Genomic DNA, 57,671 nt, shown 5'->3' with positions numbered 1-57,671 from the left:
AGCGTGCTAATTATGAAACATACATTTCATAGGCAGTCTAGGAAATCTTAATAGGAAATGCCTGTTTAAAAGAAAGCGTCGGAATTACGGCGCTTTCTATCTTCATATTGGGGGGAAGAAAACGATGAGTGAAAAAGTATTACAATATGATAAACCTTCCTTACAAGGGACTTTAACGATTCCAGGTGATAAATCTGTTTCTCACCGTTCAGTTATGTTTGGAGCTATTGCAATGGGTAAAACGACAGTTGACGGCTTTTTATTAGGTGAGGATTGTTTGAGTACAATTGATTGTTTCCAAAAGCTTGGTGTAAAAATTGATGTGGATGGAACAAATGTATCCATCGACAGCCCAGGTATAGAGGGTTGGCAAGAGCCGACAGAGGTACTATACACAGGAAACTCTGGTACGACGACACGCTTAATGCTAGGGATTCTAGCTGGATCTACTGTACATTCAGTGATGACAGGGGATGCGTCAATTGGAAAGCGACCGATGCGCCGTGTTATTGATCCGTTACGTCAAATGGGTGCTCGCATTACCGGAAGGGCAGATGGGCAATATACGCCTTTAGCCATTCAAGGTACGACAGTACAAGCTATTGATTACCACATGCCTGTCGCAAGTGCACAGGTAAAGTCAGCTATTTTACTTGCGGGTTTACGTGCTGAAGGTACTACAATTGTGCGAGAAACTGAAGTATCTCGAGATCATACTGAGAGAATGCTACGTCAATTTGGTGCGCAGGTTGATGAGGTGGATGGTGTTATTTCATTAAAAGGAGGGCAAACTCTAACAGGGACGCATGTTTCTGTGCCAGGTGATATTTCATCTGCTGCCTTTTTCTTAGTAGCGGGAGCTATCTGTGAAGATAGTAAAATAACGTTAGAAAATGTCGGAATTAATCCTACACGAGATGGTATCATCGAAGTGCTTCATAATATGGGAGCATCTATAACACTTATGCCAAATGAAGATAGCCAATCAGAGCCGACAGCAACAATTACAATTGAAACGTCAACATTAAAAGGAACTACAATTGAGGGAGATATTATTCCTCGTCTTATCGATGAAATCCCGATACTTGCTTTATTAGCAACGCAGGCAAACGGTAAAACTATTATTAAGGATGCCGAAGAGTTAAAAGTGAAGGAAACAGACCGGATAACGGCTGTAGTGGATGAATTGAAAAAACTAGGTGCTAATATTGAAGCAACTGAGGATGGAATGATTATTGAAGGACCAACTCCATTACGTAGTGCTAGACTTCAAACCTATGGTGATCATCGTATAGGAATGATGGGCGCTGTTGCAGCACTAGTAACAGATGGGGCTGTTACTTTAGATGACGCAGAATGTATTGCGGTTTCTTATCCATCGTTTTTCGAGCATATAGAGGAAGTAATATAAATCTATGCTTGACTCTCCAAGCCTTTTGGGGAGTTTTTTCTTGTTTCGAAAGAAAATGTTTTGTAGCATAAAGGTATTAATGAAAGAATAGGTGAATGACTGTGAACAATGCGATGACTGAAATGATGCAAGCACTTGAACAAGGGGACTTAGCATTAATTGAACAGCTACTTGAAACATTTTTAACGAAGGAGCTACCTGAGGAAATTTATGCGCTATCTGAAGTTTTTATGCAGTATGGATATATGAAGGAAGCTGACCGTGTACTGGAGCATTTACAATTTTTATTCCCAGAAGAGGCACAGTTAAAAATTGATCGTGCAAACGTCTTAATGGAACTTGGCGATGAAGATGAAGCGTTAGATTTTTTATTAGAAGTAGAGGAGTCATCTCCAGAATATCCTCAAGCATTATTAGTATTAGCGGACTATTATCAAATGCAAGGGTTATTTGAAGTAGCAGAAATGCGCATCGATGAGGCACTATCTATTTTACCAGAAGAGCCATTATTACAATTTGCTAAAGCGGAGCTTTTATTTGAAACGGGTCGTTTTTTAGAGGCTGCGAGATTATATGAAGATTTGTATGAACAACAAGTTGAATTTGCTGGGGTAAGTCTTGTGGAAAGACTTGCTGAGGTGTATCGTGCAGGAGCTGCCTATGAAACGGCTTTAGATTACTATTTAAAAGCACTTGATGATGAAGTAAAGCCAGATGTTTTATTTGGTGCTGCGTATTCAGCTTTTCAATCACAAAAATATGAAATGGCCATTAAACAATTAGAGGAATTAAAAGAATTAGACCCTGATTATTTTTCTGCCTATTTATTACTTGCTGAAAGCTATGCTATGACGGAAGACAATAAAAAAGCATACGCTGCCATTCTGGAAGGATTAAAGCGTGACGAATATGATAAGTCCTTATTCTTATTCGCTGGTAAAATGGCTTTAAAAACTGGTTTGCCAGCTGAAGGCGAGCAGCATCTACGTGAAGCCATTGCCTTAGATCCTGAATACATGGAGGCAGTATTAGCATTAATCTCTGTGTTGTCACAACAAGAGCGTCATGAGGATGTAATAGAATTATTTGAAACGTTGCAAAAAAATGATTTTGAATGGAGTACTTTATACCCATTTGCTGCGGTTGCATATGAAAATTTAGAATTGTACGACCGTGCATACGAATTTTACCGTTTGGCATATAATGATTTTAAGGAAGACGCAATGTTTTTGGAAAAATATGTTTATTTCTTATTAGAGGAAGGAAAGCGTTCAGAAGCTAAAGAAGTACTCGGTCAATTAATAACTATTCAGCCGGGTGAACTTGAGTGGCAAGAGAAGTTAGAAACCTTAGAATTTGAGTAAAGGAGGGAGTGGGTATGACTGCTTCTGTATCAGTTGTCGATAAAAAAGCATTTGTTAGATGGTTTTTAAAAAATTATCAATTGAAACGTCGTGAATGTGTATGGATATTGAATTATTTATTAAGCAATGATGAGTTATTAACACGAATTCGATTTGTTGAAGAAGCCCACTATTGCCCTAGAGCAATGGTGATGTCAACAGTTGACTCAACAGGTGTGCCATTTCGTTTTTACAAAGGAAATGTAATGACAGCAGATGCCGAGAAATCTTTCCATGATTTACGCTTACATGAACATGAAGATATGTATATACAATTGAATTTTCCAAATGTACCACCAAGTGCACAATACTTAGCAGTTCTTGAAGAAAACCCTTATATGCCGGAAGCACTCATTGTCAGTGAAAAAGATCGTTTACTGGCAGAAGAGCTGCTTTCCAACAGCTTACTCGTATTCCAAGAAGAAAAATTACTCGCGCAAATTGATGAAGCCCTCGATCAGGGAGATGAAGAGCGCTTTTATGAATTGTCTAATTTGTTACAAGCTTTAAAGGAAACGGCTAATTTACATTAGTTTTAGGTAAAAATTGAATGTCCTTTATCTACCTCGATATGATAACATAACAAGTGAATGATTGTTTTCACTTTTTATTGGCTATCCTATTGAAGAGTGGAGAAGGGCATTTTTTTTATCTTCATTCAGTGGTACCAAACACCTACTGAACGAAGATAACAATTTCTCCAAGGAGAAATTGATTTATGTAACATGAGGAGGTTTGTGAGATGTATTTTAATGCAACTGATGTGACATCGTTTATGGCACAGAAGGAATTTATCGATACAGCAATTGTTCCACTCGTAACCGTCGATTTAACTTCTGAAAAAATGACACAGAGTGGTACAGAGGCAGATTTTTTGTTATCGCTCACATCTTTTATCGAACAACAGTTTAAAGGCCGTCTATTACTGATGCCACCATTTTCGTATAATGCAACATTAAAAAACGAAGATATGCCGAAGCAATTAGAGGCACAATTACATAATGCTGGTTTTAAGCATGTGTTCTTCATTACTTGTGACCATTTTTGGACAAATATTGGAGATGAAGTAAATGTTATTTGGCTACCAGCGATTCCGTTAGAAAGTATGGATAAAGGTGTGAAAAACTCCATTCTCGAAGATCAATTGCGACAAGTGATTCCGATGTTTTCGACCAAATGGACACAAATTTAACAATTTGTTTCAATAATTGTTCACATTCTCCAGCTTTCCACAGAATGCTATATTGACCAAGCTATGGAGTTGATATATCATAGATATGTCCTAGTATTACTATTTGTAAAAGTATGTCCGTTGGACTGACCTTTAAGTTAGAGGGGGGAAAAAAATGAGTAATAATCGAGTTTCACGTCGTCAATTCCTAAGCTATACACTAACAGGTGTAGGTGGCTTTATGGCGGCAGGTATGCTGATGCCAATGCTTCGTTTTGCAATAGACCCAGTACTACAAAAACATGGTGGTGGGAACTTTGTAAAAACAGAGCATAAAATCGCTGATATTACTGACAAACCTGTTAAAGTTGACTTAAAATTTGAACAAGTTGATGCATGGTACAAATCAGAAGTAACAAACGTAGCATGGGTTTTCAAACAAGGCGATCAAATAGTTGCATTATCTCCTGTTTGTAAGCATTTAGGATGTATGGTGGACTGGGGAACAGATTCAACACACCCAGATCAATTCTTCTGTGCTTGTCATGGCGGACGCTATGAGAAGAATGGTAATAACGTAGCAGGAACACCACCATTAGGTCCATTGGATGAATATGAAGTTAAAGAAGATGATGGTTACTTATCGCTTGGGCCAATTCATCCAAATACTCTAGTTAAGTAAGGGGGTACAAAACAGTGCTAAATAAAATTTATGATTGGGTCGATGAACGCTTAGATATTACACCGATTTGGCGTGATATTGCCGACCACGAAGTGCCAGAGCACGTGAACCCAGCACATCATTTTTCAGCATTCGTTTACTGTTTCGGTGGATTAACTTTCTTCATCACGGTAATTCAAATTCTATCAGGTATGTTCTTAACAATGTACTATGTACCAGACGTAGTGAATGCTTGGAAATCAGTTTATTATTTACAAAACGAAGTAGCATTTGGTGAAATCGTACGCGGTATGCACCACTGGGGAGCTTCATTGGTAATCGTTATGATGTTCTTACATACACTTCGTGTATTCTTTACAGGTTCTTATAAGAAACCTCGTGAATTAAACTGGATGGTTGGTGTAGGTATTTTTGGTGTTATGATGGGTCTTGGTTTTACAGGATACTTATTGCCTTGGGATATGAAAGCATTATTCGCTACAAAAGTAGGTATCCAAATTGCTGCATCTGTACCGTTTATCGGTGAATGGATTAAAATCTTATTAGCGGGTGACTCAACTATTCTTGGTGCTCAAACGTTAACACGATTCTTTGCGATTCATGTATTCTTCTTACCTGCAGTATTGTTTGCATTACTTGCAGCACACTTTATCATGATTCGTCGTCAAGGAATTTCAGGGCCGTTGTAATAGTTCTTGACGGTTCGATGATTTTTTAAAGGAGGGGACATAATGCATCGCGGAAAAGGAATGAAATTTGTTGGTGATTCTCGTATTAAAGCGAATCACAGAATGCCGAACGTTCCAAAGGATTATTCCGAATATCCAGGTAAGACGGAAGCTTTCTGGCCGAACTTCTTACTAAAAGAATGGATGGTTGGTGCTGTATTTTTAATTGGTTATTTAATATTAACAGTTGCACATCCATCACCACTTGAAGGACCAGCTGATCCGACAAGAGCGTACATTCCATTACCGGACTGGTACTTCTTATTCTTATATCAATTATTAAAATACACATATGCTTCAGGTCCATATAATGTTATTGGAACAGTTGTAGTTCCAGGTCTTGCATTTGGAGCGCTATTATTAATGCCATTTTTAGATAAAAGTCCAGAACGTCGTCCATCTAAACGTCCGTTACCAACAGCGTTTATGTTATTGACTCTGGCAGCTATGTTTTACTTAACATGGGAAGCAGTTGCTAACCATGACTGGGAAGCTCAAAAAGCAATGGGCGCAATTAAAGAAGAAGTTAAAGTTACTATTGATGAATCACTACCAGGTTATAAAATTTGGACTGGTGAAACAAGTGACGCAGCTCAATCTTGTATCGGCTGTCATGCGGCTGACTTAAAAGGTGGTCCAGCTGCTCCAAAATTACTTGGTAATGAACTAACAGCTGATGAAGTTGAAGATATTATCCATAATGGCCGAGGCAAAATGCCAAAAGGTGTATTCAAGGGTACAGATGAAGAAGCGAAGCAAATAGCTGAATTCATTGCAAGCTTAAAAGAAGATAAATAAGTATAGTTTAAAAGAGTCAGGAAACTGGCTCTTTTTTTCTTCTAGTATAATAATGTGACTGTTACAACTTCAAAAAAGTTCCCGCAAAATGTATTTTAGTTGTTCTATAATAGTTATGAGGATAAACATACTATTAGGTTGAGGCAAATGCCCACTACTCCTGCGCCTAATCGGAACGGAAACATTTAGGATTTGGGTAACAAAAATACTGCCAATATTCATTATCGATAGTATGTGGCAAAATAAAGACTAGTTTATACATAATAACAATTAAAAAAGGCATCTTAGTAAAGACAGAAGATAAAGGAGTTTTAATTATGCAAATTACACGTGCAAACATCTGGTATCTCCTTACGCATAAGTCATTTTTAATACTATTACTTATTATCAATCTATTAGGAACTATTTACGGTTATTATTGGTATGGATGGCAGCTTGCCATCACAAAGCCAATTTTTTATATTTTCGTACCGGATAGCCCGACAGCTAGCTTATTCTTTTGCTTTGTATTGCTAGCTTGGATTATGGATAAAAAATGGCCGTTAATGGAAGTGCTAGCCCTTATTACATCGGTGAAATATGGAATTTGGGCTGATGTTATGAATATTTGGACGTTGATTGAAACTGGATCTATTGGTTGGCAAGGCTGGATGCTTGTGGGCTCGCATTTTGCGATGGCTGTCCAAGTAATTTTGTATCTCGGTAAATATGTTTTTTCATACTGGCATATTGCCGTGGCAGCGGTATGGACATTGCATAATGATGTGATTGATTATGTATTTGGCCAAATGCCTATGTATCGAGATTTAGCAGATTATACAAACTATATTGGCTATTTTACTTTTTGGTTATCAGTTACATGCATTTTCCTAGCCATCTTCTCAATTAGGTGGCGCAAATATTTGCCGAATTAGGTAATTGATTATAGAATTATAGTATCGAAGTTGAAAGGGGTTAGAAAATTGTCAACAAGTATGTATATTGTTTATTTTGCAATAATAATGCTACTACCACTTTACGCACAGATGAAAGTAAAGGGTACGTACAATAAGTTTGCAAAAGAACGTACAATGAAGGGACAAACAGGTGCAGAGGTAGCGCGTGCGATTTTAGATGCGAACGGCTTATATGATGTACGAGTTGTTCCTACACAAGGTGTATTGTCTGATCACTATAATCCGGCAACAAAAACAGTTGCATTATCGGAAAGTAACTTCTACGAGGCGAGTATTGCTGGTGCAGCAGTTGCTGCCCACGAGGTTGGCCATGCCATCCAGCATAAAGAAGCTTATTCAATGCTGACATTACGCAGTAAGTTAGTTCCCGTTGCAAATATTTCATCAAATATGTCTTGGATTTTTGTAATGATTGGTATTTTTGCAAGTAGTGCGAATATGTTACTTTTAGGTATCGTATTATTGGCTGCAGGTGTGGTGTTCCAATTAGTAACGTTACCAGTAGAATTTGATGCATCAAAGCGTGCGTTAGTGCAAATGAATTCTCTAGGAATTATTACAAATGAAGAAGAGCGTCCAGCACGAAAAGTGTTAAGTGCTGCAGCATTAACATATGTTGCCGCAGCAGCAGTAGCTGTATTAGAATTATTACGTTTAGTATTAATCTTTACAAATATGCGCAATGACGACTAATAAAAAACTTGTTGTAGTGGTATTTCACTATAGCAAGTTTTTTAATCCGCTAATTTACTATGTAAAAAAAGCCTACCTTCAACGAAAAAGTAAAATTTATTCGAGGAGAGCAGGCAGATTATATTATTCATGTTAATGAAGCGGTTGTTTTTCGTTGTCTAGCGTGAAGCCTTCTCCTGCAACATCTCGTACTTCTATTATAGAAACGAAAGCATGTGGATCAACCTCATGAACAATAGATTTTAAGCGTACAACCTCATTGCTGCCGATGACACAATAAATAACTTCTTTTTGTTGCTTTGTAAAATGGCCATGACCTTCAAGTATAGTAATGCCGCGTTCCATTCGTAAGGCAATCATCTCAGCAATGGTGCTAGATTTTTCAGAAATAATAAGTGCTCCACGTGCAGCATATGCTCCTTCTTGAACAAAATCAATGACGCGCGCACCAACGAATACAGCAACGAGGGTATACATCATAGAGCGTGCATCTAAAAACGTTAGCCATGATAGGATAATGACAATTGCGTCAAAGATGAACATCGTTTTACCCATACTCCAACCAAAATATTTATGCCCAAGGCGAGCCAAAATATCTACACCGCCAGTTGTACCACCAAAGCGAAAGACGATACCGAGTCCTAGTCCAACAAAAACCCCTGCAAAAAGAGCAACAAGTAGCAGATCGTCCTCTAAATGAATAGTAAATTGATACTTTTGGAAAACTTTAAGGAAAACTGAAACAGATAAAGTTCCAACAAGCGTATAAATAAATGATTTTTTCCCAAGTAAACGATAACCAATAATAAACATAGGAATGTTTAAAAGTAAATTCATTAAGGCAGGGTCCCAGCCAAGTGTAAAATAAAGTATGAGTGTAATCCCACTTAGGCCACCTTCACCAAGTTGATTTTGCATGTTGAAGTGGACGAAGCCGAAGCTAAAAACTGCAGCTCCGAGCATTATTGCGATGATATTGCTGATTTTGATCTGTTTTAGCATATGGCCTCCTGAAGTTCCAAACAAATGAAGTAGTGCTATCTATTATCTGATATTTTATTGTTTTTGACAACAATGGTGTAAATTTTATACGATGGTAAGTAGGAGTGTGATTTAGATGACTGAACAAGTGACAATGCATGCTTTACAGCAGCGTGTGGATGATTATATAGGACAATTTAAGGAAGGCTATTTCCCACCATTTGAGTTACTGGCACGACTAACCGAGGAGCTTGGTGAATTGTCTCGCGAGGTGCAGGACGTTTACGGGCAAAAGAAGAAAAAGAGTACAGAGGAAGCAAACAGTATTGAAGAAGAATTAGGTGACTTTTTCTTTGTTTTAATTTGCTTTGCAAATGCGCAGGGCATTAAATTAGATGAAGCACTTTTACGAGTTATACATAAATTTGAAACAAGGGATAAAGATCGCTGGACTAGAAAGGATGGAGAATAATGTCAATTCGTGTAGTAATAGCAGGACCTAGGGGAAAAATGGGGGCTGAGGCTGTACATACGGTCATGAAGCATGACAAAATGGAATTAGTAGCTGTACTAGATTATAAGGAAGTAGGAAAAACATTAGCTGATCTGGAGATGTTTCCGGCAAGTTATACGGCACCAATCTTTACAGATATGTCTGAACTTGTTGAGGCGACTGCACCAGACGTATTAGTAGATTTAACAAGCCCACATGCAGTATATAAACATACTAAAGAGGCCTTGAATTTGAATGTACGACCTGTAATTGGTACAACAGGCTTTACAGATGAACAACTAGTGGAATTATCAGCAATTGCTAAAGAAAAAGAGCTAGGCTGTATTATTGCTCCAAACTTTGCGATAGGGGCAATCCTAATGATGAAATTTGCTAAGGAAGCGGCAAAATATTTACCTGATGTTGAAATTATTGAAATGCACCACAATCAAAAGCTGGATGCGCCATCTGGAACAGCTGTTAAAACGGCACAATTGATTCAAGAGGTGCGAGCACAAAAAATGCAAGGACATCCAGAGGAAAAAGAAACAATTGAGGGTGCAAGAGGGGCAGAATTTGATGGCATGCGTATTCACTCTGTTCGTTTACCTGGTTTAGTGGCACACCAGCAAGTGTTATTTGGCGGAGATGGGCAGCTATTAACCATTCGTCATGATTCGTTAAATCGTAATTCTTTTATGTCGGGTGTAGCATTCTGCGTAGAAGAAGTCATGAAAATGGATCAACTTGTATATGGTTTAGAAAACATCATCTAAAGATTGGGATGGAAGTAATATGAAAATCGCATTAATTGCACATGATCGTAAAAAAGATAATTTAGTACAGTTTGCTATTGCATACCGAAATATTTTAAATGAGCATAAGTTGTTTGCTACGGGTACAACGGGAGAGCGTGTTATTGAAGCTACAGGCTTAGAGGTAACACGTTTTCGTTCAGGACCACTCGGTGGCGATCAACAAATTGGCGCAATGATTGCCAATAATGATATGGACATGGTCATTTTTTTCCGTGATCCTTTAACAGCACAACCACATGAGCCAGATGTTTCTGCACTTATTCGTCTTTGTGATGTTTACCAAGTGCCACTGGCCACAAATATGGGAACAGCAGAAATATTACTAAAAGGCCTGCAAGAAGGCTTTGTGGATTGGAGACTGATTCAAGAAAGACGAAATTAAAAAAAAGACGTGATTTAGAAAGGATGATAATCGAATGAAAAAGCTAAAAATCGGCATTACCTGTTATCCAACAGTTGGAGGCTCTGGTGTTATTGCAACAGAATTAGGAAAAATGCTTGCAGAGAGAGGGCACGAGATTCATTTCATTACCTCAAGCGTACCATTTCGATTGAATAAAATTTATCCAACCGTCTTTTTCCATGAAGTAGAAGTTAGCAATTATTCAGTATTTCAATATTCGCCATATGATATAGCATTAGCGAGTAAAATGGCGGACGTGATTAAGGATGAAGAACTAGATGTGCTGCATGTGCATTATGCAATCCCACATGCTGTCTGTGCTGTTTTAGCACGTGAAATGAGTGGTCGTGACATTGGGATTGTCACAACATTACATGGCACAGATATTTCGGTACTTGGGCAGGATTCCACTCTTTCACAGGCAATTAAGTATGGCATTGACAAATCTGATATCGTTACGACAGTATCAGAGGCATTAAAGCAACAAACCTATGAGCTTATTGATACAGTAAAGCCGATTAACACGATTTACAACTTTGTTGATGAACGTGAATACTTCCCACGCAATTCAGGTAACTTAAAGGAGCAATTTGGGATTCAAGAAGATGAAAAAGTTATTATTCACGTATCTAACTTCCGTAAAATTAAAAATCTTCCGCATATTATAGACGCCTTTATGAAGATTCGTGCAAACATGAAGGCAAAACTATTACTTGTGGGAGATGGTCCAGAAAAGCATCGTGTAATGGATCAAGTAAAGGGAACTCCTTATATGGAGGATGTTCTATTTTTAGGAAAACAAGAAAATTTGGCTGAATTGTATGCGATAAGTGATCTTAAATTATTACTATCACAGCAGGAATCATTCGGGCTGGTTTTACTTGAAGCAATGGCTTGTGGTGTACCTTGTATTGGATCAGCTGTAGGCGGTATTCCAGAAGTCATTGAGCATGGTGTAGATGGCTATATAGTGGAATTAGGTGATACGGACGCAGTGGCAGAGTATGCCGTGAACCTATTGAATGATGAAGAGAAATTACAACATTTCCGAGAAGCAGCTATCCGTGCTGTTGATGAAAAATTCCATTCATCTAAAATTGTAGAACAATATGAAAAATTGTATGAAAAGGTTGCTGAAAGAAATCATGCAAAACAATAAAGAATGGCAAGCAGCCTATTCAGTTATTGAACAACTAGAAAACGCAGGCTTTGAAGCAGTGATCGTCGGTGGTGCGGTTCGAGATGCTATACTCGGTCGTCCTGCTCACGATGTAGATGTTGCAACAAATGCCATGCCAGACGAAGTAAAGTCTATCTTTAATCACACGGTTGATATAGGGATTCAGCATGGGACGGTACTTGTTATCGTGCCAGCTGGATCGGTGGAGGTAACGACATATCGCACAGATGGTGAATATAAGGATCACCGTAGACCAGAGGAAGTGCAATTTGTACGTTCACTAAAAGAAGATTTACAGCGGCGAGACTTTACGATGAATGCCATAGCGATGCGTCGTGATGGTTCTTTTGTTGATTTTTATGGAGGACGCCAAGATATTGAGGTTGGTGTAATTCGAGCTGTTGGTGACGCGCAGAAACGCTTTTCGGAAGATGCATTACGAATGCTGCGAGCCGTGCGTTTTTCAGCTCAGCTTGGTTTTCTAATTGAATCAGAAACCTTGAAAGCAATGCAGGACAAGGCTGATAATATTTCTTGGATTGCGAAGGAGCGCATAAAGGCAGAGCTCGATAAGCTATGGGTAGGGAAAGATGTTTTTAACGGTATAAGAAAGCTTGAGGAAAGTAGCTTAGTGAATTATTTGAATGGTACTTTTCAAACTGATGACTGGTCTGAATTTAACACGCAGGACAAGCTATTAGGCTGGGCATATTTTGCGGTTTTACAGGGTGATCATTGGCGAGAAGTGCTAGGTGACTATCGTTTATCAAATAAGGAGATGGCATTTGTAAAAGCTGTGTTAGAAGCTTTAAAAGCTTTAAAAAGTGGCTGGACGAAAATGGATTACTTTTTGTATACACAACAGGAACTAGAGACAGCTTGTTATTTTGCGAAGCTGAGACAGCTTGACGTTCAAATGCCACAGCAAAGTATTCATGAAATACAGACGAAGCTTCCCATTAAACACAAGCGAGAGCTCATTGTAAACGGTACAGATTTAATAAAATGGTCTGGAAAAAAAGGTGGACCATGGGTAAAAGAAGCTTTGCAGGAGATGCTTGAAGCAGTTGTGAATGGCGATCTTGAACATGACCGACAACAGATAAAGAATTGGATAGAACACTATTATTTTAAAAAAATGATAAACATCGATTTTTAAACGAGGAGCCGGTCTCAAAAAATGAATGAGACGGCTCCTTATTATTAATTTAAACTCTATTTTTCCCTAAAAGATATTTGATGATAGATTGTGGTCAATTGTCATAATTTACAGTATGATTAATACAATTGGATCAATATTATGTAAGCAAATAAAAATATAGCAGAGTTTTAATAAAGGATTGATTAGCATGGGTCTTTCTAAGAAGGATGAAATTTTAAAAAGAATATTAGCTGCTAATGGTGAAGCGGTTTCGGGTCAGGAGCTAGCAGATTCTCTTGGAGTATCACGTACAGCTGTATGGAAACATATGCAGTCGCTACAGGAGGAAGGCTATACATTTGAAACGGTAAAGAAAAAGGGCTATGTACTGACTGGTGTGCCAAATAGCTTAAGTCCAACACAAATTGAACTATTTTTAAATACGGAACGTTTTGGACGTGAAATTCATTATTTTGATGTTGTAGATTCAACACAAACAATCGCTCACAAGTTTGCACAGGAAGGCGCTCCGCATGGCACGATTATAATCGGGGAGGAGCAAACTGCTGGCCGTGGTCGTATGGCGCGTCCATGGGAATCTGCAAATGGTACAGGTATTTGGATGACCGTTATTGTGAGACCGGATGTTACTCCTCAGCAAGCTTCATCGTATACGCTTGTAGTAGCAGTTGCGGTTACGATGGCTATTAAAACATTATATAAACGTATTGAACCAGCCATTAAATGGCCAAATGATTTACTCGTTAACGGTAAAAAATGTACAGGTATATTAACAGAAATGCAAGCTGAGGCCGACCGTGTACAAGCACTGCTAGTAGGCATAGGTATTAATGCAAACCAAGAAGAATCAGATTTCTCCCCAGAAATTGCTGATATTGCGACATCATTACGTTTAGAAGCGGGAGAGGAAATTAATCGTGCAGCCCTTGTCGCATCTATTTTACAATATTTAGAACAATTCACGGAATTATACGTGAAAGAGGGCTTTGCTAGCATTAAAAAGCTATGGGAACAAATGTCATGTACCATTGGACAGCGTATTGAAGTAACAACTTTACGCGGGCGCTTTGAAGGCATTGCCAGTGGAATTACGGATGAGGGTGTACTACAGCTAACAGAGGATGATGGCACAGTCCGGACAATTTATGCTGGAGATATAAAAATTTTATAGACCATAGGGTACTCTGTTAATTGTATTTAGTATGCACTTGTTTATCTGTTTAAAAAATTAAATCAAGAACGTATATTTTCAATTTGAGAATATACGTTCTTTCATATTTTTAAGATAATAACAGTTTCGAATAGCTCCCTATTGTATTTTTCCTGTAACCTTATCAATATCATTCCATACATAAATAAGCTCTTCTACTATTTTTCCACCAATTTTTATTTCTATGTTATTGACATATTGTGCACCATAATATTCATAGAAATCACGTGTTTTATTTTCTGCTAATACTTCAACAAATACTTTTTCGTATCCTTTTTGTTTAAAATAGATGAATATTTCTTTGAGTAGTTGTTTACCGATTCCCATTCCTTGATATTCTTCTAAAAGATAGATAGACGTTAAATCAGTTGCATTGGGTACTGAATTAGTTTTTCGTGTGCCACCAGTTGCAAAACCGATTATTTCATCTTGTTCATTTTCCGCCACCAGTACATAATTCGTAGCATCTGAAATATTCTTCTTCCAAAGCTCTGTTCGCTGCTCGTAAGATAATTTATTCAAAAAATCATCTGGAAGAATGCCTTTATAAGTCGTTCGCCAACTGTCAACATGTACTTTTCCGATACCTTGAGCATCTTCAATGTTTGCTTTTCTAATTTTCATATTGATCACCTCATAAATCGCATTTTATCTCCAAGATGATGGCGTAACTGACCTGATTCACTTCAGATTCTGCCTTCACTTACAAAACTGATTGCTCTGATAAAAATTCCTATCCATCTGCTTGAATTAAATTTATATATCTAAAATATGGGTACACAATCATTGTACAATAAACGGAAAATTCTTACTAATGTTCAGAGGGAAGAACTGAATCCTATAAACTAAAAAGGCAGAATCACAAGTGTATAAATTCTACCTTCATAGTGTTGAAAATCTAATTAATCAAAGAAATCTTTATGATGTTGTGGCTATTTTAATGAGGGTGAGTTCTGTCTTAGGCTACTCACCATAATCGAAAAAATGTGGCATTTAACAGTGATGCGAATATTGCTGTTACGTTTTTGCACAAAAAAACATTGTTACTGTTGCTTTGCTTTCGCACAAAAAATAGCTTGTTGTAGTTTCATTTTATCATTATAAATTAGATTGAAATGCCAAAAGATATATGCTATGTGAAAAAGTTGATTGGAGTGGAGGCTGGGCGACTTCTCGGGGATCAGCAATAGAGGAACGAAGGCTAAAACCATCACGTCCTGTGATAACGCCTTCGTGACCAACATCATGTTGGCCCGAGACCCTGGAGCGGCTCATCGGACGCCCCCAGGAAGCTCTGCTCTGCGCGAAAGCGAAGCGTCAGCAACAAATGTTTTATCTGTGCGAAAGCGAAGCGACAGCAACAAATGTTTTATCTGTGCGAAAGCGAAGCGACAGCAACAAAGCGCCCAGCCAGAACGGAAATCAACCCCTCGTTTTGCCAAGAGCCCTTTATTTAAACCTTAACTGTAAGTCCCCATATGAAAGTGTTACTTTTAGCTGGTTATCACCCTTATATAATTGTGATACTTTGTCGTTTTGATCTTTCTTATCAATAGTAAGATCCCCGAAGTCAGTTTCTAATTCAAAGCCAAGTTCACTTTTTTTATTTTGTAAATGAAGTGTAGCATCTCCAAAGTCAGACGTAATAGTGGATTGACCATTTAATGTTCCATCAATGTTAATCTCACCATGTTCACTTTCGGCAACGAAGCCATTACTTGAAAATTGTTGTAGCTTCATATCACCAAATGATTGTGTAATCTCTGTTTTATCACCAGTAGTGTCTTTCAATAGTATGTCTCCAAAATCTTCAATTAGATTTAACTCCTGATATTTCAGACCACGAATGGTTGTATCTCCAAAATTACTATCAAGGACAACCGTCTTCAATTTTACATCTGAAGGAACATAGATTTTAATGGAAGGAGTTCTGAAGCTACCAAATCCGAATTGTAAACCATTCTTCTTCTTACTCTTTGTTTCAACAGTTAATGTCTGATCTTTAATACTGTACGTCACATCATCATCATTAATAACATTTGTTTCTAATGCATAACGATCACTTGTAACAATTTCAACATCTCCATAGTGATTGATAACATTGAGGTTAGTGAAATCATCTAGTTTATAGGAATTGTTTACTAGTTTATTGTTCTCTGGCAATTGGATGCCTTCATCATTTACCACAAAACTCCATTTCCCACCAGAGAAATAACCAACTAGAGCTAACAGTATACCAAAAGCAATCATAGTAATGGCGATATGGGTATGTCGAGACGTCATTAGTATCCCTCCTTTCGCTTCTTCGTTATTCTGTGGAATAGTTTACCTAATGCTTCAACACAAACAACAACGATTGTTTTGATCAAACGAGCAACGATTGGGAAGAGCAGGATGCCCAAACCTGTTACGATAAAGCCAACACCCATAAAGAGTAACGCTGTTGGCCAGTCCTGAGTTAAAACGAAGAAGCCTGAAATAAGTGCAACAATTCCACCGAAAAAGATACCAAGGACAGTTGCGATAATTGCAATGATAACGCTGAATATAACTGCTCCAAATGAAAAAATAAGTGCTATAGCAACTACAAGTAACGGTAATGAAAGTGGGGCAGATATTATTGCTAGAATGATAAGCCAAATCGCAGACATATTCTTCTTAGTCGAAGTTGAAGCTACTTCTAAATCCTTTAATGCATAGTCCGCCATAATTTGTGATGCAACATGAGAAGGGGAGCCTAGTTGTTGAATGACCCGCTGTTCATTTTCCTCTCCTGCTTCATCGAAAAATTCCTCATAATAGGCAAGCGCAGCATCAATCTCATGCGCTGGAAGACGTTGTAATTTCCCCCGTAGCTTTTTCAAAAAGCTTGCTCTATTCATCATATTTCCCTCCTATAAGTACATAATCAACCTTTTCTTTATACTTGTGCCATTCTTTTAATAGTTCCAGTAATCGTATTCGACCTTGCTCAGTAATTTGGTAATAGCGTCTATTTCTGCCTTGGTAGGGCTGATCGTAGGTTGTTAAGCAATTTGCTTTTTGTAAACGACGTAATACTGGGTATAGCGTAGATTCTGATATATCCATCACGGATTGTATTTGCTGTGTTAATGAGTAACCATAAGCATCCCCTTTATCGACGATGGCGAGTACACAAACGTCAAGTAAAGCTGAGCCAAGTTGAAATGTCATCTTTTCTCACCTCACAATGGTTTACCTATACAAGGTTTTATATTATATGTCGTATAGTATGGTGGAAGTATATTACATATCGCATTGGATTGTCAAATTTTATTAAAAAGTTCAAGCGGAAAATAAAAATGATAGTAGTGTCATTTTGAATTGACAATAAAAGGAGTATTGATTATGATAAAAATGACAAATGTGTCATTTTAAATGTTTGGAGGTAAAGATCGTGCCAAAGGTAAGCTATGAATATGTACAGGAAAAGAAAAATAGCATTTTAGAAGCAGCTATAGCAGTATGTAAAGTTAAGCCACTCTATGACATTTCGATGAGGGATATTATTAAAGCTTCAGGAGTAAGTCAAGGGGGGATTTATCGTTATTATTCAGACTTGGATGAAATACTTATTGAGGTTATTAATCAAGTAAATGCTAATGCAGACTATAAACATATTATCGATGAAATTACAGATACGAGTAATTCTCCCACAAAAACAATCATTAAATTATTTAATTTTCTTGGAGAGTACATGAAGGAAAACGTATCAACAGTTGGCAAAATCCAATTTGAGCTTACGATTTTATTTGCTAGCAATCCAGATAGAGAAAAGAAAATTTTATCGAACATTTATGAGAACGAAAGTGGGAAACATTTGATGCAACAAATTTTTCATTCAATCCATAAGGGTATTTCTTCAGGGTGCTTTAAGCCTGAGATATCGATAGAGGATTTATCTACCTTTATGATGACATCCATTGATGGCATTGTGAGAGACGTTGTCTTGCAAAAATGTTACGGGATGTTCTCAAATGATCAAGTGCAGTTTGATGAGATTCGATTGATGAATACACTTTGCAAATCCATATTATTACTATTAGGTACGAAAGAAGGAGAGGATACAAGTTGGGAGTAGAGATAAGAAGATTTCTATTTTATACCTTTGCTACGTCTTGGATAATATGGGGCAGTTTAGCTTTATTAACACAGCTAAATTTGCTGAAGTTTGGCAATGCAAAATCAATGCTATTATTTATTCTCGGCGGAATTACTCCTGCAATTTGTGAGATTTGGTTGAAAAAGAAATATTCGACTAAAGAAGAATTCAAATCATTTATCCATAATGTGAAAAATCCTAAGCATCCTGTTTCTTGGTACCTATTTGCAATCGGATTGGCATTTGCGGCTTGTTTTTTACCAACTCTATGGGGTGGAGCGACTATGGAGAATCCAATGTATCTGGCGTTACTTGAATTGCCGATCATGATTATTGGTGGAGGACTAGAAGAAATTGGCTGGCGTGGTTTTTTACAGCCTACATTACAAAAAAGATGGTCTCCTTTCACCAGTACAATTATTGTGGGCGTTATTTGGGCGGTTTGGCATCTGCCATTATGGTTTGTCATTGGATCAAATCAAATGAACATGAACTTCCTATGGTTTTCTCTAACAGCTTTAGCGCTATCCTTTTTATTGACAATCATTTACCTCTCCACTAAAAGTATTTTTCTCTGTATTATTTTTCACGCTTTAATTAATTCATTTTGGAATGTCTTTGTACCAGTGACAAAAGTAACGTCTGGTTTATTCACATTTTTATTTGCCCTGTTTCTATTTACAGTGTTTGAAGTTTATCGAAAATCAAACTTTCAGAAACAAACAGTTTGATATTGGAAATAATTATTGATCGTAATTATTAGAAAATAATATTTGAAGATTACTAGGGGAATCTGTTATAGTATGTGCGAAGGGCAGTATCCTTTGTGAACAGCACCTTCAAAAACGTAAAACTTATTTACAATAAATATCTGCCTTGATCTTTTCATGACAGGGACGGAAGAAAACAAGCGTTCAAAAATATAACTTGATTCAATGGAATGGGCAATTCTCTCAAAGAGATTTGTTTCCGTATCCCTTTATTAAGTTATGGCCTCTACTCAACAACAAGAGGTGATTTTTGATAACGAACGAAACACTACCCTTCTGTCCATTTTAGGAACAGAGGGGTTTTTCTGTTTTCTTTCCTTAAAAAAGGAGGACTACATGATGAAAACAACTTCAGATTTTTTAAAGATGAAGGCAGCAGGTGAGAAAATCGTTATGCTCACTGCATACGATTATCCTGCTGCAAAATTTGCAGAGGAAGCAGGCGTCGATATGATTCTAGTGGGAGATTCACTAGGTATGGTAGTACTTGGCTATGATTCTACAATGCCAGTAACAGTAGCCGATATGGTTCACCATGCAAAAGCGGTGCGCCGAGGGGCAAAGGATACGTTTGTTGTTGTGGATATGCCATTTGGTTCGTACCATGGTGATGTACACGAGACGTTGAAAACCGCAGTATCCATGATGCAGGAAACAGGGGCAGATGCACTTAAGTTAGAGGGAGCAGACGATGTTCTACCAGCAATTCGTAAATTAACGTCAGCAGGCATTCCGGTGGTAGCTCATTTAGGTTTACTACCTCAATCAGCAGGAGTGCTTGGTGGCTACAAGGTTCAGGGGAAAACAGCTGAACAGGCAACGAAACTCATGGAAGATGCAAAAAAATGTCAAGAGGCTGGAGCATGTGCTGTCGTTTTAGAATGTATTCCGCATCAGCTAACAGAGATGGTATCTGCTAATCTCATTATTCCAACGATCGGCATTGGAGCTGGTGTAGAGGCTGATGGACAAGTGTTGGTTTATCATGACATGTTAAGCTACGGTTCGCATCATGTACCAAAATTTGTGGAACAGTTTGCTAATATGGGTCAAGAAGCAAGCCGTGGAATTGCTGGTTACGTAGAAGCGGTAAAGGCAGGTACATTCCCTGCGCCGAAGCATTTCTTCACGATGAAAGAGGAAGCATTGGATCAGCTATATGGGGGCGTAAAGTAATGAAAGTTGTCACTACAATCCAAGCACTAACCGTAGAAATCCAAGCAGCTAAGCAGGCTCAAAAAACAATTGGACTCGTTCCAACAATGGGCTATTTACATGAGGGTCATTTAACACTAGCGAAAACAGCTCGTGCCGAAAATGATTTAGTCGTTATGAGTATCTTTGTCAACCCAACACAGTTTGGGCCAGACGAAGACTTTGAAAGCTATCCACGTGATTTGCCACGGGATACTGCTTTAGCAGAGTCTGTCGGTGTAGATATTATTTTCGCACCGAGCGTTGAAGAAATGTATCCGCATGATGGTGGTATTCGTATTCATGCGGGTGAACAGGCAACCATTCTTTGTGGGGCGAGCCGTCCAGGCCATTTTGATGGCGTTTTACAGGTCGTATCAAAATTATTTCACCTAGCACAGCCGACAAGAGCTTATTTTGGACAAAAAGATGCGCAGCAGGTTGCTATTATTGCTACGATGGTACGCGATTTTAATTTCCCTTTAGAAATGCGAGTAGTACCCATTGTACGGGAGGAGGACGGTTTAGCGAAATCCTCTCGTAATGTCTATTTAAGTAAAGAGGACCGTCTTGAGGCACCAGCAATTCATGAAGCGCTACAGCTTGCTCGTGATAGTTTTTTAGCGAATGGTGATGTTGCGAATGCGCTTGCTAAAGCAAAGGCACACATTGCAGCACGCACACATGGCCACATAGATTATATTGAACTATTAGCGTATCCAGATTTAATACCTGCAACTGCTGAGACGGAGCAAGTGCTTTTAGCTATAGCCGTTTATATTGGTAAAACGCGTTTAATTGATAATTGTATCTTTAATGTGAAAGAAGGATTGTAATATGTTACGAATGATGATGAACAGTAAAATCCACCGTGCTACAGTGACACAAGCAGATTTAAACTATGTTGGATCTATTACGATTGATGAGGATATTTTAGATGCAGTAGGAATGCTACCAAATGAAAAAGTGCATATCGTTAATAACAACAATGGCGCACGCTTTGAAACATATATTATTGCAGGGGAACGCGGATCAGGCGTTATTTGTGTGAACGGTGCAGCAGCACGCCTAGTACAACGTGGAGATATTGTGATAATTATTTCTTATGTGTACGTAGATAATGCAGAGGCAAAAGATCATAAGCCAACAGTAGCCATTATGGGTGAGGGCAATGCAATTAAAGAAATGATTGCTTATGAGCCAGAAGCAACGGTGATGTAATTTAAGAGTAGCTATACAGATGGATGTAGAGGTGTAATTAGGAATGTGTATTTCCATTAATTATCTAAAGAATTCATAATATATTTTTTGAAATATATAGTTTTTTAATAGTCACTTTGAAGAAGATGCTGTCTGTATTTTATAGACAGCATCTTTTTTATCACTATTTTATATATTCGAATAAATCACAAAATTTTTTACTTTAATAAACACTTACATATTTTGTACTGATACTTTCTATAAACGTTTAGAATTGTCCAATTTTTGATATGTAGAAGATTCATGTATATAGAAAAAAGTTCAACCCTTATAATTGATTCCTATTTTCATGGTATTGAGGATACTAGTTTTGACATAAAATGTATACAAATATAGATTGAAATGGAAATTTTTTATATTTATTGTTGACTATTGTAAGATTTTATATTTAAATGTAAATATAAGTTAAATAAAAAAAGGTAGGTGTTCATTAATTTGTTAAATATAGAAAAACTTTCCATTCTTTTGATAGTAAGTTGTTTAACAATATTATTAATAAAAATGTTTTTATTAATAAAAAATAATAATACAAACAAAATAGTTGATTATGTTAATGTAAAAAATGATGAATTAATGACACCAGTACAATTTGAAAAGCTTATAATGAGTAGTCAATTTGAAAAAGCATTAGATATGTATAAACCGAAGATTTTATTACTAATTAGTAAAAATTGCCCGTATTGCAAAGAGATTTTTGAGATATATTGGAATGAATTCCATAGTGAAGTTAATAACTATATAGATATTTTTGTATTAGTAGAAGATACTGATGAAAATTCAGAATCTTTTCTAAAACTATACGATTTTAATTTCAATATTCTTAAATATGATAGGCAATTTCTTGCTGGAAATTCAATTGATACTGCCCCTTCATTTATTTATTTAAATGAAATAAATGAAATAATATTAAAAACACCAGAGGTTTATAGCTTTTTTAATTTAGTTTATGATTCTAATTCTACAATCAAAAAAAAGGAGGAAGTATTATTATGAGTAATTTTCTAAATAATTTAATTCAACCAGCAGCAGCAGCTTGTTCACAACAAACATTTTACAAATGGTGTCAAGGTCACGTAAATTGTGCTACACAAGGAATGATAGGAACTTTGGGAAAATGGGTTGATAAGAACAACCCGCAATGGATTTGCGATGGTAATATACAGTTTTGCAATTGTGGTTGCACTAAATAAAACTATATAAAAATGGTTTAATATTAAATAAAAAATTAAATAAAAAAATAGTCTAATATTGTAGAATTAGAATTTATAATAAAGGTTGGACTTTAAAGGTTCAGCAAACCGTAGACAGTTGTCCTTTGTCTACGGTTTTTTTAGAGCATTTCAGCTAATTCTTCCGTGGGGATAGTATTATTTAAATATAGTTTCAATAAATAATTATTAGGGAGAACTTAAAAATGTTATTTTATATAATAAATTTTTATATTAAAAACTGTTTAAAATTGTCAATTTTTAATATAATTTTAAAAATAATAAATGGAATTTCTCCAGTAATTTCGATATATTTTTTCCAATTGTTAATTAATGAAATACTAAATTACATAAATGGGGAATCTGAACTAAAAAAATTAATAATTCTTTTTTTGCTTCAAATTTTACTATTAATTATTCCTTATTCTATAAATCACTTACTTTCAATAAATGAACAAATACTTACAAATAAAGTAACAAAAATCCTTACAAATGAAATTTTTTTTAAAACCTCTCAAACAGAATTTTTAAATTTTGAAAACCCGGAATTTTATGATTCTTACCAAAGAGTTATTTCAAATAAAGAAAATTTGAATAATGCTTTTAATGCTTTGACTTTTCTTGTTAGTGCTTTAATAAGTCTAATATCTTCACTGGCTTTACTAACAATTATTGATAATTTAGTTGTAATAATAGTAATTTTGGGGGTTATTCCTTATTTCCTTATTCAGCTTAAATTCTCTAAAAGAAATTTCCTGTTTTTTTCAAATTTAATACCTATACATAGGAAGGAACAGTATATCTCATTTGTACTTAGCCAACGAGATATGTTAAAGGAGACCATTATTTTTAATAGCTTTGATTTTTTTGTGAAAAGGTGGAATAACTATTTTCATGAATATACAGATTCCCAAATAAATTTTCTTAAAATTAAAACTAAATATCTTTTTTTATCAGAGATAATTCTAGTTCTAACATATGCTTTTTCTGGAATTATTGTAATTTTGAATTTACAAACAAGTACTACAGCTGGAGCTGGGGGGGTATTAGCAACTTTACAAGCAATTCAGTTATTACAAAGCAATTTAAGCCTTTCTACTAAATATTTTTCAGATTATAAAAATTCGTCTTACTTTATTAAAGATTTTCTGGAATTTGTAAAAACTCCAGGGAAATCAGAAAAGGAGTATTCAGTATCAATTAAAGAAGAGTTTAGAATAAAAAATATTAAAATTAAAGATCTTTCTTTTAAATATCCAAATATGAGTGAAAATATATTAAAAAATATAAATTTGGAAATAAATCATGGCGAGAAGGTTGCTATTGTCGGTCAGAACGGTAGTGGCAAAACAACCTTAATGAAAACCATTTTAGGTCTATATTCTAACAAAAGTGAAAATATAAAAATAAACAATATTAAATTTAATGATTTGGACATTAAGAAATATCAAGAAAAAATTTCTGTTTTATTTCAAGATTTTGTTCATTATGAACTCACAGTTAATGAAAATATTTCATTTGAAAATGATGAGAATTGCGATAAATCTCGCATCAAGAATGCTATCAATAAGGTTGGCTTAACAGAATTTGTTGAGAATTTACCTCATAAGTATGACTCGGTATTGGGACGACAGTTTGAGGGAGGAAATGAATTATCAGGAGGTCAATGGCAAAAAATTGCATTAGCAAGAGCATTATATCGTGATAGTGATTTAATTGTGTTGGATGAACCGTCTTCTGCGCTTGATCCGATTGCAGAAAAAGAAATTATGAATAACCTTTTAAATATTTACAAAGGTTCAATTTTATTTGTTACTCATCGATTAAAAATAGCCGCCTTAGCAGATAGAATTATCGTTTTAAAAAATGGTGTAATTATAGAAGAAGGTACTCATCAAGAGTTAATAAATAAAAAAGGATATTATAACGAAATGTATAATGCCCAAAATAACATTCATAATATTGAATTTTTAGTTCACTAAAAACTTTTTAAGAATAATTGGGAGGGAAGAATTTTGTATTCTATATATTGGATAAGTAATTTTCTTTTAATTTTTTTAATATTCATTTTTAGTACTTCTGCTTTGGATAAAGCAATTAATTTTAAGAAAAGTATTGTAACTTTTTCTAATTTTGGTATTAAGAAAAATTATGCTCAAATTGCTTTAGTATTTTTATTAGGCGTAGAATTTTATATTGCTATATCTTTGAAATTAATGGGCGTTACATTAATTAATTTACTTTTTATCACTATTTTTTTTAGCACTGTATCAGTAGTAATATTTATAAATATCAAGAACGGGAAAAAAAATATTTCATGCGGATGTGGTGGGATTTTAGAAAATGATAATCTATCATATTCGATCATCATTAGGAATATAATTTTTATTCTAATAAGTTTATGTTTATACGATAAAGAATTAGATATTTCTAATGCTCATTTAATTATTATTTTTATTGTCATAGCTTCAATAGGATTTATTAACTTATCAATAAAAAATCTTAGAAATTTCAAAAAGAATATGATTAACGTTATTGAAAAATTACAATAAAATCAAGATTTGAAATATAAACCTAATATTAAAAAGAGAGGAAGATGAAAATGTTTATTAATTTTATTATTGGAATAATTGCTGTAGTTTTGCTTGTAGAAACATATGTAATTTATAGTTTAATTAAACTTATAAAGAATTTCTTAACGGAAATTCATTCAATAAAAGGTATTCAATTTGGTACAATTGTACAGGGAGACTTAGCGCCATTATTTAGAGCAGTAGATCAAAATAAGTCTAGAATAGTTTTAAAAGATATTTTAAGAAATAATGAAGTGACTTTATTATTTTTAAGTAATACTTGTTCTCAATGTCAAGAAGTTTTGAAGAATAGTAATGAAATCTTTAATGATTCTACAAGATATACCATTATTATTATGCAAGACCAATTAAAAGAAGAAATGTTCTTAAATAATGAAAAAATCAGTTTGATAGTTGCACCAGATTTATTTAAAAATTATAAAGTAACAAAAACACCCTACCTTTATTTTGTAGATAAGAACGGTCTAGTGAATTTTTCTACAGAAATATCAAATCCTAAGCATCTTAAGAAGTTATTAGTATTAGAAGATGCTTCTTAAGTTCTAATATTTATTTAACAAAACGAAACAGGTGAGAATTAACAGCTTAATTCCTTTTCACCTGTTTTGTTTTTTACTTTTTAAAAATACTAGATACCGCTGCGTTTATTTAAGTGAAAAATTGAACGAAACCATTTCTAGACATCTTTTATAGTTTTACAATAGTTTGCAACTTGGCATTAAGTAGATTTGGAAATTTAAAGCATTAGAATGAGTTTTAGTATAAAAGAGCACTGCGGTAGATAACCGACACATGACCAAACATGTAAATATGTGATAAAATTCATCTATCTAATGTGAACTGTGAGTTGAGATGTATGATGGAAAGTCAAAAGTATGCAATTGTTGATTTAGAGACGACTGGTCATTCACCGGCAAATGGGGACCGAATGATTCAAATAGCAATTGTTATTATGGAAGATTGGAAAATTGAGCGCACCTTTACGAAGTTTATTTATCCAGGTAAAGCGATTCCACCTTTCATTCAGGATTTAACGCATATTACGGATGAGGATGTAAAGGATGCCTTGCCGTTTGAGGCACATGCCGATTACATATATGAACTGCTTGCCGATTGTGTATTTGTCGCGCATAATGCGGATTTTGACTTATCCTTTTTACAAGCAGAATTCAAGCGTGCAGGTTTACCAAAATGGCAAGGTAAAAAGATGGACACGGTTGAGCTTGCCAAAATATTGTTCCCTATGTCACTGAGCTTTAAGCTAGGTGATTTAGCGGCAGATTTAAATATAGAACTGGCAAATGCACACCGAGCAGATGACGATGCCCGTGCAACGGCTGAGCTCTTTAAACATTGCTGGAAGGAGCTACTCAGTCTCCCACAGCTAACTCTTGAACAAATGCATAAACGCTCATTCAGATTAAAATCAAATTTATCCCAGCTTTTCTTCGAGGCTCTTCAAATTAAACGACAGCATGTAACGGCTAATGAGAATGTTTCCTACTATCGAAATTTGGCCATTTCTGATGGACGAAAAAAGCGTACAAATAACTCGGAGATTGTATCGTACCCGCAAACAGCAGCTGACAAAACAGCATTAATGACAAAGGCGATGCCAAATTTTGAGCAACGACCGGCACAATTCGAAATGATGGACACTATTTGGCAGGCGCTCAATGACAAAAGGGAGTGCGTGATAGAGGCCTCAACAGGTATCGGAAAAACAGCGGGCTATCTACTCCCAGCGATTTTGTATGCTCGAGCAGTTGATAAAAAAATTGCGATTAGCACATATACGTCACACTTGCAGGAGCAGCTTGTTGAGGAAGAGCTCCCAAAGATTGAAAAAATCCTTGGCACTAAAGTAAATATTGCTGTTCTTAAGGGCATGCAGCATTATATTGACGTTGCACGCTTTGAGCAATGTATGGCTTATGCTGATGAAACTTATGATGATACATTTACGATTTTGCAGATTCTCGTTTGGTTGACCAAAACAGAAACAGGTGTGCTAAGTGAGCTTAATGTATCTGGTGGTGGACAACTATTTTTAGAGAAAATTCGCAAAATGCCCGATGAAAAACCTTCAAAGGGCTTTGATTTCTATGAGCAAGCGTTAAAAAATAGTGAATTTGCCGATTGCATTGTAACCAATCATTCTATGGTACTTAGTGATTTAGTCCGTCAAACACCAATCTTTACACAAATTGACGGATGGATCATTGACGAAGCACATCAATTTATACAATCTGCTATGCAGCAAGACGAAATTGTCTTCTCCTATACGCAGTGGAAGTACATTTTCGGTCAAATAGGAACGATGGAGGAAACTGCTTTGTTCCAGCAATTTAGTCAGGCAGCTAAGAAAAAACAACGTGTTTCTATGCAAAGCTTGCAACGACTAGATGCACAATTTATACGCCTGCAACGGACATTCGATGACACGATTCAGCGAGCTGTTCAAAAAATGCAGCAACAAGTAAAAGGAAAACAGGCTAGTAGTAAATGCACTTTGTTTTTAGAGGATGTATCGCTAGCAAAAGAACCGCTTTTACAAGTGAGTAAGCTCACACAGCAGTGGCTTGACCTTGCGACGGAAGTAGGGCAGGCCTTTGAAAATAATATTGAGCAATTAGATAAAAATGAGCTCTATATATTATCGGAATGGCATTATTGGATTCGTGAATTAAAAGTAAAAATCGCTGAATGGGAGGAAATTTTCCTATCGTCACAGGATGATAATTCAGTGTGGTTAGAATTTGATTTACGGAGCGTTCCAGGGAGTTTGCACGTCTTTAAAAAGCCTGTTAATATCACGCCAATCATTGAAAAAGTACTGGCACCACTTCGGAAGCAAGCAAGTATTGTGTGGACTTCAGGTACTTTAACTGTGCCAGGTAATGAACGTTTTGTGACACGTCAACTTGGTATTTCTGATAGCGTGCAAGTAAGAAAGCTCCAAGCGCCACCATCCTATTATGCAGGAGCGAGGGCATTTATTGTCACAGATATGCCCGATATTCAACATGTGTCACAGGATGAATATATTGAAGCGGTCGCTCACGCCATTACACGTACAGTGCGGATGACGGAAGGACGTTGTTTTGTCCTATTTACCGCACAGGACATGCTTCGAAAAACAGTGGAACTTATTCAAGATAGTGAACTCCTTGATGACTATATGCTCTTTGCACAAGGTGTAACGGGTGGTAGCCGTATGCGAATCCTGAAATCATTTCAAAAATTTAGCCATTCCGTTCTTTTTGGTACAAACAGCTTCTGGGAAGGTGTAGACGTTCCAGGTGACGCACTTGCATCTGTTATCGTTGTACGTCTGCCGTTCTCCTCACCAGAAGAGCCTATATTTAAGGCGCGAGCAAAGCATATTACTGCACAAGGTCGCAATTCCTTCAATGAGCTATCACTGCCAGAAGCCATCATGCGTTTTAAACAAGGCTTTGGTCGTTTAATCCGTTCATCACAGGATAAAGGAGCCTTTATCGTTTTAGACCGCCGCATTTCAACAAAGTCTTACGGTAAGGAATTTATAAAGGCGTTACCACCGATTGATGTTAAGAAATTGCAGCTACCTGAGTTGTTAAAGGAACTTAATAATTGGCAGAAATAGATGTAACCCCTTTTAGCAGTTTTGCTAGAAGGGTTTTTTTGGTAGGTGGAGGTAGGGAGAAAATCTAACCCAAAAGTAAAGTGCCTGTGCGAAGGGGAGGAAGCGGAGCGAATAAAGAGATCCTCGAGCTGCAACCAGAACATAAAAAAAGCCCTCGACAAATTGGAGGGCTAGTTGCCATTTAATGAACATTCAATCTTCTTTACGATTCGCCTTGATGAAAGTTTATCTTATAAAATTTCTTTGGTCTGCCGCGAAGCTTTTCATGTTTCTTATAAATTAATTCAGCGACGCCTTTACTTTCTAGCTCGTTCAGTATGCGATTAGAGCTTCTGATGGTGATATCTAAATGTAAGGCAATATCAGCAGAGGATAATTCATTTGTATTTGTTTTTTCAATGACAGATAAAACCTTTTGGATTAAAAGGAGGGAAATGTTTAATTTTTCACTTAAGCGTTGTAGCTCAGGAGTTTCCTCTGTCATTTGTAAAACAACTTTTTCTTCTGTATTTGGGCTTATTAGTTGACCACTTTCTGTAATAATAAATGATGGTTTTTCTTGTTGTTGTGCCTCGTGATTGGCAATATGTGCCTTTTTTCGAGCTTCATCAATGTTTTGACCAATTCCCCACCCGATATTAATGGCAAAAGGTAAGTTTTCCGATAAAGATGGCTAATAAACAATAAGGAGGCATCATGATGTTAAAAATTCAGAAATTTAATGAACTACATTCAACTAAAGAGCTATTATTTTATAGGAAATGCGTGGGATTTATTATCTGCGTTAACTTTAGAAAATGCGGGCTTCAAAGCGATTGGTACAACAAGCTGGGGAATTGCCAATTCACTTGGCTATGCAGATGGTGAGTTAATTGATTTGGATCGACACTTAGCCATTATTAAATCAATTGTAGACAATATAAAAATACCTGTTTCCGCAGATATTGAGGGCGGGATATGGACATGATCAGAAAACAATTTTAGATAATGTGTTAAGGACGGCAGATCTTAGAGTTGCAGGTATCAATATTGAAGATTCACTCAAAAAACAAAAGGGATTACGAAAGCTAAATGAGCATTGTAACCTTCTAGCAGAAATGAGAATGATGTTAGATAATCATGGTTATAAAAATTTCTATATTAATGCGAGAACAGATACGTATTTTCAGCTTCAGAATCCATTTATGGAAACTATGAATAGAGCAAAGGCCTTAGTGGAGTGCGGAGCTAGTGGCATATTTATTCCAGGATTAACAGCTGATGAGGAAATAAGGGAATTGACTTTCAATATAGATGCACCCATTAATCTACTCTCTTTACCTGAACTGACGGATTGTAATAAGCTTAAAGAATTAGGGGGTAAACGTTTTAGCTTCGGAAATGCACTATCAGACAAAATAATAGCTTATTTAAAAATGAATGCTAGCCAATTACTTGAGAAGCAAAATACGGCGTTTTTATATGAGAAATAGACTTCAAAGGGGATGGAATAGTGGATAACAAAATCAATCTTTGAGGAAATGTGGGATAAAATTATGGTCTGTCGGTGAGCGCCATGAGTTTACATTTTCTTATACTTTTGAGGGAACGAGTTTTCAAAAAGAAGTTTGGAATGCTTTAACAAGTGTAGCTTATGGCGAAACAGCAACATATAAAGATATTGCGGCTTCCATTGGCAATGAAAAAGCTGTGAGAGCTGTAGGAAGTGCAAATGGCAGAAATAATTTAAGCATCGTTATTCCTTGTCATCGCATTATTGGCTCTAATGGGACACTAACAGGCTATGCAGGTGGGATGTGGAGAAAGGAATGGCTACTACAACATGAAAAATTGAATAGTAAGGGAATTAAGTAAAGATGAAATAAATTTATGATGATCATCCCTATGTTATGGTGAAGAGCCATTAAAAAAGCGGTTTTTCACCTTTGATTTTCTAACGTTCCCTTTGTTTGTAACATAACTTAGCCTAGTTTGCCTTTTGTATAAATAAGCGGTTATTGCTAAAAATAAGACCGTCAAAATGGGCGATTTAATTACACAATAAGTATTTGTAATTTTACCACTTGTTATGACAGTTTTTTTGCAGTATCGACGCTTTTCATACATGTGAAGCATGAACTTCAAATGTATAACTGGCTTCGTATTTACAAGTGAAGGAGGTGTAAACATGAGCGTAGTTTATAGAATCGCTTTAGTGTTAGTCATCATGGGAGCAATCAACTGGGGACTTATAGGGTTTTTTAGATTTGACTTAGTTGCCTATTTGTTTGGTGGACAAACAGCAGTATTGTCAAGATGGATTTATGCATTCGTTGGATTAGCGGGACTAATATCCTTACCTGTGCTTATTATGCGATTTGATGAGGATGAAGACCTTAATCCTGATCTAAATCTTGATCAGGATCATCATACTCGCATAGACAGAAATCCAAACTATGGTATGGAGTTTGGTGATGAAGCAGATTTTACTGCATTAAAAACAACTAATGTGCTAAAAGAAGAAAAAAAGGATTCACATAGCAAAAATAAAAATAAAAATAAAAACAAAAAATAACCTCGACTTTATTCCTCAAAAAAACTGGTGACCGTTTGTGAACTGCCCCGTAAAAGTTAGACACCCATCTAACTTTTACGGGGTTTTTTTATGGCTAGGATAAAAAAATCCGCAAAGAAATCAAGGATTGGAGGATGTAGTGTTACATATCTATAAACCTAGTAACTAAGCGGATTGTAGTTTCGAATAATATTTATTTTCGTTGCAGTCAATTAAAACCGTTAATTAATCAATAGTTTCGGCTAGAGTAAAAGGAGCCTTCTTTTTGATCCTTTTTAAAAATTGAAATGATATAGCCTATTACAAAACCACTAATAAGTCCACCTACATGTCCAGAAATACTGATATCAGGTACGTTTAAGGTGAAAATAAAGCTAATGGCTAAAAAGATTAAAATAAATCTTTTATCATAGGAATAAATCTTATTTGGGTACCTGATGAGAAAGAACGTGAATATCCCTAATAGACCATAACCAGCCCCGGAGGAACCTGCTAATGGATAAACCCCAACATAAAAATAATAAATAAATATACCTGAAGCTATAGATAAAAGAATATAAATTCCAAAAAGGGGTGTGCTTCCGAAATATCTTTCAAGTGGTCTAGATAACAGTATTAAAATCGGTATATTTAACAATAAGTGAAAAAGGCTCATATGTCCGAATGAATAGGTTAAAAATCTCCATATTTCTCCGCTGTTAATTAATTCTTTATCAAGACCTCCAAGAATAATAATTGCGTCCTCATTATAACCATCGAAAAATAAAAAAGTTACAATAGAAACCAAACTACATAAAAGAACTATGAATACAGTGGTCGGATAATACTGAAAAAATTCTTTATAATTCTCTCTTATAGCAAACATTCAGCCACATCCTATAGATTAATAGTTTTAAAATTATATTAAACAAGATTCGAAATCGATTATATACAGTTGTGTTTATTGGTGCGTCAATACATCTTCAATCAAAAATGCGATGTAGAGATTTGTTTTTGTAAATGGGCTACTTAAGTCCATATCTAATAGCGTTTCTATTTTTTTTATTTTATAAAGTACTGTGTTACGATGAATAAATAGACGTTCACTAATCCTACGGGTACTACCATTTTCCTCGAGAAAAATGCGTAAAAATTGTACATAATCTGAGTTATGCAATTCATCATAGCGATAAAGCACACCTAAGATGTCTTGGCTATATGATTTGATTAATGTTTGATTTTGCACGGCCATGATAATTTTGTAGGCACCAATTTCTTTATATTTATATAGGAAACGATTGTTATGAAGCTTTGCTAATTGGATTACTGTTAATGACTCATCATAACTTTTGCGAACATTTTCCAACTCTTTATGAAAATTTCCTTTACCAATGATAATATCCAAGTAACCATTTTTTTGCGTAATTTTGTCGTAAATTTCTTCAACAACTTTTGAGAAGGGAGTATTTGGTGTATTGATTTGTGCTCTGTCGATTAAAAAGATGAGGTGATTTTTATGCTTTAGTTTTAAGAAGCGTTTATATCTATTTTGAAATGCAAATTGGATCATGACCTCGTAACGGTCAATATTAGCTTGTGCACCATTTGTTGTACATGAAATGATGGCTAGCTCCCTACCTTGTGGAAAACCTAGTAGTGCTAATTGATCTTTAATATAGTTGGTGTTTTGTTTGTAGTGAAAAAGTAAGTTATAAAGAACCTTTTCTTCGATAGAAAGTTCTTGATGGTGATTGGCGATAAATTGAAATGTTGTTTTTAATAAATCTGCTATTCGGTAATTCCATGGCATGTGAAAAATAGGGAAATCATGTTCGTTGGCAAAAGTGATGACTGATTCTGGTATATTTGGAATATATGGGCCGGTGTTGATGATGAAACCTGCTACTTTTTTAGAGAAAGCTAGTTTTACAAGTTGCTCTAAGGAATCTCCTTCTGAAGATAAATTAATACCTGTAGTCACGACTAATTCATTAGGTCTACAAAACATAATTAAATCGATACTTTCTACTACGTTAATCCCTGTAACTCTCCGAAAAGTTCCGCTATGTCCAGCTACTATTGATATCATTGGGAATTGGACTCCCTCTACAATTTTGCGAATTGTCCCCATTTTCCTCCCCCTTATTATGAACATAACTTACCATATATTATGTGCAGATGCACATATTTTTTTAGGTTGCTATCTATATCTCATAATTTTTATCTTTTATAGAATGTGTATAACTACTGTGAAAGAGAGGACTTGCATATGTATAAGTGTAATAGTAGACGATTGCAAGAGTTAATTGAACAATTTAGTCAATTTGGAGCTACTGAAAATGGTGGCGTAACTCGTTTGTCTCTTTCGAATGAGGATGTATTAGCAAGAAACTATTTTTGTGAGTGTTGTGAAGAATTAGGGATGGACATCAAAGTCGATGATATGGGTAATATTTATGGCATCCTACCTGGGAAAAAGGATGTCCCTCCAATTGTTATGGGGTCGCATTTAGATTCCGTTGAAAAGGGTGGGAAATTTGATGGTGTATTAGGCGTTTTAACGGCAATAGAGGCTATTAGAACGTTAAAGGAAAACGAGATTGAGCTAGATATTCCTATAATGATTGTGAATTTTACGAATGAAGAAGGTGCTCGTTTTGATCCTGCAATGATGAGCTCTGGTGTCATCTCAGCTAAATTTGAAAAAGAAAAAATGCTGCAATCTGTCGACAAAAATGGCACTAGTTTCAAAGAAGCACTGCAAGCAAGTGGTTATGAGGGAGATCAAGAAAATCGTTTAAAGGAAGCACTTGCTTATATCGAATTGCATATCGAGCAAGGACCTGTTCTAGAGGCGAAGCAACTGGAAATAGGAGTTGTTGAAGGTGTATTAGGGATGGTTTGCTATGAAATTACGGTTTCAGGGCAGTCCAACCATGCTGGAACGACACCAATGACAATGCGTCAAGATCCGATGATCGTCACTTCAAAAATCATTACGTATTTACATGAGGAGCTCGGAAAAATTGATGAACAGTTAGTGTTTACCTTTGGCCGAATGAATGTTTCTCCAAATATTCATACCGTTATACCGAACAATGTGACATTTACGATTGATTCACGTCATCAAAAACCAGAGACCATGCAAAAGGTTGAGGACATACTGAATAATCTTCCTACAGAGGATATGGGCTGTAGCATTAAGCCAGTTAAGCTATGGGGTAGAGATACAGTCTATTTTGATCCTCATATTTGTAATGAAGTGGAAAGGGCTTGTCAGAGCTTCGGCTATACTGCTCATCGAATGTTTAGCGGGGCGGGGCATGATGCGCAATATATAGCAAGCATTGTTCCATCAGCGATGATTTTCGTACCAAGTATTAACGGTAAGAGTCATTGCGAAGAAGAGGAAACAACATTAGAGGATTGTGCGAAAGGAGCAGATGTATTACTTGAAACAGTGTTGACGCTGCAAACAAAGTTCAGTATGGGAGAGACCTACACGTTACATTAAGGTGTGTGTTGTGAATTGTCTTTCCTAACATTGTCATGATTGTGCATTCTCCATTATTTTACGAAGGGTGAGGGGCAGAATGAAAAAAATTATTAAAGGCGGACGAGTAGCGACAGCTGTAGATGTTTTTGAGGCAGATATTTTAATTGAAAACGGAAAAATTGTTCAAATTGGCAAAAATCTATCCGACGTTGGGGCAGAAGTTATTGATGCTACTGGTAAATATGTGATGCCCGGAGGAATTGATCCGCATACTCATTTAGATATGCCATTTAACAATACTGTAACAGACGATGATTGGAAATCTGGTACCATTGCAGCAGCTTTCGGTGGGACAACTACTATTTTGGACTTCTGCTTAACGGCTGGCGAGGAAAAACTTTCAGCTGCAGTTGAAAAGTGGCATGACAAGGCGAAGGGGAAATCAGCCATCGATTATGGATTCCACTTAATGATTGCTGATTTCACTCCTGAAACAGAAGCCGAATTGCCGCAAATCTTAGAGCAGGAGGGCATTACTTCTGTAAAAGTATTTATGGCTTATGCGAAAGAATTTCAAGCAACAGATCGCACCCTTTTTAAGGCTTTTAAAATAGCGAAAGACCTCGGTGCTGTTGTTATGGTGCACTGTGAAAATGGTTCTGTTATTGATGAGCTTGTAGAAGAGGCGCGACGTGCAGGTCATAAGGAACCGATTTATCATGCGCTCACTCGTCCAGCTGAATTAGAAGGCGAGGCGACAAAACGTGCGATTGAGTTAGCCCATATTGCTGGCGCTACTCTTTATGTTGTTCATGTAACTTGTAAAGAGGCAGTAGATGAGATCATTGCTGCGCGTGAAAAAGGCTATGACGTCTACGGTGAAACATGTCCACCATATTTAACTTTGGATCAATCTGCTTTAGCACAACCAGGTTTTGAGGGTGCAAAATATGTTTGGTCCCCACCACTTCGCCCGAAATACCATCAGGATCATTTATGGAATGCTCTAAAAGCAAAACAACTACAAACAATTGGCTCGGATCAGTGCTCATTTAGTTTTAAGGGTAAAAAGCAGTTAGGATTAAATGATTTTTCTAAAATTCCTAACGGTGGGCCATTTATTGAAGATCGCTTCAGTATTTTATATTCAGAAGGTGTAGCAAAAGGGAAAATTTCTATCAATGAGTTTGTCGATATGATTTCTACAAGTGCAGCAAAAATATTTGGTTTATTCCCGCAAAAAGGAACGATTGCAATCGGTTCTGATGCCGATATCGTTATTTTTGATCCAGAGGCAAAACGAGAAATTTCGGCTAAAACACATCATATGAACGTGGATTATAACCCATATGAGGGATGGGAAGTAACAGGAGAACCAGTAAGTGTACTAGTACGAGGAGAATATGTCATTAAAAATAAAGAATTTGTTGGTGTACTAGGTAGCGGGCAATATATAAAACGTGCATTAAAAACAACGGCTGCAGAAGCACTAAACATTTAGTTTGATGACCGATTGCTTTGGATGGAGAGCAGAGCAATCGGTTTCGTAATATTTTCATTTAGCTACAGAAGACTATCTATCCCTATACGTGGTGAGATGAATGTTGAATGTAGCTGTTTTCAATGGTTCTAACGTCAATTACGCCAAGGTGTAATTGATAAGAAGGAAAAAATGAACACATGAGGGGGATGTGGAAATGGCTCCGAATCTAGAAAATACAATGTCCCAACAGTTAAAACGTAATTTTATGGAATTGACTAGCAGGATGACAAAGAATGAGGCAATGGAGGAATCCAATCGTTGTCTTTATTGCTATGATGCACCGTGCATTAAAGCCTGTCCAACGAGTATTCAAATACCAAATTTCATAAAAAAAATTGCTTCTGGTAATATGAAGGGCTCTGCTACGACTATATTAGAAGCAAATCCAATTGGTGCAAGCTGTGCAAGGGTTTGTCCAACGGAGGAACTATGTGAAGGGGCGTGTGTGTTAAATTCCTCAACAAAGCCAATTAAAATCGGAGAGTTACAGCGCTATGCAACAGATTGGGCGATAGAATCAAATGTTCAGCTGTTTAAGCAAGGGCAAAGCAATGGCCAAAAAGTAGCGATTATTGGAGCAGGTCCTGCAGGCTTAGCGGCAGCTCGTGAACTTAGTCGTTTTGGCTATGCTGTCACAATCTATGAAGCTGAGGCAAAAGCTGGTGGTCTAGGTAGTTATGGAATTGTATCGTTCCGTTTACCAAATGAAGTCGTTGATTGGGAAATTGAACAAATTGAAAAGCTTGGTGTGGAAATCAAAACGAACACAACTGTTGGCGTGGATATTTCTACAGATGAGATTTTAGAGCAATATGACAGTGTCATTTTAGCGGTTGGTATGGGGGCTGTACCGAATTTGGGCATTGAAGGAGAAGACTTAGTCGGTGTACATGATGCTATCGAGTTTGTGAGAAAGACAAAAATGGGACCGCTTACAACGAGCGTAGTTGGACAGCGTGTAGCTGTTATTGGTGCAGGAAATACCGCAATCGACGGTGCGACAAGTGCTGTACGTTTAGGCGCTGACAATGTTCAAATCCTTTATAGAAGAACACAAAAGGAAATGACTGCTTACAAATTTGAATATGAATTTGCCAAACAGGATAGTGTGGAATTTAAGTGGCTAACAGCACCGAAAAAAATTATTGGCAATGAGTCAGGTGAGGTCGTAGGCATTGAATGTGTGAAAATGAAGCTCGGGGAAGCGGGTGCTGATGGTCGACAAAGACCTGAGGAGATTGAAGGATCCAATTTCATTATTGAAGTGGATACCGTCATTAAAGCAATTGGGCAAACACGTTTTGTGTCATTGATTGAAGCTTTTGGCTTACAGCATACAAATGGCGTTGTCGATATTGATGAAACGACAATGCAAACTTCGAATGACAAAGTATTTGCATGTGGTGATGTCGTCTTCGGAAATGGACAGGGCGAGGCGATGGTTGTAACAGCTGTGCAACAAGGAAAAGATGCAGCATACAAGATCCATGAACGTTTAACTTCTTTCAGCGGAAGTCTCCCTCCTCTATAGGTGGTGAGATGAATGCAGATTTAAGCTACTTTTCAACGAGTATCCAAACGCCCACTGAAATAGAGGAACTCAGTCTAAGAACGCCACGTCCTGTGGCAACGACTGAGTGACCAACGTCGTGTTGGCCCAAAGCCTCCGGCGAATGTCACGGAATCGGAAAGGAGTTCTTTGTGCTAGCACAAAGCCGATTCCAGACACAATTATGCCGAGGCATAATTGATAAAACCAAGTGAGATTGCATAAGGGAGGAACTACTATGGCAGACTTACGCATTGACTTAGCGGGCATCAAATCGCCGAATCCATTTTGGCTTGCGTCAGCACCACCAACGAATTCAGGCTATCAAGTACAACGCGCATTTGAAGCGGGGTGGGGTGGTGCTGTATGGAAAACATTAGGTGATCCAATTTTAAATGTTTCTTCACGCTTTGCAGCTGTTAGCTTTAATGGACAAAGAGTAGCAGGCTTCAATAATATTGAACTGATTACGGATCGTCCGTTAGAGGTAAATTTACAAGAAATATATGAAACGAAAAAAAGGTTTCCAAATCACGCAATTATCGCTTCCTTAATGGTGGAGCCAAAGCAAGAAAAGTGGCATGAGATTGTTAAACGAGTAGAAGATGTGGGTGTTGATGGTCTTGAGCTTAACTTTGGTTGTCCACATGGGATGGCAGAACGAGGAATGGGGTCTGCCTCTGGTCAAGTACCTGAATTGGTGGAAAAGCAAACGTACTGGGTGAAAGAGGCAGCGAAAACACCAGTAATTGTGAAGTTAACGCCAAACATTACAGACATTACTGTAACGGCAGAAGCGGCTACAAGAGGTGGAGCAGATGCTATTAGTATGATTAATACGATTAACAGCTTAGCGGGTGTCGACTTAGATACATGGAATACAGTGCCTCATGTAGCAGGAAAGGGTGCACATGGTGGTTATTGTGGTCCTGCCGTTAAACCAATTGCACTCAATATGGTGGGAGAGTGTGCCCGTAATCCATTAATCAATGTTCCAATTTCGGGTATCGGTGGTATTTCCAACTGGCAAGATGCTGCCGAGTTTATATTAATGGGAGCTACGGGCGTGCAAGTTTGTACAGCAGCGATGCATCATGGCTTTAGTATTGTTGAGGATATGATCGATGGACTCAATAACTATTTAGACGATAAAGGCATTGCCTCTGTCATGGATTTGGTAGGTCGCTCAGTTTCTAGATATTCCAATTGGGGTGACTTGGACTTAAATTATAAAATCGTTGCTGAAATTAATAACGATGTTTGTATTAACTGTAACAAGTGCCATATTGCATGTGAAGATACATCGCATCAATGTATCGATTTATATTCAGAAGATGGTCGCCCAATGCTGAAAGTTCGGGAAGAGGACTGTGTAGGCTGTAATTTATGCTCAATCGTTTGTCCTGTAGATGGTGCTATTACAATGGTTGAACGCAAATCTACAGTTCCATCAATGACTTGGAATGAACGTCAATCTTTGATTAGTAGTCTATCAAAGTAAATAAAACTTTCAAATAAACTGAAATTCCACCTTCCTTTAGCATTGTCGTTGAAGGAAGGAATAACCCCATGTAAGTTGTCACGAAAATTGGAAAAAAAGGAGAGATTATATGGAACGTGAAGGGAATTATTTAAAATCCCCAGATTTACTTCCAGTGACACATCAACAAAGAAATATTGGAACATTTGGTTTTGCAGTAATTTGGATAGGGATGGCAATTGTATTAGCGGCTTTTGCAATCGGTGGCTCGGCAATCATGAGCTTACCATTGCCAATGGTAATTTTAGCAACGTTAATTGGCTCTTGTCTAATCGGTGTATTTATGACGTTAATTGGTGATATAGGCATTGAACATGGCTTATCATTCCCAGTATATATGCGTGCTCCGTTCGGTACATTTGGCACACATATTCCGTCACTTGTCCGAGGTGTAACGGCTGCATGTTGGTTCGGTCTGAACACTTATTTTGGAGCATTAGCTATAAACGGCATTTTAAATTTACTTTTTAGTTTTGATAATTGGTTTATCTGTTTCATTGTCTTTGCAGCACTTCAGTTATTTAATACATCACTAGGTATTAAATCTATTGAACGCTTTGCAGATTTAGCAGCACCAGTTATTATTTTAATTTCCTGCTGGATGTATTATACACTGGCAGATCATGCAGTAGCTCAAGGGAAAAATATTTGGACGTGGGTGGAAGCACCAACAACAGGATTCGCATCCTTCACTGCATTTATGGTAGTGATTATGGCGAATATGGGATTTTGGGCAACGCTAGCAGCCGATATGCCTTCACTTTCACGCTTCTTTAAAGCACCAAAAAATGAACGCAACTGGTTCAAACGCAATAAAACACAGCTGGTCGGCTCATTAATCGTCATGCCGATTACAAATACTTTCATAGTGACAATTGGTGCTGTGTGCTATATGGCTGTTGCCTCAGCTGATCCGATCAATGCATTACAGCAAAGTGCAAGTGGCTTTATTTTAGGAATTTTACTGTTAATGATTGTATTAGCACAATGGTCAACTAACACCTCTGCAAATGTTATCCCAGCGGCAACAATTTTCTCAAATATCGGTGGTCCAAAAGTGCCGTTTTGGGTTGGGGTTGTTATTGCAGGAATAATTGGTATTCTAGCACAGCCTTGGAGTTTATTTGATGTGTTAGTAAATGCACTTTTAATTATCGGAGGAATTTTAACAGCAATCGTTGGAATTTTATTTGCTGATTACTATTTAATCCGTAAACGTCGCGTGCATGTAAAAGCACTTTATGACTTAGAGGGGCAATTTAAATATTGGAATGGCTTTAATTTAGCTGGTTTAATCGCTTGGATTATCGGTGGTGCAGTGGCAAATATATTCTCCACTTATTCCTCATTAATAGGGTTCTTTGTAGGGGCACTTGTATATTATGTATTAGCGAAGTATTGGTGGTTCAAAAAATACCCTCAAGCTGAGCTAGAAGATCCAAGTGATGCAAAATATTTAGGGATTACAGCTGGTTACAATTTGGATGAACTATTTGGACAGCAACAAGCGCCTGCTCCAACTGTTGTTCCAGATGAGAATGATGTCGTTGAACAACCAGATCCGCTGTTAGATATAAAAGGTGCTGAATAATATGAAACACCTACAGAATATCAAGAGGTTGATTAACGGAAAGGTGGAGTGATTGCATGTCAGAACATCAACAAAGCACAGAGGAAATTAAAAAAGTGGATCATTATTTAGATAGCGGCTTTAAAATCAAATATGTTTATGAAAATTTAAGTGGAATGTTTGTAGAATTTGCTCGTCAAGAAGAGGTTATTTTGCTGCAAATTCTAACAGCAGATGCACGCAAATACTTCTCTGCAAAGCTCCAAGAACAGACGCTATTGCAGTAACAAAGTAAACTCTATTCCATTCGATGGAATAGAGTTTTTTTATGGATAGAACAGCCAAAGTCGTGGATAGCCTCGTCAAAGTGACGGATAGAATCATCAAAGCGACGGAAAGAATCATCAAAGTGACGGATAGAACCGTCAAAGCGACGGATAGAGTCATCAAAGCGACGGAAAGAACCTTCGAAGTGACGGATAGAAATCAAAGCGACGGATAGAACAGCCAAAGTGACGGATAGAACCCCCGAAGTGACGAAAAAGAACACCAAAATGCTCAGAACCCTTGTCGTTGTGCAATAATTCGTGTTTTTCCTAAAAATACAATTGTGTTTTCCAACAGAATTTATTATTATTATAAGATAATTCATCGTAGAAAGAACTTTAGAAAGAGGCGTAATTTAGTGGCAAATAAAGAATTAAAAAGAGGATTAGAGGCACGTCATATCCAAATGATTGCTCTTGGTGGTACTATTGGCGTGGGTCTGTTTATGGGTTCTGCTAGTGCCATTCAGTGGACAGGTCCTTCCGTGCTCCTTGCATATGCAATAGCAGGTATATTTATCTTTTTCATTATGCGAGCAATGGGAGAAATGCTTTATGTGGAGCCAAGTACAGGTTCCTTTGCAACGTTTGGCTATAAATATATACACCCATTAGCTGGTTATTTAACGGCGTGGAGTAACTGGTTTCAATGGATTATTGTTGGAATGTCAGAGGTTATTGCAGTAGGAACATATATGCAGTATTGGTATCCAGATTTACCTGCATGGATTCCAGGTTTAATTGCAATGGTGATTTTAGGTGTTGCCAACTTTGTTTCTGTTAAATCTTTTGGAGAATTTGAATTTTGGTTTGCCATGATTAAAATTGTGACGATTGTTTTAATGATTGTTGCAGGCTTTGGACTTATTTTCTTTGGGATTGGTAATGGAGGCGTGGCAATCGGATTATCGAACCTTTGGAATCATGGAGGCTTCTTTACAGGCGGCTGGACGGGCTTCTTCTTTGCGTTATCATTAGTAGTTGCAGCCTATCAAGGTGTTGAGCTTATTGGGATTACAGCAGGGGAAGCGAAAAATCCTCAAAAAACGATTACGAATGCGATTCAAAGTATTATTTGGCGTATTTTAATATTTTATATCGGTGCAATCTTTGTTATTGTAACAGTTTATCCGTGGAATGAATTAGGTACGATTGGTAGTCCATTTGTTGCAACTTTTGCAAAGGTTGGAATTACCGCTGCGGCAGGAATTATTAATTTTGTTGTTATTACAGCGGCAATGTCAGGCTGTAATAGTGGAATTTATAGTGCAGGACGTATGCTATATACGCTTGCTATGAATGGACAAGCACCTAAATTTTTTGCGAAGCTTTCTAGTAATGGTGTTCCGATATTCGGCACAGCAGGCGTACTAGTTGGTTTAGTCATCGGAGTTATTCTAAGCTATATAGCGCCAAAGAATTTATTTGTATATGTATACAGTGCAAGTGTATTACCGGGGATGATTCCTTGGTTTGTTATTTTAATAAGTCAAATACGATTTAGAAAAATAAAAGGTGAACAACTGTCAAAGCACCCGTTCAAAATGCCCTTTGCACCATTTACAAACTATATAACGATTGCTTTTTTAGTCATGGTGCTAATCGGTATGTGGTTTAATGATGATACAAGAGTTTCTCTTATTGTGGGAATTATTTTCTTAGCTCTTGTTATCATTAGCTATTATGTTTTTAGAATTGGAAAAGAACGTCCAACTAATAAATAATGAAATGTTAAAAGGGTGTATTTCTACTATGAGATACATCCTTTTTAGTTTTGTAACAACGATTTTACCCATTTTGCCTGTTTATTGTTAGCATCTTTAAAATGGGACAAAAGAGTAAATAATGTGTATCAATAAACAAAGGTTGATTTTCACTCCGAGTTGGCGCTTTCCGCGGGCTTGGCTTCAATCTCCTCGTCACTTCGTTCCTGCGGGGCTTTCAGCGCAAGCTAATCCCGCAGGAGTCACCACTCTCCGTGAAAAATCAACAGCTCCTCAACAACAGTATGAGTAGGCAAGCTGAACCAAAAGAGTATAGCTTTGATTAAACTATCAAAAAGATCCTGCTTATTAGGAATGTTTGATTATTTTCATCTAAGTAAGCTCTCTATAGATGAAAAAAGATGTGTTTCGACGCTCCTCATAAAATTTATCGGGGTCTCAAGATTAAATTTCAATACATCTTTACGCATTTAGGAATAGCGTTTTAGTAAAAAAGGACACTCCATTAATAATTGGATTGTCCCTTTTTACTACTTTTCTTTTCGCATAATAAAGCTTAAATGTCTGCCTGCCTGTTTATCTTGACGGTAGGAAAAACCTTCTAGGCTGAGATATGTGCATGTTGAATCAATCGAAATCTGCTTAGTTGGAATACCTGCAAGCTCACATTGTTTTTTGACAGTTTGTTGATTATCGATATGATATTTATTTGTTTGTGCATTGTAATACATAAAATCCTCAGCATAGCCTAGGTTGTGGAATTTTTCATAGACATCTGCATCCACCTCAAATTTCTGCTGACTAAGTGCCATACCGATTTGAACGTGAAAATCTTGTGGATTGCATTGTTCATGCTCCATCAAATGTTGGAAAAGTTTTGATGTGACTTCCTTGACAGTACCTTGCCAGCCTGAATGCACCACGCCAATAAGGCCATTGATTTCATTATAAAAAATGACAGGTACGCAATCTGCTGTAAAACTACATAAAAGTAAATTCGGCTCTACTGTATAAAGTGCATCGGTATTACTAATAGCAGTGTCCATTTGCTCTGCGCCGCGTCCTTTATCAGAAATCGTGACTTTATGGAAATTAGCACTATGTGTTTGTTGAGTGCAAATAAAATGATGTAAGTCACAATTTAAAGTAGCTGCTAATTTTTTTCGATTTTCTAGCACATCTGCCTCATTCACACATGTATGCAGTGCCATATTGTTGTGTTCTAGCTCGATGTCATCCTTTAAGGTTGTGCCTGCGATAAATTGTTCGTTATCAAAATAAATTTTATTTTTCATATTATCACCTCGTCTTACTATATATGATTGGTTAATGAATGTATAGGCGCTTACTCTTAAGATTTTTAAGAGCCTTGAGTATTTTCTACAATTTTTTTGACATAAACAATAGATTTCTTCACATATAGTATCGAAGATTCAATATTAGGGGGAAGGAGTTTGAAATATGACGAAAGAGATATTCTTACTAATTTGCCAATTAGGCTCGGGACTTTTTTGGATTATTACATACATACTCGTCATCAAACAAGGATTTCAAGATAAGAAATATGGCATGCCAATGGCCGCAATTTGTGCCAATATTTCATGGGAATTTATCTTTTCATTTATGTATCCGCAAAATGACTTGCAAAAGATTATTAATTTACTATGGTTTCTTTTAGACATCTTCATTATGATGCAATTTTTACGTTATGGTTTTAAGGAGTATAAAAAAATGATTCCGAGAAAGATATTTTATTGTTCTTTTTTCATAACACTCGTCATAAGCTTTTTCACGATTTTAGCGATGATGCATGAATTCGAAGATATGATAGGCATGTATGCCGCATTTTTACAAAATCTGATGATGTCAGGGCTTTTTATCGGCTTATTCATACAAAGAGGGAACCTAAGTGGACAATCAATGGGCATAGCCGTCTGTAAAATGATCGGTACTGTGTTTGCAGCAATTGGCTTCTATATGTCATTTAGAACACCATTGATTACTATTATTTCGCTTGCAACCCTGATTTATGATTGGATTTATATCGTATTAATCTATAGGTTTTATGTGAGGTATGCCAAATAAAAATTCCCTTCATCTTTAAAGAATAGCACTCTACAAAGTCACAACTTTGTAGAGTGTTTTTAACTTAAGAAGTTAAAGCCTCCGGCGGATGTCACGGATTCGGAAAGGAGTGGTTAAAGGATGTTAGCCTAAAATCATCGCATCCATGCGATAACGGCTAACTGACCTGGCATCATGCAGGCCTAAGCACAAAGCCGATTCCGGACGCCATTATGCCGAGGCATAATTGATTTTAAAAACAAATAAAAATAATGAAATGAAACACACTATTAGCAATACACGAATAAGATGTCTCTGTAGTATGACGATAGGGTAGGTGTTTTATGTTGAAAAGGAAGTGGATGACCACACTATGTATAATATGTACAATTGGGCTAGTTGGAGTTGGCTGTCAGGGGAAAACAACGGATGAGAAAAAACAAGAACAACAAGAGTCAGAGCAAAAAGCTGAGGATTTAAAAAAGCCTGTTACCTTTGAACAACAACAAACAAAGCCCGTCGTTGTTGAAATTGTGGAACCTTCTACAAAAGCCATCATTCAAACAATATCACCGAAAGAAATGGACTATGAACGTGATAGACAATCGTATACAAAACAAATTGAGCAATTAGTAAAAGAGTTAGCGAGAGGAAATGAAAAAACGGCCGGCTATGATAAACGTATGATGCTCGATAAGCTGGACGATCAAGGAAAAGTAATTAAGGGGAGTCCTTTAATTGTTTTAAAAGAAAGTGAATTAGTAGAGAAAATAGTAGAAGTATCAGCGACCGGCGGTAAAGTAGAGATGCCTCTTTATATTACAGAAAGCGGTTATTATTTTGAAGATATTCCTTCTTTAGAAAACGTAGTTGTTGCATCCTATACAACTTACTTCAATACCCGTGATGTAGGAAGAAATAAAAATATTGAACTTTCTGCGAAGGCAATCAACAATGTTATCGTTGGGAGTGAAGATTATTTTTCCTTCAATACAGTCGTTGGACCTAGGGACGAAGTAAATGGTTATCAGCCTGCACCAGAAATCATCAATAAAAAGGTTGTGATGGGTATTGGGGGAGGTATTTGTCAAACGTCCTCTACCTTATTTAACGCAGTTGATCAAATACCAGTAAAATTTGTAGAACGTCATCACCATTCTTTAGATGTTGGGTATGTTCCAAAAGGAAGAGACGCTACAGTTTCATATGGCGGCTTAGATTTTAGATTTCAAAATACTACTAACGTACCATTTTTAATCAAAGCTAACTATAGTAAAAATGCTCTTACAGTTGAGATAAGAACAGCAGAAAAATATGTAAAAATATTGAAAAAGCCATAGTAGTTTTTTCGAAGACACTTATGCCAATGGTGTCTTTTTTTAGGTGTCATGCTATAGTTAAATCGAGGTATTTCAGTATAATTTTGTTATGAGAAAGGGGAAAAATAATGCATCCGAAACTACAGGCAGCAATAGATTCTATTGATTTTTACCAGGTAACATATCCAGAAGATGCTTGTATTATAGTTGCTAATACTGAGAAAGTCATTGCCTATAAGCCAGGTAAACAAGTGGACTTAAAGATTAAAGTTGGTGATCCTGTAGTGAAATATCGTGGGACAACAACTGAAAATGCTCTTAGCTTAGGAAAGTTTATTAGGGAAGAGCGAGGTTCTGAAGATTTTGGAATGGCGTATATTGCCTCAGCACAGCCTATTTTTGATGGCGGGAAAGTAGTTGGTGTGTTAAGTGCCATTATTTCGAATGAAAAAATGGATAGTATGCGTTTATTAGCGACAGAGCTTTCTAGTTCTGTTGAAGAAATGACCGCAACGAATGAAGAGTTAGCAGTAGCAAGTGTAGATGTATCAAATCGCTTGGAGGAGCTATCCAACTTTTCGGAATCAATGACTGGAGATATTCAACAAATCAATACGATTGTTAATTTAGTAAAAGATTTAGCCATGAAATCTAAAATTCTTGGATTAAATGCTTCCATTGAGGCTGCTCGCTCAGGTGAGCATGGACGGGGCTTTGCTGTTGTAGCATCTGAAATACAGAAAATGTCTCAAAGTAGTAATGAAAGTGCCAATAGCATTACAAATCAATTAGAAAGCATTAAACAATCTATTGATCAAGTCAATGAATCAGCAAATCAAATCACAGCGTTTACTCAGCAATTTTCTGTGAGTATGCAGGAATTAACAACACAGCAGAAAAATTAATGTATATTAGCGAGGTAAAAGCCTAACATATAAAAAGGATAATAGTAATTTAATTTAATCGCTATTATCCTCTATATTTATATGATATTTAAAATTTCTTGTGGTGTAGTAACTTTGTACTCGGGTTCCTCTTGTTGTACAACTTCAATAGCGTCATATCCCCAACCAACCCAAATAATAGGCACGCCCACTTTTTTACAGGCTACGATATCCCTTTGTTCATCACCAATGTATAAAACTTCTGTTGGTGTAATGCTTGAGTCTTTCAAAAATTTCTTTATCACTTTATCCTTTCCGAAAATACGGTTTGAGCAAAGAACATTTGAGACACATTGAATGCCGTTCATTTTTAGAAATTCTAAAATGTTCTCCTGTGAATTGGAGGAAACAATAAGGATTTTATAGCCCCTTTTATCAATTTCCATAAGGACTTCTTTAATACCATCATAAAGATGAACATCATTTAATGACTGACGATACAAGCGATAAAACTGTGGTAAAATCATAGGCAATTTATACATAGGAAAGTCGAATAATTTACTGCGTTCCGCTATAGATAATTTTTTCAATGCCTCGATTTCCTTTAACTCAATTCCTTTAAATTTATATTTTAGCGCAAGTGTATTCCAAGCTGATGCAAACACTGCAGTAGAATCTGCCAATGTTCCATCAAAATCAAAGATAATATATTTCATGACAAATTTTCTCCTTTATAATCTAGTTGTAAAGACGTTTTTTTCTTGAAAATGTTACTGGCTATCCATAAAAAATGACATGATTATACAGGATATGAAACAGCGTATTGTATAGAACCTTTGATGAATAATTTTTTTACTAAAGGGTAAATATTTTTTAGGTTCTTTGGTAAATATTGTACCGAAAAATGCGTTGAATTCAATAACGAAAACTTTTTTTAGTTGAATGGACAAAAAAAGTACCTGTCACCCGTTGGTATTGAGCTGGGGGACAGGTACGATTATTATGAAGCATTTTCTGTTTTTTCTCGTTTTTTTGTTAAATAATATGCATTTATTGAGGAAGTAATAGGTATGATAAGTGCGATTCCAATGCCTGCGCAAAATATCATAATTATTTCAGTAGCAAATATTTTAGAATTTATAATTTCGCCAATTGAATAAGATAAATCTTTAAACCATATGAGCAAGCTTAAATATCCACCAAAGAAAGCGAAAAATAATGTATTTGTATCTGTACCTAAAATGTCCTTTCCTATGCTTACACCTGATGTAAATAATTTTCTTCTGCTAATTGATGGGTTATGGTGAAGAATCTCATGCATGGAAGTAGCAATGGAAATGGCAACATCCAAAATTGCACCAATCGTACTCATAATAATAACGGACGCTCCAATTTGCACAAAATTGACGCCAATATAAAGTGAAAATATGCTAATTTCTTCTGTGGATTCTTCCCCAAATCCTCGAATCATTGATTTGTCCGTTACAAAAACAATAAATAGTAATAAAATTACAATTGTAATCATCGTAGAAATGAAAGCAGTCATTGTTTTACTGCTCAATCCATTAATAAAAAATAAACTAATCCAACTTATGACGGTACAGGCAATGAGCGTTAATATAATCGGACTATTCTTTTGATTGGTCATTAAAAAGATCGTGATAAAGAGTACTCCAAAGTTTAAAAATAAAGATAGAAAAGATCGTACTCCTTTTTTTCCACCAATAGCGATCATCAATATGAATAAAATGGCAGTCAACCATACTAATACATTCATTATTTTGCCCTCTTTCGATTAATGAAAAAAATAGAAGTGTATAGACTAATTGGAATCGTTAAGACAACACCGATTCCACCTGCTAGGGCTCGAGCTAATTCTAACGAAAGATTTAAGGAAAGTGTTTGCCCTAATGGATAAGAATTTTTTAAATATAAAATTAACATAGGAATTGAGCCACAAATATAAACAAAAAACAAAATACTTGTAATCGTTCCCATAATGTCTTTCCCAATATCCATCCCTGAGGTTCTCAGTGCTTTGTCAGAAATATTTTGATTTTGCTCAAATAAAGCGAACATAGAAGAAGCCATTGTGATGGAGACATCCATAACAGCCCCTAGTGCTCCAATAAATAACCCAGCCATAAAAATCACTCGATAAGGTCGTGTTAAAAATTGCATTTCTTCATATCGAATTCCATTCTCGTTTGTGATCCACAGAACTAAAGCGCTAATCAATAAAGAAATAAATGTTCCGATAAGTGTTGCAACAATCCCGGCATAAGTTTTTTCATTCAAGCCGTTAATGAGCAATAAAGAAATGATCGTAAATAAAAGAACACATATCCCACTTATAAATATCAAATTTATATTTGAATTCACATATAAATCCAAGGCGAAGGATAATACAAGAGAATTTACAATTAAACTGATGATTGAAAATAATCCTTGTCTTTTACCAACAATCAGCAAAGCAAAAATAAAAATCCACGCTACTATCAAGACGAACTGATCACGTTTTACGTCTAAAATTGTCCCAGTTAAATCTCCGTTTTTGTCCGTATTCGCTTTAATGGAAACAAATAATTTATTCCCTACATGATATTCTTGATCGAAGGCTCCAGATGTTGAATACTCATTTGTAAAATGAATAAGCTTACCTTTTTCTTCACCATTTTTTAATATAGCTGTAATAAGCTGAGTATATAAATGATCATCATTTTCATACATATCCGTTACAGGGTTTGATTCTTTTAATTCCGTTTTTATAACTTCAGCAATTGGACGATCATAAAATGCTTCATTGTGATAAACGAAAATAACAGAAGCGATAAAGCAAATTGCCATAAAGGTATAAAAAATAACTTTGTTATAAGACTTTTTCTTCAAGATGTTTTGCAATAAAAAAACCTCCAATGTGAGAAGGGAATCTAATCATAGTCGTTGCGTTCATTGCTAGAGTTAACACGAACAATGACTCACAATATCACTATGATTTTTTAATGTCAAGCAGATTAAAAAAGTGCCATTATAAAGTAACGTGCTAATTGAATAGAGGTTCCTTAATTATATAATCGAGGCTAACATGACTTTTAGCGTACTAAGTTAGTTATTGCAAAATTAAATTACTGTTATTCATTGTGAAATCTTATTAATTAAAAATCGTTTTAGAGAAATATTATGTTCTCAGCCGTGTTGATTAGGATCTATAATGACCAAAGGTGGTCGCTGTTTTAATCTTCATTTATGTAGCGAAAGTGCAAACGTAACGACAGCACTAACTTCGAATGGGAAATGAATTAGAGAAAAAATTTTTTATAAAGAATTATCTGGATAATAAAATAAAATAGTGTTATCGTAAGAAATAGCTAAATAAAATATCCTTCGGGGTCGGGTGAAATTCCCAATCGGCGGTGATGAAGAAATTCAAAGTCCGTGAGCGTAAGCTGATTTGGTGCAAATCCAAAACCGACAGTTATAGTCTGGATGGGAGAAGGGTAAAAGTGTGAGCTTTTTAAATTCGTTTGAGTTTATAAGGTTTATTTGACTATGCTTTTATGTTAACTACTTCCCATCGTTTAGTTGGGAAGTAGTTTTTTATTTTCATTCAGTAAGTGTCCAAACACCTACTGAATGAAAATAAAGCCTCCGGACGCAATTACGCCAAGGCGAAATGGATTTATTTAGCTGAAAAATTGAATAGCAGTAGTTCTTCGGGGTCGGGTGAAATTCCCAATCGGCGGTGATGAAGTAATTCAAAGTCCGTGAGCGCAAGCTGATTTGGTGCAAATCCAAAACCGACAGTGACAGTCTGGATGGGAGAAGAACGATGAGATGACAGCCTATGGAAAAAATTTATATCCATGAGGTTTATTTGCTGACGCGTCTTATGTATATGAACTCCCAAACCCCTTTAATCTAAGGGGTTTTTTGTTTGAACGGAAATTATTAAATGAATGAAAGTAGGTGAAAAAATGTTTACAGGAATTGTTGAGGATGTTGGCACCGTAAAAAACATGCAAAGCAATCGACAAAGTATGAAAATCACCGTTATTTCAAAGAAAATGGTAGAGGATGTAAAGCTCGGGGACAGTATAGCGGTCAATGGTGTTTGTTTAACAGTGATACATTTTAATGAACAAGAGCTAACGATGGATGTAATGCCTGAAACAGTGAGCGCAACAAATTTACAGCAGCTCGCAGTTGGAGATCCGGTAAATTTAGAGCGCGCTATGTCAGCTAATGGGCGTTTCGGTGGTCATTTTGTATCCGGACATGTAGACGGAGTAGGGAAAATATTGCGCAAGCGGCCATTAGCAAATGCTGTCTATATTGATATTGAACTATCAACGGAGTTAACGAGCTACTGTATTCCAAAGGGCTCCATCACAATTGACGGAACTAGCTTAACACTTTTTCATGTCGGAAAAAACAGTGTCACAGTATCCCTGATACCCCACACTTACAAGGAAACCATTTTAGGTAAGAAGAAAATTGGTGATCTCGTCAATGTAGAAACTGATTTAGTTGGAAAATACATTTTGCATCAACTTAAGCGTGGACAGGAACCGTCGACCATTTCAAGAGACTTCTTAGCACAAAACGGATTTTAGCTTCTTTCAGCGAAGTCCAAACATCTGCTGAAATAGAGGAACTCAGTCTAAGAACGCCACGTCCTGTGGCACTACCGAAATAACCGACATCGTGTCGGCCCTCACGCAGGCCTAAGCACAAAGCCGATTCCGGACGCAATTATGCCGAGGCATAATTGATCTAATAACACTTTAAGAACAGGAGGTGGCGATATTGCTACATTCAATTGAAGAAGCAATAGAGGATTTAAAACAAGGTAGGATGATTATTGTAGTAGATGACGAGGACCGAGAAAATGAAGGGGACTTACTAGCACTTGCGGAATTTATGACACCTGAAACGATTAACTTTATGGCGACCTATGGGAGAGGTCTTATTTGTACACCGATTTCACAGCAGCTTGCACAAAAATTAGCATTAAAGCCTATGGTTAATATTAATACAGATAATCATCAAACGGCATTTACCGTTAGTATAGATCATGTAGACACAACAACTGGAATTAGCGCCTTTGAACGGGCAATGACTATACAAAAAATGCTAGAGCCACAAGCAAAAGCTGCGGATTTTCGTAGACCGGGCCATGTATTCCCGTTAATTGCAAAGGAAAATGGTGTATTAGAGCGTAGAGGACATACAGAAGCTACAATTGATTTGGCCAAGCTGTGTCATAGTATTCCTGCGGGCATTATTTGTGAAATTATGGGGGACAATGGCGAAATGCTACGCTTTAATGACCTTGTTAAATATGCAACACAACATCATTTAAAAATGATTTCAATTGAAGCATTGGCAACATATCTTCAGCAACAAATAATGAAAGAAAATAAAATGACTATATAAAAGGAGAAAAGAACAATGGGTAAAACATTTGAAGCACAATTAATTGGTACGGATTTAAAAATAGCAGTAGTAGTGGGTCGTTTCAACGAATTTATTACAAGCAAATTATTAAACGGTGCATTAGATGGTTTAAAGCGTCATGGTGTGGATGAGGATTCGATTGATGTAGCATGGGTTCCTGGTGCATTTGAAGTGCCATTCATCGCAAAACAGTTAGCTGAAACAAAGAAATATGATGCCATTATTGGATTAGGTACAGTAATCCGTGGCTCAACAACACATTATGATTATGTATGTAATGAATCAGCAAAAGGAATTGCCAATGTGTCATTAACTACAAATGTACCTGTTATTTTTGGCATTGTTACTACTGAAAATATTGAACAAGCGATTGAACGTGCAGGAACTAAATCAGGAAATAAAGGTTATGACGCGGCAATGTCTGCTATTGAAATGGCAAATTTAAAGAAGATGATTGGATAAATCGTTCTTAATAATAGTATGAAAATTTCATAGGTGATTTATTCTGAGAAAGCATTTTAACTCCTTTCCGATTCCGGACGCAATTATGCCGAGGCATAATTGATACATCAAGTATTCTTGAATATTTTTTAAAAGTATGGGGAAAATATCCGTAAGTGTATCTATGTTGTTACTCATAAATGTACTAATTTGGAGCTGGCTCAGTAGGAGATGAGGAATATATCATCAATGGAACAAGAGTTAAATTTGAAATCTTTGAAGTCACTATTTCAACGCTCTGCTGATGTGATATTCCAAGAGTATTTCTTTCAGCAACATAAAGTACATTTGATAAAATGTGATGCGATGATTAGTGAGAGGTTACTGCAGACCGTTATTGTGCAACGAGTTCAATCATTATTTACTGCAACCTCGGAGGAAATGTTAGAAGAACATATACAAAACAATTTACGCGTTCCCCATCTTCAGAAAATATCAAGTAAAGATGATGCCATCACAAGAGTTTATAAAGGACATGTTTTACTCTATTTTGAAGATATGAATTTGCTGTATTCAAGTTATATCGCTAAAAAACCAAATCGGGAGCCTAAAGAAACAACTCTTGAATTAGTTGTAAGAGGTCCGAGAGATGATTTTATTGAGGATGTCTTTATCAATATTGCTTTAATGCGAAAACGATTACCTACTAATTCATTAAGTGTTGAGACCTATGAACTTGGTAAACGATCCAAAACAACCGTAGCTGTACTTTATTTTGAAGATGTCGTAAATCAAAAGATGCTTGAGGAAATTAAATTACAGCTGCAACGAATCGATACGGATATTATATTTAGTGGGGATTTATTGATGGAAAGAATTGGGCAGAGTGCAAAAATTCTACCTAGGCATGATTATACTGGACGCCCTGATTATGCTGTACAAGCTTTAGGTAGAGGACGAATTATCATCATAGTTGATGGTGTATCGTATGCCATCATTACTCCTGCTAATTCAATGTTACTTTTTAAATCGGGTGAGGATAATGAGTATCCGATTATTGTAAGTTCTATGGAGCGTATATTGCGAATAGTAGCTATCTTAATTAGTGTACTTTTACCAGGTTTTTGGCTTGCACTAACGACCCACCATCAAGAACAATTGCCATTCATCCTATTGGCAACTGTTGTTGAATCAAGAATGGGGCTCCCATTTCCAACTATTCTTGAAATATTAATGATGCTTTTTATGTTTGAATTATTTCGAGAAGCAAATATACATCTACCCAATGTCATTAGTGGGTCAATAAGTGTTGTCGGGGGATTAATTATTGGAGATGCAGCGATTAAATCAGGTGTTACAAGCCCTGCCATGATTGTAGTTATAGCTACTTCAAGTATTGCGGCTTTTACACTCGTCAATCAATCTTTTGTAACCGCAATGAGTATTCTCAGGTTAATCATCATTTTAGCATCTGCCTTTTTGGGGTTATTTGGATTCTTTGTTTCGGTGTTTTTCATCCTTCTTTATACTGCAAATTTACGTGTATTAGGTGTTCCTTACTTAAGTATGGGAGCAGATTTAGATTGGCAGGACATTAAAAGATCTTTAGTTCGCCTATCTCCTTCAGGTTATCGTAAGAGACCGAAATTTTTAAATGCACAGGATGATACAAAGACATCAAGTAGGAAAAAATAAATACTTAGCATGTAGAGATCAGGCTTTTAAAGGCCTGATCTTTTTTGCCTTTTTTTCACTTGACCTTATATTTACTTGAAGCTTTACGATGAAAATAGAAAACCAATTACAGTAGGTAAGGAGAGAAAAGTAATGAGATCTTATGAAGAATTAATCGTAGAAGTTATAAATGTAAGAGGCAGTTACTATCAAATTGGGCTTCAGCAAAGTAAAGAACTACTGTCAACTTCTCATCCAATACAGAATGAATCTCTGAATTTTATAAATGTCCAAATGGCAAAACAACTACTACAATTTCATTCCCCTAGTCTTTTGCAAGAAATGGAAGGATTGGCCGTTGGATTAGCTCAAACGCTGGATTCTGTCATTGATATATATAGTGGCTATAATATTACCTTTCCTGAAATGGGCTGTACATCTTTTGTGCTAGATGGAAATTATATTAGAAACTATGATTTTAGTCCAACATTGTATGATGCAAGACTTGTATTTTCTAATCCAATGAATGGATATGCAAGTGTTGGATTTAGCCAACAAATTATCGGTAGACTTGATGGGATGAATGAGTGCGGGTTAGTTGTCGGTCTGCATTTTGTCAACAATGAGTACCATGGTGAGGGCTTTATTGCTCCAACGATTGTCCGAATATTATTAGAACAATGTAAAAATATTGAAGAAGCACTTAAATTAATTACAGAACTCCCACATGGCTATTGTTACAATTACTCAATGACAGATCAAAGTGGTCAATCTTTAGTAGTAGAAGCTTCCCCACAAAAGCAGGAATTAAGATATGAAAATCCATTAATTTGTACGAATCATTTTCAAGCAACGAGTATGAAAGAGAAAAATAAGAAAAACATTCAAGGGTCCGTCAATCGAAAACATTTTATAAATAATTTAATAGAAAAGAATTTGACTACAATCGCTGCATACCGACATTTTAATAATGGAAATTCTCCGTTATTTTTCAAACACTATGAAGAGTACTTTGGCACATTGCATACCATAGTTTATTCGCCAAAGCTTCTAGAAGTTATCGTTGGAATAGGAGAGGATGCAGAACCGATAACAATTTCTTTTAAAGATTATTTGAACGAAGCTCTTACGCTTCCTAAAAGGTTAAAAGGTTGGATTGATTTAAACTACAAAGATGGAATGGAATAAGCAATATAGAATAAGGAGGGGGCATGATAAAAATTCTTCTCCTTTTTAGTTTACTTTCTAGAGAAGGATTATTAAACTAATGGTTGCGACTAGAACGATGTTTCGCTCGAAAAATAAAAATTGTTTTAGCATTTTATCAGTTCCAGACAGACTTCTCCAACGTCAATAATGGGAGGGAGATAGCCCAAAAAGTAAGTGGCGATAGAATGTGGGTTGGTAATAGTCAAAACTCTCTTGGGATGATAAGATAAGAACGAATATTGTTATTTAGAGAGGCGAAGAATCCTGAATCGTATGCATTTACCCAAGCTGATTCCGGAAGTAATTATGCTGAGGCATAATTGAACAACCATAAAAAAGAAGTTTACAATAATGGATTGAATCATTTCCCCAGTAGAGAGTGTGACATGATGTTAACTTCGGCTAACGATTTTTGTATTTAATGCGAAAGCCAAGCCCAACTAAATTAAGGCATTATTCATGTCTATAGATAAGGAAGTACCAGTTTGTATGAAAACACGAAAAATAAAACTAATTTTAATACTATCAACTCTCTTATTAGTACTGTTTACAAGTTTAAACATCTTTACATCTTATATAAAAATGAAAAAGACAGTAGAAGAGTCAATAGCGAACCAAAGTCTGAAAGCGGCTATTTCTATCGCATCTACTATTGATGTAGAGGCGTACAAACAATTTTTAGATAACCCCGAGGAAAATGAGTATTATTGGCAAATAAGAAGCTACTTAAACGATGCAAGAGTAAAAATAGGTGCCTTATTTGTTTATACATTAGAGATTGATAATCCAAAGGTATCCAAAGCAATGATTATGGGTTTACCAAGTGAAGTTAAAGGCTTTTATATCGGAATGGACTGTACAGTACCCGAGACACAAGTGCAAAAAGCTTATAATGGAGAAACATTTACAACAGATGTAATACAAGATTCTATACATGGCTCCTACTTAACTGTTGGTGCACCGATTAAGGATGAAACAGGGGCGGTTATTGCATACATAGGAATTGATATTAGTGCAGCCACATTAAATGACATTAAGGGAAAAGTGATCGAAGACAATCTTTTAGTCTTTATTTTTAATGGTGTACTTATTTTAATCGTGATTGGCTCTGTTTTCTTCTTACAGAGATGGTATCAAAAAGAAGTAGCGAAGGAAGTTGGAGCGACAGAAGATACATATCAAGCAGAAATTAAAACTTTAATCACTTCCGTGTCCTCTTTAAGACATGATTTCACAAATCACATACAAGTACTGCATGGATTTCTGCAATTAGACAAACCTGATCAGGCTAAACAATATTTATATTCACTATCCAAAGAGGTTCAGGCAATTAAGTCACTCAAATTAAATATTGATCATCCTGGCTTGGCGATATTATTACAAACGAAAAAACTGACTGCACAAAATCATAATATTGATATGGATTTTTCAGTCTCACCAGATGCATTTAATAAAATTAAAACAACGGATTTAATC

The 57,671-nt window shown here is 36.3% G+C and carries 56 protein-coding genes, 3 pseudogenes and 2 riboswitches (2 of these 61 running past the window's edge); of the genes and pseudogenes, 46 read left to right on the top strand and 13 right to left on the bottom strand.

Annotation, left to right across the window (positions count from 1 at the left end; translation table 11 throughout):
* From ACIQLB_RS01170 to ACIQLB_RS01125, 10 genes are all read left to right on the top strand, one after another.
* A protein-coding gene (locus ACIQLB_RS01170) for a prephenate dehydrogenase (protein ID WP_400719936.1) crosses the window boundary here: on the top strand, positions 1–32 show its 3' portion. It extends 1,066 nt beyond the left edge of the window; the window shows 32 of its 1,098 coding nt (coding positions 1,067–1,098); the start codon falls outside the window, past its left edge; it ends in the stop codon at positions 30–32.
* Between the two features lie 92 nt (positions 33–124).
* On the top strand, positions 125–1,411 hold the full coding sequence (gene aroA, locus ACIQLB_RS01165) for a 3-phosphoshikimate 1-carboxyvinyltransferase (protein ID WP_400719935.1): 1,287 nt from the start codon (positions 125–127) through the stop codon (positions 1,409–1,411).
* Between the two features lie 95 nt (positions 1,412–1,506).
* Positions 1,507–2,775: a tetratricopeptide repeat protein gene (locus ACIQLB_RS01160; RefSeq protein WP_400719933.1), complete on the top strand. Its 1,269-nt coding sequence runs from the start codon at positions 1,507–1,509 to the stop codon at positions 2,773–2,775.
* 14 nt (positions 2,776–2,789) lie between these two features.
* The gene (locus tag ACIQLB_RS01155; protein ID WP_370047958.1) at positions 2,790–3,347 is read left to right on the top strand and encodes a ReoY family proteolytic degradation factor; all 558 of its coding nucleotides are present in this window, start codon (positions 2,790–2,792) and stop codon (positions 3,345–3,347) included.
* Positions 3,348–3,556: 209 nt separating this feature from the next.
* The gene (locus ACIQLB_RS01150; protein ID WP_400719930.1) at positions 3,557–4,006 is read left to right on the top strand and encodes a DUF2487 family protein; all 450 of its coding nucleotides are present in this window, start codon (positions 3,557–3,559) and stop codon (positions 4,004–4,006) included.
* A 154-nt stretch (positions 4,007–4,160) separates the two neighbouring features.
* On the top strand, positions 4,161–4,667 hold the full coding sequence (locus ACIQLB_RS01145; RefSeq protein ID WP_400719928.1) for a Rieske (2Fe-2S) protein: 507 nt from the start codon (positions 4,161–4,163) through the stop codon (positions 4,665–4,667).
* Positions 4,668–4,681: 14 nt separating this feature from the next.
* Positions 4,682–5,356: a menaquinol-cytochrome c reductase cytochrome b subunit gene (qcrB, locus tag ACIQLB_RS01140; protein ID WP_053482547.1), complete on the top strand. Its 675-nt coding sequence runs from the start codon at positions 4,682–4,684 to the stop codon at positions 5,354–5,356.
* 42 nt (positions 5,357–5,398) lie between these two features.
* Positions 5,399–6,193, top strand: a complete 795-nt coding sequence (locus tag ACIQLB_RS01135; protein ID WP_400719926.1) for a menaquinol-cytochrome c reductase cytochrome b/c subunit — start codon at positions 5,399–5,401, stop codon at positions 6,191–6,193.
* Positions 6,194–6,510: 317 nt separating this feature from the next.
* The gene (lhaT, locus tag ACIQLB_RS01130) at positions 6,511–7,107 is read left to right on the top strand and encodes a lipoprotein heptaprenylglyceryl N-acetyltransferase LhaT (protein WP_400719924.1); all 597 of its coding nucleotides are present in this window, start codon (positions 6,511–6,513) and stop codon (positions 7,105–7,107) included.
* 60 nt (positions 7,108–7,167) lie between these two features.
* Positions 7,168–7,842, top strand: coding sequence for a zinc metallopeptidase (locus tag ACIQLB_RS01125; protein ID WP_427562006.1), 675 nt, complete (start codon positions 7,168–7,170; stop codon positions 7,840–7,842).
* A 132-nt stretch (positions 7,843–7,974) separates the two neighbouring features.
* Here the strand turns inward: ACIQLB_RS01125 and ACIQLB_RS01120 are convergent, their stop codons facing one another.
* On the bottom strand, positions 7,975–8,844 hold the full coding sequence (locus ACIQLB_RS01120) for a YitT family protein (protein ID WP_400719921.1): 870 nt from the start codon (positions 8,842–8,844) through the stop codon (positions 7,975–7,977).
* Positions 8,845–8,959: 115 nt separating this feature from the next.
* Between ACIQLB_RS01120 and ACIQLB_RS01115 the strand changes: the two genes are divergently transcribed.
* The 6 genes from ACIQLB_RS01115 to ACIQLB_RS01090 all read left to right on the top strand — a co-directional run bounded on the left by ACIQLB_RS01115 (position 8,960) and on the right by ACIQLB_RS01090 (position 14,050).
* A complete protein-coding gene (locus tag ACIQLB_RS01115; RefSeq protein WP_400719919.1) occupies positions 8,960–9,295 on the top strand; it encodes a nucleotide pyrophosphohydrolase in 336 nt (111 codons plus the stop codon).
* Entirely contained in the window at positions 9,295–10,092 is a 798-nt protein-coding gene (dapB, locus tag ACIQLB_RS01110) for a 4-hydroxy-tetrahydrodipicolinate reductase (protein WP_400719917.1), read from the top strand. The genes ACIQLB_RS01115 and dapB overlap by 1 nt, the downstream gene beginning before the upstream one ends.
* A 19-nt stretch (positions 10,093–10,111) precedes the next feature.
* Positions 10,112–10,516: a methylglyoxal synthase gene (gene mgsA, locus ACIQLB_RS01105; protein WP_400719915.1), complete on the top strand. Its 405-nt coding sequence runs from the start codon at positions 10,112–10,114 to the stop codon at positions 10,514–10,516.
* Between the two features lie 34 nt (positions 10,517–10,550).
* On the top strand, positions 10,551–11,696 hold the full coding sequence (bshA, locus tag ACIQLB_RS01100; protein WP_400719913.1) for an N-acetyl-alpha-D-glucosaminyl L-malate synthase BshA: 1,146 nt from the start codon (positions 10,551–10,553) through the stop codon (positions 11,694–11,696).
* Positions 11,683–12,876 (top strand): CCA tRNA nucleotidyltransferase, encoded by a 1,194-nt coding sequence (locus ACIQLB_RS01095; protein ID WP_400719912.1) that lies wholly within the window; start codon positions 11,683–11,685, stop codon positions 12,874–12,876. Before bshA ends, ACIQLB_RS01095 begins: the two co-directional genes overlap by 14 nt.
* A gap of 190 nt (positions 12,877–13,066) precedes the next feature.
* Entirely contained in the window at positions 13,067–14,050 is a 984-nt protein-coding gene (locus tag ACIQLB_RS01090; RefSeq protein WP_400719909.1) for a biotin--[acetyl-CoA-carboxylase] ligase, read from the top strand.
* 138 nt (positions 14,051–14,188) lie between these two features.
* Here the strand turns inward: ACIQLB_RS01090 and ACIQLB_RS01085 are convergent, their stop codons facing one another.
* The 4 genes from ACIQLB_RS01085 to ACIQLB_RS01070 all read right to left on the bottom strand — a co-directional run bounded on the left by ACIQLB_RS01085 (position 14,189) and on the right by ACIQLB_RS01070 (position 17,284).
* Positions 14,189–14,713, bottom strand: a complete 525-nt coding sequence (locus tag ACIQLB_RS01085; RefSeq protein WP_400719907.1) for a GNAT family N-acetyltransferase — start codon at positions 14,711–14,713, stop codon at positions 14,189–14,191.
* 825 nt (positions 14,714–15,538) lie between these two features.
* Complete coding sequence (locus ACIQLB_RS01080) at positions 15,539–16,372, bottom strand: DUF4097 family beta strand repeat-containing protein (RefSeq protein ID WP_400719905.1); 834 nt, start codon at positions 16,370–16,372, stop codon at positions 15,539–15,541.
* The gene (locus ACIQLB_RS01075; RefSeq protein WP_400719903.1) at positions 16,372–16,974 is read right to left on the bottom strand and encodes a DUF1700 domain-containing protein; all 603 of its coding nucleotides are present in this window, start codon (positions 16,972–16,974) and stop codon (positions 16,372–16,374) included. The genes ACIQLB_RS01080 and ACIQLB_RS01075 overlap by 1 nt, the downstream gene beginning before the upstream one ends.
* A complete protein-coding gene (locus ACIQLB_RS01070) occupies positions 16,964–17,284 on the bottom strand; it encodes a PadR family transcriptional regulator (RefSeq protein WP_400719901.1) in 321 nt (106 codons plus the stop codon). The genes ACIQLB_RS01075 and ACIQLB_RS01070 overlap by 11 nt, the downstream gene beginning before the upstream one ends.
* 223 nt (positions 17,285–17,507) lie before the next feature.
* Between ACIQLB_RS01070 and ACIQLB_RS01065 the strand changes: the two genes are divergently transcribed.
* The 11 genes from ACIQLB_RS01065 (at position 17,508) to dinG (ending at position 28,866) form a co-directional block, all read left to right on the top strand.
* Complete coding sequence (locus tag ACIQLB_RS01065) at positions 17,508–18,191, top strand: TetR/AcrR family transcriptional regulator (protein WP_400719899.1); 684 nt, start codon at positions 17,508–17,510, stop codon at positions 18,189–18,191.
* A complete protein-coding gene (locus tag ACIQLB_RS01060; protein WP_400719897.1) occupies positions 18,182–18,943 on the top strand; it encodes a CPBP family intramembrane glutamic endopeptidase in 762 nt (253 codons plus the stop codon). The genes ACIQLB_RS01065 and ACIQLB_RS01060 overlap by 10 nt, the downstream gene beginning before the upstream one ends.
* A gap of 378 nt (positions 18,944–19,321) precedes the next feature.
* Positions 19,322–20,158, top strand: a complete 837-nt coding sequence (gene panB / locus ACIQLB_RS01055) for a 3-methyl-2-oxobutanoate hydroxymethyltransferase (protein ID WP_400721634.1) — start codon at positions 19,322–19,324, stop codon at positions 20,156–20,158.
* Entirely contained in the window at positions 20,158–21,012 is an 855-nt protein-coding gene (gene panC, locus ACIQLB_RS01050; protein ID WP_400719895.1) for a pantoate--beta-alanine ligase, read from the top strand. The genes panB and panC overlap by 1 nt, the downstream gene beginning before the upstream one ends.
* 1 nt (position 21,013) lies before the next feature.
* Positions 21,014–21,397, top strand: a complete 384-nt coding sequence (gene panD / locus ACIQLB_RS01045) for an aspartate 1-decarboxylase (protein WP_400719893.1) — start codon at positions 21,014–21,016, stop codon at positions 21,395–21,397.
* Positions 21,398–21,871: 474 nt separating this feature from the next.
* Complete coding sequence (locus ACIQLB_RS01040) at positions 21,872–22,429, top strand: hypothetical protein (RefSeq protein ID WP_400719891.1); 558 nt, start codon at positions 21,872–21,874, stop codon at positions 22,427–22,429.
* Positions 22,426–22,626 carry a hypothetical protein gene (locus tag ACIQLB_RS01035; protein ID WP_400719889.1) on the top strand — a complete coding sequence of 67 codons (201 nt, stop codon included), beginning with the start codon at positions 22,426–22,428 and terminating at the stop codon, positions 22,624–22,626. Before ACIQLB_RS01040 ends, ACIQLB_RS01035 begins: the two co-directional genes overlap by 4 nt.
* Before the next feature lie 224 nt (positions 22,627–22,850).
* Positions 22,851–24,626: an ABC transporter ATP-binding protein gene (locus ACIQLB_RS01030; RefSeq protein ID WP_400719887.1), complete on the top strand. Its 1,776-nt coding sequence runs from the start codon at positions 22,851–22,853 to the stop codon at positions 24,624–24,626.
* 33 nt (positions 24,627–24,659) lie between these two features.
* Positions 24,660–25,196 carry a MauE/DoxX family redox-associated membrane protein gene (locus ACIQLB_RS01025; protein ID WP_400719885.1) on the top strand — a complete coding sequence of 179 codons (537 nt, stop codon included), beginning with the start codon at positions 24,660–24,662 and terminating at the stop codon, positions 25,194–25,196.
* 50 nt (positions 25,197–25,246) lie between these two features.
* Complete coding sequence (locus ACIQLB_RS01020; protein WP_400719883.1) at positions 25,247–25,777, top strand: TlpA family protein disulfide reductase; 531 nt, start codon at positions 25,247–25,249, stop codon at positions 25,775–25,777.
* Between the two features lie 317 nt (positions 25,778–26,094).
* Positions 26,095–28,866: an ATP-dependent DNA helicase DinG gene (dinG, locus tag ACIQLB_RS01015; RefSeq protein WP_400719881.1), complete on the top strand. Its 2,772-nt coding sequence runs from the start codon at positions 26,095–26,097 to the stop codon at positions 28,864–28,866.
* Positions 28,867–29,068: 202 nt separating this feature from the next.
* On the opposite strand, the gene ACIQLB_RS01010 is transcribed toward dinG, so the two are convergent.
* Positions 29,069–29,350, bottom strand: a complete 282-nt coding sequence (locus ACIQLB_RS01010) for a hypothetical protein (protein ID WP_400719879.1) — start codon at positions 29,348–29,350, stop codon at positions 29,069–29,071.
* A gap of 215 nt (positions 29,351–29,565) precedes the next feature.
* Between ACIQLB_RS01010 and ACIQLB_RS01005 the strand changes: the two are divergent.
* From ACIQLB_RS01005 to ACIQLB_RS00995, 3 genes and pseudogenes are all read left to right on the top strand, one after another.
* Positions 29,566–30,338, top strand: a pseudogene (locus tag ACIQLB_RS01005) (isocitrate lyase/PEP mutase family protein).
* A 70-nt stretch (positions 30,339–30,408) separates the two neighbouring features.
* A pseudogene (locus ACIQLB_RS01000) lies at positions 30,409–30,720 on the top strand (methylated-DNA--[protein]-cysteine S-methyltransferase); the annotation flags it as partial.
* Positions 30,721–31,033: 313 nt separating this feature from the next.
* Positions 31,034–31,420, top strand: a complete 387-nt coding sequence (locus ACIQLB_RS00995; protein ID WP_400719877.1) for a DUF378 domain-containing protein — start codon at positions 31,034–31,036, stop codon at positions 31,418–31,420.
* 229 nt (positions 31,421–31,649) lie between these two features.
* Here ACIQLB_RS00995 and ACIQLB_RS00990 read toward each other — a convergent pair whose 3' ends face one another.
* Positions 31,650–32,285, bottom strand: a complete 636-nt coding sequence (locus ACIQLB_RS00990) for a rhomboid family intramembrane serine protease (RefSeq protein ID WP_400719875.1) — start codon at positions 32,283–32,285, stop codon at positions 31,650–31,652.
* Positions 32,286–32,360: 75 nt separating this feature from the next.
* A complete protein-coding gene (locus ACIQLB_RS00985; RefSeq protein ID WP_400719873.1) occupies positions 32,361–33,530 on the bottom strand; it encodes a PucR family transcriptional regulator in 1,170 nt (389 codons plus the stop codon).
* Between the two features lie 138 nt (positions 33,531–33,668).
* On the opposite strand from ACIQLB_RS00985, the gene ACIQLB_RS00980 reads away from it, so the two are divergent.
* The 6 genes from ACIQLB_RS00980 (at position 33,669) to ACIQLB_RS00955 (ending at position 41,384) form a co-directional block, all read left to right on the top strand.
* Positions 33,669–34,913 (top strand): Zn-dependent hydrolase, encoded by a 1,245-nt coding sequence (locus tag ACIQLB_RS00980; RefSeq protein WP_400719871.1) that lies wholly within the window; start codon positions 33,669–33,671, stop codon positions 34,911–34,913.
* 79 nt (positions 34,914–34,992) lie between these two features.
* Complete coding sequence (gene hydA, locus ACIQLB_RS00975) at positions 34,993–36,396, top strand: dihydropyrimidinase (RefSeq protein ID WP_400719870.1); 1,404 nt, start codon at positions 34,993–34,995, stop codon at positions 36,394–36,396.
* Between the two features lie 196 nt (positions 36,397–36,592).
* Complete coding sequence (locus tag ACIQLB_RS00970) at positions 36,593–37,969, top strand: NAD(P)-dependent oxidoreductase (RefSeq protein WP_400719868.1); 1,377 nt, start codon at positions 36,593–36,595, stop codon at positions 37,967–37,969.
* Between the two features lie 256 nt (positions 37,970–38,225).
* Complete coding sequence (preA, locus tag ACIQLB_RS00965; protein WP_400719866.1) at positions 38,226–39,488, top strand: NAD-dependent dihydropyrimidine dehydrogenase subunit PreA; 1,263 nt, start codon at positions 38,226–38,228, stop codon at positions 39,486–39,488.
* 109 nt (positions 39,489–39,597) lie between these two features.
* On the top strand, positions 39,598–41,118 hold the full coding sequence (locus tag ACIQLB_RS00960; protein WP_400719864.1) for an NCS1 family transporter: 1,521 nt from the start codon (positions 39,598–39,600) through the stop codon (positions 41,116–41,118).
* Between the two features lie 56 nt (positions 41,119–41,174).
* The gene (locus tag ACIQLB_RS00955) at positions 41,175–41,384 is read left to right on the top strand and encodes a hypothetical protein (protein WP_134019535.1); all 210 of its coding nucleotides are present in this window, start codon (positions 41,175–41,177) and stop codon (positions 41,382–41,384) included.
* An 11-nt stretch (positions 41,385–41,395) separates the two neighbouring features.
* On the opposite strand, the gene ACIQLB_RS00950 is transcribed toward ACIQLB_RS00955, so the two are convergent.
* Complete coding sequence (locus ACIQLB_RS00950; RefSeq protein ID WP_400719862.1) at positions 41,396–41,608, bottom strand: hypothetical protein; 213 nt, start codon at positions 41,606–41,608, stop codon at positions 41,396–41,398.
* A 174-nt stretch (positions 41,609–41,782) separates the two neighbouring features.
* Between ACIQLB_RS00950 and ACIQLB_RS00945 the strand changes: the two genes are divergently transcribed.
* The gene (locus tag ACIQLB_RS00945) at positions 41,783–43,147 is read left to right on the top strand and encodes an amino acid permease (RefSeq protein ID WP_483869695.1); all 1,365 of its coding nucleotides are present in this window, start codon (positions 41,783–41,785) and stop codon (positions 43,145–43,147) included.
* Positions 43,148–43,677: 530 nt separating this feature from the next.
* Here the strand turns inward: ACIQLB_RS00945 and pgeF are convergent.
* Positions 43,678–44,442: a peptidoglycan editing factor PgeF gene (pgeF, locus tag ACIQLB_RS00940; protein WP_400719860.1), complete on the bottom strand. Its 765-nt coding sequence runs from the start codon at positions 44,440–44,442 to the stop codon at positions 43,678–43,680.
* Positions 44,443–44,608: 166 nt separating this feature from the next.
* Between pgeF and ACIQLB_RS00935 the strand changes: the two genes are divergently transcribed.
* The 3 genes from ACIQLB_RS00935 to ACIQLB_RS00925 all read left to right on the top strand — a co-directional run bounded on the left by ACIQLB_RS00935 (position 44,609) and on the right by ACIQLB_RS00925 (position 47,435).
* Positions 44,609–45,232 carry a transmembrane-type terpene cyclase gene (locus tag ACIQLB_RS00935; RefSeq protein ID WP_400719858.1) on the top strand — a complete coding sequence of 208 codons (624 nt, stop codon included), beginning with the start codon at positions 44,609–44,611 and terminating at the stop codon, positions 45,230–45,232.
* Positions 45,233–45,558: 326 nt separating this feature from the next.
* Positions 45,559–46,551, top strand: coding sequence for a VanW family protein (locus ACIQLB_RS00930; protein WP_400721628.1), 993 nt, complete (start codon positions 45,559–45,561; stop codon positions 46,549–46,551).
* Between the two features lie 107 nt (positions 46,552–46,658).
* Positions 46,659–47,435: a methyl-accepting chemotaxis protein gene (locus ACIQLB_RS00925; RefSeq protein WP_400719856.1), complete on the top strand. Its 777-nt coding sequence runs from the start codon at positions 46,659–46,661 to the stop codon at positions 47,433–47,435.
* 77 nt (positions 47,436–47,512) lie between these two features.
* On the opposite strand, the gene ACIQLB_RS00920 is transcribed toward ACIQLB_RS00925, so the two are convergent.
* From ACIQLB_RS00920 to ACIQLB_RS00910, 3 genes are all read right to left on the bottom strand, one after another.
* Positions 47,513–48,130, bottom strand: a complete 618-nt coding sequence (locus ACIQLB_RS00920) for an HAD hydrolase-like protein (protein WP_400719854.1) — start codon at positions 48,128–48,130, stop codon at positions 47,513–47,515.
* Between the two features lie 284 nt (positions 48,131–48,414).
* Positions 48,415–49,191 (bottom strand): YibE/F family protein, encoded by a 777-nt coding sequence (locus tag ACIQLB_RS00915; RefSeq protein WP_400719852.1) that lies wholly within the window; start codon positions 49,189–49,191, stop codon positions 48,415–48,417.
* Positions 49,191–50,261 carry a YibE/F family protein gene (locus ACIQLB_RS00910; RefSeq protein WP_400721625.1) on the bottom strand — a complete coding sequence of 357 codons (1,071 nt, stop codon included), beginning with the start codon at positions 50,259–50,261 and terminating at the stop codon, positions 49,191–49,193. Before ACIQLB_RS00910 ends, ACIQLB_RS00915 begins: the two co-directional genes overlap by 1 nt.
* Positions 50,262–50,790: 529 nt before the next feature.
* Positions 50,791–50,916, top strand: a riboswitch (FMN riboswitch).
* Between the two features lie 203 nt (positions 50,917–51,119).
* Positions 51,120–51,245, top strand: a riboswitch (FMN riboswitch).
* A gap of 143 nt (positions 51,246–51,388) precedes the next feature.
* Between ACIQLB_RS00910 and ribE the strand changes: the two genes are divergently transcribed.
* From ribE to ACIQLB_RS00880, 6 genes and pseudogenes are all read left to right on the top strand, one after another.
* Positions 51,389–52,027, top strand: a complete 639-nt coding sequence (ribE, locus tag ACIQLB_RS00905) for a riboflavin synthase (protein ID WP_400719850.1) — start codon at positions 51,389–51,391, stop codon at positions 52,025–52,027.
* 193 nt (positions 52,028–52,220) lie between these two features.
* Positions 52,221–52,808 (top strand): annotated as a pseudogene (gene ribB, locus ACIQLB_RS00900) (3,4-dihydroxy-2-butanone-4-phosphate synthase); the annotation flags it as partial.
* Positions 52,809–52,865: 57 nt separating this feature from the next.
* Positions 52,866–53,333, top strand: a complete 468-nt coding sequence (ribH, locus tag ACIQLB_RS00895) for a 6,7-dimethyl-8-ribityllumazine synthase (protein WP_400719848.1) — start codon at positions 52,866–52,868, stop codon at positions 53,331–53,333.
* Positions 53,334–53,561: 228 nt separating this feature from the next.
* Positions 53,562–55,007, top strand: a complete 1,446-nt coding sequence (locus ACIQLB_RS00890; protein WP_400719846.1) for a spore germination protein — start codon at positions 53,562–53,564, stop codon at positions 55,005–55,007.
* A gap of 132 nt (positions 55,008–55,139) precedes the next feature.
* Entirely contained in the window at positions 55,140–56,174 is a 1,035-nt protein-coding gene (locus ACIQLB_RS00885; protein WP_400719844.1) for a C45 family autoproteolytic acyltransferase/hydrolase, read from the top strand.
* Positions 56,175–56,684: 510 nt separating this feature from the next.
* On the top strand, positions 56,685–57,671 hold the 5' portion of the coding sequence (locus ACIQLB_RS00880) for a sensor histidine kinase (protein WP_400719842.1). It continues 318 nt past the right edge of the window; only the first 987 of its 1,305 coding nucleotides appear in the window; the start codon lies at positions 56,685–56,687; its stop codon lies beyond the right edge, outside the window.

The organism is Lysinibacillus sp. NPDC092081 (assembly GCF_044755845.1).
Lineage (GTDB): Bacteria > Bacillota > Bacilli > Bacillales_A > Planococcaceae > Lysinibacillus.
The sequence above is the reverse complement of the archived record's forward strand: the minus strand, read 5'-3'. Positions and strand labels throughout refer to the sequence as shown.

Excerpts from the sequence above, each read along its gene's own strand:
- ACIQLB_RS00935 (WP_400719858.1), top strand. The coding sequence starts at position 44,609 with ATGACGAAAGAGATATTCTTACTAATTTGCCAATTAGGCTCGGGACTT.
- ACIQLB_RS01020 (WP_400719883.1), top strand. The coding sequence starts at position 25,247 with ATGTTTATTAATTTTATTATTGGAATAATTGCTGTAGTTTTGCTTGTA.
- ACIQLB_RS00995 (WP_400719877.1), top strand. The coding sequence starts at position 31,034 with ATGAGCGTAGTTTATAGAATCGCTTTAGTGTTAGTCATCATGGGAGCA.
- ACIQLB_RS01135 (WP_400719926.1), top strand. The coding sequence starts at position 5,399 with ATGCATCGCGGAAAAGGAATGAAATTTGTTGGTGATTCTCGTATTAAA.
- panD (WP_400719893.1), top strand. The coding sequence starts at position 21,014 with ATGTTACGAATGATGATGAACAGTAAAATCCACCGTGCTACAGTGACA.
- ACIQLB_RS00970 (WP_400719868.1), top strand. The coding sequence starts at position 36,593 with ATGGCTCCGAATCTAGAAAATACAATGTCCCAACAGTTAAAACGTAAT.
- bshA (WP_400719913.1), top strand. The coding sequence starts at position 10,551 with ATGAAAAAGCTAAAAATCGGCATTACCTGTTATCCAACAGTTGGAGGC.
- ACIQLB_RS01030 (WP_400719887.1), top strand. The coding sequence starts at position 22,851 with ATGTTATTTTATATAATAAATTTTTATATTAAAAACTGTTTAAAATTG.
- ACIQLB_RS01070 (WP_400719901.1), bottom strand. The coding sequence starts at position 17,284 with ATGACATTTCAACTTGGCTCAGCTTTACTTGACGTTTGTGTACTCGCC.
- ACIQLB_RS01120 (WP_400719921.1), bottom strand. The coding sequence starts at position 8,844 with ATGCTAAAACAGATCAAAATCAGCAATATCATCGCAATAATGCTCGGA.
- ribH (WP_400719848.1), top strand. The coding sequence starts at position 52,866 with ATGGGTAAAACATTTGAAGCACAATTAATTGGTACGGATTTAAAAATA.
- ACIQLB_RS01075 (WP_400719903.1), bottom strand. The coding sequence starts at position 16,974 with ATGATGAATAGAGCAAGCTTTTTGAAAAAGCTACGGGGGAAATTACAA.
- preA (WP_400719866.1), top strand. The coding sequence starts at position 38,226 with ATGGCAGACTTACGCATTGACTTAGCGGGCATCAAATCGCCGAATCCA.
- ACIQLB_RS01125 (WP_427562006.1), top strand. The coding sequence starts at position 7,168 with ATGTATATTGTTTATTTTGCAATAATAATGCTACTACCACTTTACGCA.
- ACIQLB_RS00920 (WP_400719854.1), bottom strand. The coding sequence starts at position 48,130 with ATGAAATATATTATCTTTGATTTTGATGGAACATTGGCAGATTCTACT.
- ACIQLB_RS00910 (WP_400721625.1), bottom strand. The coding sequence starts at position 50,261 with ATGGCAATTTGCTTTATCGCTTCTGTTATTTTCGTTTATCACAATGAA.
- panC (WP_400719895.1), top strand. The coding sequence starts at position 20,158 with ATGAAAGTTGTCACTACAATCCAAGCACTAACCGTAGAAATCCAAGCA.
- ACIQLB_RS01085 (WP_400719907.1), bottom strand. The coding sequence starts at position 14,713 with ATGAAAATTAGAAAAGCAAACATTGAAGATGCTCAAGGTATCGGAAAA.
- ACIQLB_RS00915 (WP_400719852.1), bottom strand. The coding sequence starts at position 49,191 with ATGAATGTATTAGTATGGTTGACTGCCATTTTATTCATATTGATGATC.
- ACIQLB_RS00960 (WP_400719864.1), top strand. The coding sequence starts at position 39,598 with ATGGAACGTGAAGGGAATTATTTAAAATCCCCAGATTTACTTCCAGTG.
- ACIQLB_RS01155 (WP_370047958.1), top strand. The coding sequence starts at position 2,790 with ATGACTGCTTCTGTATCAGTTGTCGATAAAAAAGCATTTGTTAGATGG.
- ACIQLB_RS01010 (WP_400719879.1), bottom strand. The coding sequence starts at position 29,350 with ATGACAGAGGAAACTCCTGAGCTACAACGCTTAAGTGAAAAATTAAAC.
- ACIQLB_RS01095 (WP_400719912.1), top strand. The coding sequence starts at position 11,683 with ATGCAAAACAATAAAGAATGGCAAGCAGCCTATTCAGTTATTGAACAA.
- dinG (WP_400719881.1), top strand. The coding sequence starts at position 26,095 with ATGATGGAAAGTCAAAAGTATGCAATTGTTGATTTAGAGACGACTGGT.
- ACIQLB_RS01145 (WP_400719928.1), top strand. The coding sequence starts at position 4,161 with ATGAGTAATAATCGAGTTTCACGTCGTCAATTCCTAAGCTATACACTA.
- ACIQLB_RS00985 (WP_400719873.1), bottom strand. The coding sequence starts at position 33,530 with ATGGGGACAATTCGCAAAATTGTAGAGGGAGTCCAATTCCCAATGATA.
- ACIQLB_RS00955 (WP_134019535.1), top strand. The coding sequence starts at position 41,175 with ATGTCAGAACATCAACAAAGCACAGAGGAAATTAAAAAAGTGGATCAT.
- pgeF (WP_400719860.1), bottom strand. The coding sequence starts at position 44,442 with ATGAAAAATAAAATTTATTTTGATAACGAACAATTTATCGCAGGCACA.
- ACIQLB_RS00990 (WP_400719875.1), bottom strand. The coding sequence starts at position 32,285 with ATGTTTGCTATAAGAGAGAATTATAAAGAATTTTTTCAGTATTATCCG.
- ACIQLB_RS00890 (WP_400719846.1), top strand. The coding sequence starts at position 53,562 with ATGGAACAAGAGTTAAATTTGAAATCTTTGAAGTCACTATTTCAACGC.
- panB (WP_400721634.1), top strand. The coding sequence starts at position 19,322 with ATGAAAACAACTTCAGATTTTTTAAAGATGAAGGCAGCAGGTGAGAAA.
- ACIQLB_RS01160 (WP_400719933.1), top strand. The coding sequence starts at position 1,507 with ATGACTGTGAACAATGCGATGACTGAAATGATGCAAGCACTTGAACAA.
- ACIQLB_RS01080 (WP_400719905.1), bottom strand. The coding sequence starts at position 16,372 with ATGACGTCTCGACATACCCATATCGCCATTACTATGATTGCTTTTGGT.
- dapB (WP_400719917.1), top strand. The coding sequence starts at position 9,295 with ATGTCAATTCGTGTAGTAATAGCAGGACCTAGGGGAAAAATGGGGGCT.
- ACIQLB_RS01115 (WP_400719919.1), top strand. The coding sequence starts at position 8,960 with ATGACTGAACAAGTGACAATGCATGCTTTACAGCAGCGTGTGGATGAT.
- hydA (WP_400719870.1), top strand. The coding sequence starts at position 34,993 with ATGAAAAAAATTATTAAAGGCGGACGAGTAGCGACAGCTGTAGATGTT.
- ACIQLB_RS00885 (WP_400719844.1), top strand. The coding sequence starts at position 55,140 with ATGAGATCTTATGAAGAATTAATCGTAGAAGTTATAAATGTAAGAGGC.
- mgsA (WP_400719915.1), top strand. The coding sequence starts at position 10,112 with ATGAAAATCGCATTAATTGCACATGATCGTAAAAAAGATAATTTAGTA.
- ACIQLB_RS01035 (WP_400719889.1), top strand. The coding sequence starts at position 22,426 with ATGAGTAATTTTCTAAATAATTTAATTCAACCAGCAGCAGCAGCTTGT.
- ribE (WP_400719850.1), top strand. The coding sequence starts at position 51,389 with ATGTTTACAGGAATTGTTGAGGATGTTGGCACCGTAAAAAACATGCAA.
- ACIQLB_RS00925 (WP_400719856.1), top strand. The coding sequence starts at position 46,659 with ATGCATCCGAAACTACAGGCAGCAATAGATTCTATTGATTTTTACCAG.
- ACIQLB_RS00980 (WP_400719871.1), top strand. The coding sequence starts at position 33,669 with ATGTATAAGTGTAATAGTAGACGATTGCAAGAGTTAATTGAACAATTT.
- ACIQLB_RS01090 (WP_400719909.1), top strand. The coding sequence starts at position 13,067 with ATGGGTCTTTCTAAGAAGGATGAAATTTTAAAAAGAATATTAGCTGCT.
- lhaT (WP_400719924.1), top strand. The coding sequence starts at position 6,511 with ATGCAAATTACACGTGCAAACATCTGGTATCTCCTTACGCATAAGTCA.
- aroA (WP_400719935.1), top strand. The coding sequence starts at position 125 with ATGAGTGAAAAAGTATTACAATATGATAAACCTTCCTTACAAGGGACT.
- ACIQLB_RS01150 (WP_400719930.1), top strand. The coding sequence starts at position 3,557 with ATGTATTTTAATGCAACTGATGTGACATCGTTTATGGCACAGAAGGAA.